The sequence below is a fragment of the Paenibacillus zeirhizosphaerae genome (genome assembly GCF_030705605.1).
Lineage (GTDB): Bacteria > Bacillota > Bacilli > Paenibacillales > Paenibacillaceae > Paenibacillus > Paenibacillus zeirhizosphaerae.
On sequence record NZ_JAPCKK010000016.1, the window covers coordinates 346,028 to 403,698 of the forward strand.

Annotated in this window: 54 protein-coding genes and 1 pseudogene (2 of these 55 running past the window's edge); 11 read left to right on the plus strand and 44 right to left on the minus strand. The window is 49.2% G+C overall.

All coding sequences use genetic code 11. The features are described from left to right. Both OIN60_RS11325 and OIN60_RS11330 read left to right on the plus strand, forming a co-directional pair. Positions 1-894 carry the 3' portion of a cache domain-containing sensor histidine kinase gene (locus tag OIN60_RS11325; protein ID WP_305754974.1) on the plus strand. It extends 915 nt beyond the left edge of the window, so the window shows 894 of its 1,809 coding nt (coding positions 916-1,809); its start codon lies beyond the left edge, outside the window; it ends in the stop codon at positions 892-894. Then, the gene (locus OIN60_RS11330; protein ID WP_305754975.1) at positions 891-2,534 is read left to right on the plus strand and encodes a response regulator; all 1,644 of its coding nucleotides are present in this window, start codon (positions 891-893) and stop codon (positions 2,532-2,534) included. Before OIN60_RS11325 ends, OIN60_RS11330 begins: the two co-directional genes overlap by 4 nt. A 422-nt stretch (positions 2,535-2,956) precedes the next feature. On the opposite strand, the gene OIN60_RS11335 is transcribed toward OIN60_RS11330, so the two are convergent. From OIN60_RS11335 to OIN60_RS11365, 7 genes are all read right to left on the minus strand, one after another. Beyond that, a complete protein-coding gene (locus tag OIN60_RS11335; protein ID WP_305754976.1) occupies positions 2,957-3,346 on the minus strand; it encodes a HEPN domain-containing protein in 390 nt (129 codons plus the stop codon). Further along, positions 3,330-3,839 carry a nucleotidyltransferase domain-containing protein gene (locus tag OIN60_RS11340; protein ID WP_305754977.1) on the minus strand — a complete coding sequence of 170 codons (510 nt, stop codon included), beginning with the start codon at positions 3,837-3,839 and terminating at the stop codon, positions 3,330-3,332. Before OIN60_RS11340 ends, OIN60_RS11335 begins: the two co-directional genes overlap by 17 nt. A 161-nt stretch (positions 3,840-4,000) precedes the next feature. Continuing rightward, the gene (locus tag OIN60_RS11345; protein WP_370872466.1) at positions 4,001-4,522 is read right to left on the minus strand and encodes a cysteine hydrolase family protein; all 522 of its coding nucleotides are present in this window, start codon (positions 4,520-4,522) and stop codon (positions 4,001-4,003) included. 257 nt (positions 4,523-4,779) lie between these two features. Beyond that, positions 4,780-5,748 carry a S8 family peptidase gene (locus tag OIN60_RS11350; protein WP_305754979.1) on the minus strand — a complete coding sequence of 323 codons (969 nt, stop codon included), beginning with the start codon at positions 5,746-5,748 and terminating at the stop codon, positions 4,780-4,782. A 210-nt stretch (positions 5,749-5,958) separates the two neighbouring features. Beyond that, positions 5,959-6,393, minus strand: a complete 435-nt coding sequence (locus OIN60_RS11355; protein WP_305754980.1) for a ribosomal maturation YjgA family protein — start codon at positions 6,391-6,393, stop codon at positions 5,959-5,961. 39 nt (positions 6,394-6,432) lie between these two features. Then, entirely contained in the window at positions 6,433-6,918 is a 486-nt protein-coding gene (locus tag OIN60_RS11360) for a GNAT family N-acetyltransferase (RefSeq protein WP_305754981.1), read from the minus strand. Between the two features lie 47 nt (positions 6,919-6,965). Continuing rightward, positions 6,966-7,766: a GNAT family N-acetyltransferase gene (locus OIN60_RS11365; protein ID WP_305754982.1), complete on the minus strand. Its 801-nt coding sequence runs from the start codon at positions 7,764-7,766 to the stop codon at positions 6,966-6,968. 161 nt (positions 7,767-7,927) lie between these two features. On the opposite strand from OIN60_RS11365, the gene OIN60_RS11370 reads away from it, so the two are divergent. Continuing rightward, the gene (locus OIN60_RS11370; RefSeq protein ID WP_305755527.1) at positions 7,928-8,443 is read left to right on the plus strand and encodes a VUT family protein; all 516 of its coding nucleotides are present in this window, start codon (positions 7,928-7,930) and stop codon (positions 8,441-8,443) included. An 84-nt stretch (positions 8,444-8,527) separates the two neighbouring features. On the opposite strand, the gene murI is transcribed toward OIN60_RS11370, so the two are convergent. Beyond that, on the minus strand, positions 8,528-9,304 hold the full coding sequence (gene murI, locus OIN60_RS11375) for a glutamate racemase (protein WP_305754983.1): 777 nt from the start codon (positions 9,302-9,304) through the stop codon (positions 8,528-8,530). Positions 9,305-9,576: 272 nt separating this feature from the next. Between murI and OIN60_RS11380 the strand changes: the two genes are divergently transcribed. Then, positions 9,577-10,203: an FMN-dependent NADH-azoreductase gene (locus OIN60_RS11380; RefSeq protein ID WP_305754984.1), complete on the plus strand. Its 627-nt coding sequence runs from the start codon at positions 9,577-9,579 to the stop codon at positions 10,201-10,203. A 113-nt stretch (positions 10,204-10,316) separates the two neighbouring features. Here OIN60_RS11380 and OIN60_RS11385 read toward each other — a convergent pair whose 3' ends face one another. After that, entirely contained in the window at positions 10,317-10,892 is a 576-nt protein-coding gene (locus OIN60_RS11385) for a TetR/AcrR family transcriptional regulator (RefSeq protein WP_305754985.1), read from the minus strand. Positions 10,893-11,098: 206 nt separating this feature from the next. On the opposite strand from OIN60_RS11385, the gene OIN60_RS11390 reads away from it, so the two are divergent. Then, positions 11,099-12,037, plus strand: a complete 939-nt coding sequence (locus OIN60_RS11390; protein ID WP_305754986.1) for a ketopantoate reductase family protein — start codon at positions 11,099-11,101, stop codon at positions 12,035-12,037. 57 nt (positions 12,038-12,094) lie between these two features. Here the strand turns inward: OIN60_RS11390 and OIN60_RS11395 are convergent, their stop codons facing one another. The 14 genes and pseudogenes from OIN60_RS11395 to OIN60_RS22625 form a co-directional block, all read right to left on the minus strand. After that, complete coding sequence (locus OIN60_RS11395; RefSeq protein ID WP_305754987.1) at positions 12,095-13,348, minus strand: flavin monoamine oxidase family protein; 1,254 nt, start codon at positions 13,346-13,348, stop codon at positions 12,095-12,097. Between the two features lie 158 nt (positions 13,349-13,506). Beyond that, positions 13,507-14,013, minus strand: coding sequence for a hypothetical protein (locus OIN60_RS11400; RefSeq protein ID WP_305754988.1), 507 nt, complete (start codon positions 14,011-14,013; stop codon positions 13,507-13,509). A 147-nt stretch (positions 14,014-14,160) separates the two neighbouring features. Further along, the gene (locus OIN60_RS11405; protein WP_305755569.1) at positions 14,161-14,328 is read right to left on the minus strand and encodes a hypothetical protein; all 168 of its coding nucleotides are present in this window, start codon (positions 14,326-14,328) and stop codon (positions 14,161-14,163) included. Positions 14,329-14,392: 64 nt separating this feature from the next. Continuing rightward, complete coding sequence (locus tag OIN60_RS11410; protein WP_305754989.1) at positions 14,393-16,447, minus strand: methyl-accepting chemotaxis protein; 2,055 nt, start codon at positions 16,445-16,447, stop codon at positions 14,393-14,395. Positions 16,448-16,623: 176 nt separating this feature from the next. Then, positions 16,624-18,459: a DUF2264 domain-containing protein gene (locus OIN60_RS11415; protein ID WP_305754990.1), complete on the minus strand. Its 1,836-nt coding sequence runs from the start codon at positions 18,457-18,459 to the stop codon at positions 16,624-16,626. Between the two features lie 52 nt (positions 18,460-18,511). After that, complete coding sequence (locus tag OIN60_RS11420; protein WP_305754991.1) at positions 18,512-19,645, minus strand: glycoside hydrolase family 88 protein; 1,134 nt, start codon at positions 19,643-19,645, stop codon at positions 18,512-18,514. Next, positions 19,614-21,500 carry a heparinase II/III family protein gene (locus tag OIN60_RS11425; protein WP_305754992.1) on the minus strand — a complete coding sequence of 629 codons (1,887 nt, stop codon included), beginning with the start codon at positions 21,498-21,500 and terminating at the stop codon, positions 19,614-19,616. The genes OIN60_RS11420 and OIN60_RS11425 overlap by 32 nt, the downstream gene beginning before the upstream one ends. A gap of 33 nt (positions 21,501-21,533) precedes the next feature. Then, the gene (locus OIN60_RS11430) at positions 21,534-23,138 is read right to left on the minus strand and encodes a response regulator transcription factor (RefSeq protein ID WP_305754993.1); all 1,605 of its coding nucleotides are present in this window, start codon (positions 23,136-23,138) and stop codon (positions 21,534-21,536) included. After that, positions 23,131-24,954, minus strand: coding sequence for a cache domain-containing sensor histidine kinase (locus OIN60_RS11435; protein ID WP_305754994.1), 1,824 nt, complete (start codon positions 24,952-24,954; stop codon positions 23,131-23,133). Before OIN60_RS11435 ends, OIN60_RS11430 begins: the two co-directional genes overlap by 8 nt. A 71-nt stretch (positions 24,955-25,025) precedes the next feature. Then, positions 25,026-26,384: an ABC transporter substrate-binding protein gene (locus tag OIN60_RS11440; RefSeq protein WP_305754995.1), complete on the minus strand. Its 1,359-nt coding sequence runs from the start codon at positions 26,382-26,384 to the stop codon at positions 25,026-25,028. Positions 26,385-26,508: 124 nt separating this feature from the next. After that, positions 26,509-27,351 (minus strand): carbohydrate ABC transporter permease, encoded by an 843-nt coding sequence (locus OIN60_RS11445; RefSeq protein WP_305754996.1) that lies wholly within the window; start codon positions 27,349-27,351, stop codon positions 26,509-26,511. A gap of 16 nt (positions 27,352-27,367) precedes the next feature. After that, complete coding sequence (locus OIN60_RS11450; protein WP_305754997.1) at positions 27,368-28,303, minus strand: carbohydrate ABC transporter permease; 936 nt, start codon at positions 28,301-28,303, stop codon at positions 27,368-27,370. 198 nt (positions 28,304-28,501) lie between these two features. Continuing rightward, a pseudogene (locus OIN60_RS11455) lies at positions 28,502-29,535 on the minus strand (ATP-binding cassette domain-containing protein); the annotation flags it as partial. 749 nt (positions 29,536-30,284) lie between these two features. After that, positions 30,285-30,488: a DUF5316 family protein gene (locus OIN60_RS22625; protein WP_370872467.1), complete on the minus strand. Its 204-nt coding sequence runs from the start codon at positions 30,486-30,488 to the stop codon at positions 30,285-30,287. 411 nt (positions 30,489-30,899) lie between these two features. On the opposite strand from OIN60_RS22625, the gene OIN60_RS11460 reads away from it, so the two are divergent. Continuing rightward, positions 30,900-31,700, plus strand: coding sequence for a hypothetical protein (locus OIN60_RS11460; RefSeq protein ID WP_305754998.1), 801 nt, complete (start codon positions 30,900-30,902; stop codon positions 31,698-31,700). A gap of 99 nt (positions 31,701-31,799) precedes the next feature. Here OIN60_RS11460 and OIN60_RS11465 read toward each other — a convergent pair. The 8 genes from OIN60_RS11465 to zwf form a co-directional block, all read right to left on the minus strand. Further along, positions 31,800-33,361 (minus strand): IS3 family transposase gene (locus OIN60_RS11465; protein ID WP_305754999.1). Its coding sequence is split into 2 segments (ribosomal slippage): positions 31,800-32,725 and positions 32,725-33,361, totalling 1,563 coding nucleotides; the frame shifts between segments, so codons are not numbered across the junction. Between the two features lie 201 nt (positions 33,362-33,562). After that, a complete protein-coding gene (locus OIN60_RS11470; RefSeq protein ID WP_305755000.1) occupies positions 33,563-34,255 on the minus strand; it encodes an oxidoreductase in 693 nt (230 codons plus the stop codon). A gap of 203 nt (positions 34,256-34,458) precedes the next feature. After that, a complete protein-coding gene (locus OIN60_RS11475; protein ID WP_370872468.1) occupies positions 34,459-35,532 on the minus strand; it encodes a lactonase family protein in 1,074 nt (357 codons plus the stop codon). A gap of 48 nt (positions 35,533-35,580) precedes the next feature. Continuing rightward, the gene (locus tag OIN60_RS11480; RefSeq protein ID WP_305755001.1) at positions 35,581-36,027 is read right to left on the minus strand and encodes an OsmC family protein; all 447 of its coding nucleotides are present in this window, start codon (positions 36,025-36,027) and stop codon (positions 35,581-35,583) included. Positions 36,028-36,041: 14 nt separating this feature from the next. Then, on the minus strand, positions 36,042-37,262 hold the full coding sequence (locus OIN60_RS11485; protein WP_370872469.1) for an MFS transporter: 1,221 nt from the start codon (positions 37,260-37,262) through the stop codon (positions 36,042-36,044). 321 nt (positions 37,263-37,583) lie between these two features. Further along, positions 37,584-38,258 (minus strand): SOS response-associated peptidase, encoded by a 675-nt coding sequence (locus OIN60_RS11490; RefSeq protein WP_305755002.1) that lies wholly within the window; start codon positions 38,256-38,258, stop codon positions 37,584-37,586. A gap of 115 nt (positions 38,259-38,373) precedes the next feature. After that, positions 38,374-39,267 carry a phosphogluconate dehydrogenase (NAD(+)-dependent, decarboxylating) gene (gene gnd / locus OIN60_RS11495; protein WP_305755003.1) on the minus strand — a complete coding sequence of 298 codons (894 nt, stop codon included), beginning with the start codon at positions 39,265-39,267 and terminating at the stop codon, positions 38,374-38,376. 78 nt (positions 39,268-39,345) lie between these two features. Continuing rightward, positions 39,346-40,842, minus strand: coding sequence for a glucose-6-phosphate dehydrogenase (gene zwf, locus OIN60_RS11500; RefSeq protein ID WP_305755004.1), 1,497 nt, complete (start codon positions 40,840-40,842; stop codon positions 39,346-39,348). Positions 40,843-41,120: 278 nt separating this feature from the next. On the opposite strand from zwf, the gene OIN60_RS11505 reads away from it, so the two are divergent. Then, a complete protein-coding gene (locus tag OIN60_RS11505) occupies positions 41,121-41,438 on the plus strand; it encodes a winged helix-turn-helix transcriptional regulator (protein WP_305755005.1) in 318 nt (105 codons plus the stop codon). Positions 41,439-41,529: 91 nt separating this feature from the next. Here OIN60_RS11505 and OIN60_RS11510 read toward each other — a convergent pair whose 3' ends face one another. From OIN60_RS11510 to OIN60_RS11535, 6 genes are all read right to left on the minus strand, one after another. After that, positions 41,530-43,080, minus strand: coding sequence for a helix-turn-helix domain-containing protein (locus OIN60_RS11510; protein ID WP_305755006.1), 1,551 nt, complete (start codon positions 43,078-43,080; stop codon positions 41,530-41,532). Then, the gene (locus OIN60_RS11515) at positions 43,061-44,842 is read right to left on the minus strand and encodes a cache domain-containing sensor histidine kinase (protein WP_305755007.1); all 1,782 of its coding nucleotides are present in this window, start codon (positions 44,840-44,842) and stop codon (positions 43,061-43,063) included. Before OIN60_RS11515 ends, OIN60_RS11510 begins: the two co-directional genes overlap by 20 nt. Positions 44,843-44,880: 38 nt before the next feature. Further along, entirely contained in the window at positions 44,881-45,762 is an 882-nt protein-coding gene (locus OIN60_RS11520) for a carbohydrate ABC transporter permease (protein ID WP_305755008.1), read from the minus strand. Positions 45,763-45,789: 27 nt separating this feature from the next. Further along, positions 45,790-46,665, minus strand: coding sequence for a carbohydrate ABC transporter permease (locus tag OIN60_RS11525; protein ID WP_305755009.1), 876 nt, complete (start codon positions 46,663-46,665; stop codon positions 45,790-45,792). A gap of 88 nt (positions 46,666-46,753) precedes the next feature. Then, positions 46,754-48,079 (minus strand): extracellular solute-binding protein, encoded by a 1,326-nt coding sequence (locus OIN60_RS11530; protein ID WP_305755010.1) that lies wholly within the window; start codon positions 48,077-48,079, stop codon positions 46,754-46,756. A gap of 294 nt (positions 48,080-48,373) precedes the next feature. Then, positions 48,374-48,943, minus strand: a complete 570-nt coding sequence (locus OIN60_RS11535; RefSeq protein ID WP_305755011.1) for a cupin domain-containing protein — start codon at positions 48,941-48,943, stop codon at positions 48,374-48,376. Positions 48,944-49,142: 199 nt separating this feature from the next. On the opposite strand from OIN60_RS11535, the gene OIN60_RS11540 reads away from it, so the two are divergent. Together OIN60_RS11540 and OIN60_RS22630 are read left to right on the plus strand one after the other, a co-directional pair. Continuing rightward, complete coding sequence (locus OIN60_RS11540) at positions 49,143-49,448, plus strand: hypothetical protein (RefSeq protein ID WP_305755012.1); 306 nt, start codon at positions 49,143-49,145, stop codon at positions 49,446-49,448. 98 nt (positions 49,449-49,546) lie between these two features. After that, positions 49,547-49,774: an SRPBCC domain-containing protein gene (locus OIN60_RS22630; RefSeq protein WP_370872470.1), complete on the plus strand. Its 228-nt coding sequence runs from the start codon at positions 49,547-49,549 to the stop codon at positions 49,772-49,774. A gap of 90 nt (positions 49,775-49,864) precedes the next feature. Here the strand turns inward: OIN60_RS22630 and OIN60_RS11550 are convergent, their stop codons facing one another. Continuing rightward, on the minus strand, positions 49,865-50,794 hold the full coding sequence (locus OIN60_RS11550; RefSeq protein ID WP_305755014.1) for an NAD(P)/FAD-dependent oxidoreductase: 930 nt from the start codon (positions 50,792-50,794) through the stop codon (positions 49,865-49,867). A 290-nt stretch (positions 50,795-51,084) separates the two neighbouring features. Between OIN60_RS11550 and metE the strand changes: the two genes are divergently transcribed. Then, positions 51,085-53,379 carry a 5-methyltetrahydropteroyltriglutamate--homocysteine S-methyltransferase gene (metE, locus tag OIN60_RS11555; protein ID WP_305755015.1) on the plus strand — a complete coding sequence of 765 codons (2,295 nt, stop codon included), beginning with the start codon at positions 51,085-51,087 and terminating at the stop codon, positions 53,377-53,379. A 90-nt stretch (positions 53,380-53,469) separates the two neighbouring features. Here the strand turns inward: metE and OIN60_RS11560 are convergent, their stop codons facing one another. Next, positions 53,470-54,210, minus strand: coding sequence for an SDR family oxidoreductase (locus OIN60_RS11560; RefSeq protein ID WP_305755016.1), 741 nt, complete (start codon positions 54,208-54,210; stop codon positions 53,470-53,472). Positions 54,211-54,408: 198 nt separating this feature from the next. Here OIN60_RS11560 and OIN60_RS11565 point away from each other — a divergent pair, with 198 nt between their 5' ends. Continuing rightward, the gene (locus OIN60_RS11565) at positions 54,409-54,837 is read left to right on the plus strand and encodes a MarR family winged helix-turn-helix transcriptional regulator (protein WP_305755017.1); all 429 of its coding nucleotides are present in this window, start codon (positions 54,409-54,411) and stop codon (positions 54,835-54,837) included. 122 nt (positions 54,838-54,959) lie between these two features. Here the strand turns inward: OIN60_RS11565 and OIN60_RS11570 are convergent, their stop codons facing one another. The 5 genes from OIN60_RS11570 to OIN60_RS11590 form a co-directional block, all read right to left on the minus strand. Continuing rightward, positions 54,960-55,178: a YczO family protein gene (locus tag OIN60_RS11570; protein WP_305755018.1), complete on the minus strand. Its 219-nt coding sequence runs from the start codon at positions 55,176-55,178 to the stop codon at positions 54,960-54,962. A 91-nt stretch (positions 55,179-55,269) separates the two neighbouring features. Next, a complete protein-coding gene (locus tag OIN60_RS11575; protein WP_305755019.1) occupies positions 55,270-55,740 on the minus strand; it encodes a DUF6376 family protein in 471 nt (156 codons plus the stop codon). A gap of 126 nt (positions 55,741-55,866) precedes the next feature. Next, positions 55,867-56,367: a metallophosphoesterase family protein gene (locus tag OIN60_RS11580; protein ID WP_305755020.1), complete on the minus strand. Its 501-nt coding sequence runs from the start codon at positions 56,365-56,367 to the stop codon at positions 55,867-55,869. Positions 56,368-56,374: 7 nt separating this feature from the next. Then, the gene (locus OIN60_RS11585; protein ID WP_305755021.1) at positions 56,375-56,752 is read right to left on the minus strand and encodes a DivIVA domain-containing protein; all 378 of its coding nucleotides are present in this window, start codon (positions 56,750-56,752) and stop codon (positions 56,375-56,377) included. A gap of 174 nt (positions 56,753-56,926) precedes the next feature. Next, positions 56,927-57,671, minus strand: the 3' portion of a protein-coding gene (locus OIN60_RS11590) for a Gfo/Idh/MocA family protein (protein ID WP_305755022.1). The gene runs 260 nt beyond the window's last position; 745 of the gene's 1,005 nt are visible here — the last part of the coding sequence; its start codon lies off the right edge, out of view; it ends in the stop codon at positions 56,927-56,929.

A 57,671-nucleotide genomic window follows, 5' to 3' on the forward strand; every position in this document is an offset into this window, starting at 1 on the left:
ATCGTTGCCGCCACGGTCATTATTTCGCTGCGGATTACCGCTCCGATCAAGCGGCTGGGCCGTTATATGGACCAGATTCAATCTGGAAACCTGAACGTCGATATCCAGCCGGCGGGACATGATGAAATCGGTGCGGTAATGCTGCGGTTCCGCGGGATGATGGATACGATCAACAATCTGATTCTGCGGGAATACAGATTGGAGCTGGCGAACAAGACGAATCAGCTTAAAGCGCTGCAGGCGCAGATCAATCCGCATTTTCTCAACAATACGCTGCAGATTATCGGCACGTTGGCGTTGGAGCTGAATGTTCCGCGCATTTACGCCCTCTTGTCTGCACTGGCGAAAATGATGCACTACAGCATGCATAACGATGACAAGACCGTTACGCTGCGCGATGAGCTGGAGCATGTCAAGGCCTATATTGAGCTGCAAAAGGAGCGGTTTGAAAACCGTTTCATTTTCCGCTACGATGTGGAAGAGCAGTTGCTTGATTTGCCGATGCCGAAAATGATCCTGCAGCCGATTGTGGAAAACTACTTCAAGCACGGATTGGAACGGTCAGCCGTGAATGGCGAAATCACCCTGCTGGCTATCGCGTCGGCGGAGGGAGGAGCCGAGATCACGGTGCAAAATAACGGGAATCAAATCCCCCAACCGAGGCTGCTGCAGTTGCAGCGGAAATTGACCCAATGGCCACCTCCAGGCAGCCATCCGCTGGATACGGGGCAAGATGCGGAGCGGCCTTCGATCGGACTCGCCAACGTCCTCGCCCGGCTTAAGCTGTTCAGCGGCGGCATGGCTTCGTTGAACATTGGCAATTTGCATCCGACAGGTGTAAAAATCACTTTGCATATCGCGGAGAAAGACATAACGGAGAGTGAAGATCATTGAGAGCGCTCATTGTGGATGACGAAGCAAGAGTAAGGAAAGCGGTCCATTTGCTTGTGGATTGGGAACGGCACGGCATACAGGAAGTAGCCGAAGCGGGAAGCGGCGACGAAGCGATCGAACTAATCCGGCACAATAAGCCGGGGCTGGTTATAACAGATATGCTGATGGATTCCGGAAATGGTTTGGAGCTGATGGCCTGGATTAGCGAGTTCGCCGGAAGCGTGAAATTTATTGTCGTCAGCGGACATAACGATTTTGAATTTGTTCGCAGCACTGTCCGCCACGGAGGAATCGACTACATTCTCAAGCCGATTGATGCGGAGGCTATTAACGCTGCTGTGGCCAAGGCGGTGACGGAATGGCGGGCGGAAGAGCGCGAACGCGCGGATCAGCAGCAGCAAAATATCCAGCTTAACGAAATCAGGCCGGTGTACGGGGAGAAGCTGCTGTCTTCACTGATCGATGACGCCAATACGGCCGAATCATCGCTCCGTCGGCTGCGTGCGGATCAGGTCATCCCGGAACAGGCCAATAGGGTCCGTCTGCTGCTGCTGCAGGTGGATTCCGGGGATGCACTGCTGCTCCAGCGGTTCGGCAAGGATAGCGAGCTGCTGCATTTTTCTGTTATTAACATTTGCAACGAGTTTCTGCTTCCGGACCGCCGCGGCATCGCCTTCAAATATTGGGGAGCTCCAGGCGAAATTATCCTTATGCTTTGGAACAACCACGAAGCCGTGGCGGAGCTGATTGAGAAAATCAATCAGGGCTTGCTCCGCACGCTCCAGCGCCGAATGCACTTTGGCGTTGCGGCTGCAGGCGCGCTGCCGCAGAGCCTTCCCAGTCAGTATGCGGAAGCCAATGCGGCCATCCGGCACCGCAATTTGCTGCACAGCGGGAGTTATCTCCACACTCTGCCGACCGCCGAACCGCATAACGGGGGCGAAACCGGGAATGCGTCGTGTCTTCGCTTTGTCGATGTGCAGGAGGATTGGAAAATGGCTGTATTAAGCGGCGGAAATGAACAGCGGATTGCGGCCGCGGCGCAGAAATGGATCGACGGGCTCAGCCACGGCGGTATTGTGACACCGGAAATGCTCGAGCAATGGCGGTCGGAAGCGCTCTCCTTTCGAGAGCAGTTGCTGCGGGAAACGCTCGGCGATGACGCCGGAGCGGTGCTGGCCGCACTGGTACAGGACGATCGGCAGCATCGTGCACCGAACACCAACGGCTACTCGTTCTCCCTCTTTGCCTGGCGTGATTGGGCCGTCGACCTGATGAGCCGCATGTCCCAAGCCATCAGCGGGCGGCAAGCCAAGGAAAAACGCGCGATCAGGGATATCATCAAATATATCGAACAGCACTACACATCGGAGTTGTCCCTACAGGACATAGCCGGCCGCTTTTTTGTCAGCCGGGAATACATCTCCCGCAAATTCAAACAGGAATTTGGCATTAACTTCTCCGACTACCTGTCCAAATACCGTATCGATAAGGCCAAGCTGCTCATGCTCAACCCCAACCTGAAAATTTCGCAAATCGCCGAAATGGTCGGCATTCATGATGTGAAGTATTTCAGTAAGGTGTTCAAAAAACAGGAGGGCGTCTCACCCAAGGAGTACCGCCACAAGCTCTCCTCTTAGGTGGGTCATCGGTAATGTGGTTGTCATCTTTGAACTGAATTTCTTCAAAAAAGAGCCTCAATCTCCGCTATACAGTGGAATTGAGGTCCTTTCGGTTGTAAATTGGAATGTTCCCATGTCATACGAACTCTTTTGGGACAGCCCCTGCTCGGCTCCGCCTGCGTAAGGAGCACAGCGGCCCAATTGCGGCCTTGTGGCGAAAGGGATTATCCTTGCAAAAGTGCGAATCTCCCAGGGATTTTATGTGAGCTTGGGGTTCGCACCAATCACATTTTCGTCCGGCTTCCTTATCATAAAAAACAGAACATAACAAAATCCTTATGCATCATGATCAGAATCAACCAATGAGTTAGAAGCAGAGAAACTTCCCGTTACAATATGAACTCTGCACCTTTTGAACAAATCATTTTCCGATTCGATGCTCATATTTTTGGAGTTTTGTCCGAAAAGTATTTTTCAACATAAGACTTTATGGCCGCGTGAGAGGCAATACACTTGCTCATATCATCCAAATTGATGTCATACCCAGGGTACCTAGCAGTGGTCGCGTAAGACTCTAAAATAAAAGAAGCCTCCATAACTTCTACAGGAACCGTTATTCCTGCAGATTCTATCGACTTACACAATCTTGATAAAAGATGTGTTTTGGAGATACCCAGATTTAAATACACTTCAATCGATTTTAAATACTTCTCCGCCGATTGCTGCAACAAATAACAACCGTTTTCTAATTTATTCTGTGTGGCAGCAACCATAGACAACTCATAATCATTTGTTGCAAATCTCAACCATTCCTTAGTCTGTCTGTCCAAAGAACACCACACCCTCTTTTTCTACCGCTTCTCTGAAGAAGAATTTATTCTTAAACTCCTCTAAAGTGAGGACCATGATATCCATAGGAGGAAAATCAGCATACACTCTTTTCTTCAGTTCTACAGCTCGTAAAGGCCAGGAATCTATTTCCGAAGATTTGACTAAAACCATAAAATCATAATCGCTATGCTTACCAGCTTCTCCTCTTGCTCTGGAACCAAAAAGAATAACCTTTAGAAGATTTTCTCCAAACAAGTTTTTTACTTCCTCAGTAAATTTCAACCCGACTTCAAAATCAATTAAATCCATTTGAGAAGGAAAGCCCGTGACCCCTATTTTAGAATCTTTTATGTCGCCGGGTGATTCCAAATCTGTCGACTCCGCAAGAGTTGAGTTAACAAAATCTAAACTAACAGGGTTCTTATAACCATAGTTTTTCAGAATACCTCGTATTTCCTTCATTAAAGATTCATCCAGCTTTCTATTTTGCACGTGAGCACCTCCACGCTCCCTGCATAAGGAGCGACAGTCAAATTTCAACCCACGCTCCTGTGTAAGGAGCGACAACGACCCAAATACGGCTTATTGCACAAGGGATTAGCCCGGTAAAAGGCGAGTCCCCTAGGAAATTCATCTGAGCTTGGGGTTAATCTTTAGAACACTATTTCTTCTGCGGGCTTAAGGGCTGCAATGCTGGAGGCTAATACCTTGTTATGATGGCGGATGATTTGTTCAGCCTGCAGTATCCCATTATCAAATGTGCTATGAGCGTTTTCAACCAGGATAACCTTATACCCCTTGCCGAAGGCACTGCGTACCGTTGTATCTACACAAAACTCGGTCTGCATGCCCGCGATCACCAATTTTTCGATCCCGCGCTCAAGCAGAGCTTCTTGCAATCCCGTTTTATAAAAAGAATCACAGGTTGATTTTTGGATAACGATATCGGTCGGGAGCGGTTTGATTTTATCATGGATTTCCCATGTCGGCTTATCCATACTGAACTCGGGATCCCCCTGCTCCGTATGCTGTATGTATATGACCGGCGTGCCAGCTTCACGCGCCTTAAGAATCAACCCGTCAATTGTATCCAATACCTCTTCCCCACGATACAAATCATATTGCGGCTGAAACATCGCCTTCTGTACATCAATGATGACTAAAGCAGTTTTCATAACCATTCCAATCTCCTCTCGCTCTTCGTATGATTCAACGATTCTGCTCATATACACGTCAATGTCGTCTTCTTGATCCATTTAGCTCGTATAATCGCCTTGCAATGCTGTCTGAAGCACACCCAGAACAAACGTGTCCTGTATCTCCCCATATTAAAGCTAATGGGGAAACCAGACAAGCTTCAATTTGTACCTATCTTCGTGAAAAAAAGCGGCCCCCGTTGAAGAAGAGCCGCTGTACATAGCAGGGTTAGGTATTAAGATTCCAGACTGATCAATTGCGAAACGACCTTGGATTCAAAAATATTGGACAGCTCGTCGGCAACAGTTAAATAGAGCAATCCGTTGCCCTCAAGCTTCGGCGAATTTCCAAGCGGAACCGTCCGCTTGATCAGTTGGGCGTACAGCTCCGGTTCAGTTAAATCTCTTTCGAAAGCGGCAGTCGCCAGCACCTTGATCAGTGCTAATGCGCCACTGACGTGCGGTGCCGCCATAGAAGTGCCGCTCAGCGTAGCGTATTTGCCACGCAGGAAAGTAGACAGAATCTCCTCCCCTGGAGCCACCAAATCAACCTCATTGTTAGAGTTCGTAAAGTCGGAGGATTCCCGGTCAAGGCTAACCGCCCCCACACTTATCACTTCATTATACGCTCCGGGATACCCGAATTCATCGGTTGAATCCCTGCCGTCTCCTTCATTGCCCGCGGCGCAGACAACAAGAATGTTGGAGGCCACCGCCTTTTGGATAGCTTCATGAAGCTCCGGTACATCTTCCGGACCACCAAGTGACATAGAGATAATATCCGCCTTCTCCTCAATCGCATAATAGATACCGTCGATGATCCACTCGTAGTCACCCGAACCGTTTTCATCCAATACTTTGACGATCAGCAATTCCGCCTCCGGCGCCACTCCGACCACACCTTTAGCATTTTGAACCGCCGCAATGGTACCAGCCACATGGGTACCGTGACCGTTATAATCGGTGTAGTTATCCGGGTCGCCATCATCATCATGGGTAAAGTTTTTCCCTCCCACAATCCGGCCCTTCAAATCAGGATGAGTAGTTTCGCAGCCGGTGTCCAGTATGGCAATCTTGACGCCTGTTCCTTTGGTCTTGTCCCAAATCTTCGGAGCCTGAATCAACTCAATCCCAGCCGGCACTTCATTGACACTCTCCCGTTGCTCCACAATCCGATAAGGAATGACACTCATTGTCCGCTTCATCTTATCCCTCCTGAAATATTGAAATTACTGTGTTTCTACTAAATTTTAACAGATTATCAATTGTTTTCACAGAGTCTTACGGCTTGTTTTACATAGTTTCATAAGCAGATCTTCCTATGATCGTATGCTTCTTTGGTCCAAATATGCCCCTTTGTATGTTGTGAGACGCTCCGAGAACGACGTCCAAGCTCTGTTATGAAGAGAATCTCGCTACCACTTTCTTCTTGCAATCAGCAGATCTGCGGCCCCTGCCACAAAAATACCCGCGGTATAACGCAGCAAATCTATCGCCAGAAAGCCCCGTCCCAGCACCAAGGAACCTAATACAGTGCTTCTCAGTCCGTTCAGCCAATCGGTCTGGATCAGTTGACTAAACTCTATGAAATAACAAAACAGCAGGCTCAGCAGCAGGGTGGTAAACAGCCTTTGCCGGATCAAGACAGCCCGAAAGGCGAAGTAAATCATGGCGGCCCACAGGGCATCGCCTGCATGCTTCGCTACGAAAGCGGGAAGCTCATCTGCAAAAGCTCGCGAACCCAAACCAAGCAGCATTGTAAGGAGAGTGGTTGCTGCGTAAATGAGTCTTTGCTTTATATGAAAATCGACTTTGCTGTGTTTCTCTGTATTCCAGCTACTTTCAAGCATCTGCTACCGCTTCCTTTTAAATATGTCGTATCCTCAACCTCAGGACTCGATCGGCAGCTCGTATATATACTGTGGTCCATACTTACCGCCCGTCTCTCTTCCTGTATCCATAAAACCCGATTTCAAATATGCCTTCTGGGCTGTCACGTTTCTTTTATTCACAGCCAGCACAACCACCTTAACCTCCTTGAAATTCTTCTCAATAAAAGCAGGAAGCAGCACTAAAGACCGGCGTGCATAACCTTTGCCCTGATCCTCATGATTGACCGAAAAAGCCCGCAGCAGTAAAGCATGGGAATCCGGTGTGAATTTTGATATGTCCGGACCGCCGTGCAGGACAAAAAATCCGACGGTCTTTGCCCCATCCAAAATAACGACAGGCATCCGGTTGGGATCCTGCAGCGCCACATCTAACGCTTCACTTGGCAATGCCGTATATTGCGCCTGCTCCTCAGGCAGATAAAAATTCATCAACTGCTCCTGATATTTCTCCTCATACAAAGCAAGCTGAATCTCCTCGTTCATGACTGAATCTCCTTTTCCGCATCATAGCTTATTATGTAGTTTCTTAATTACCGTTGTGACCATGTCGCTTTGACATATCCTATTTTCATGCCGATGCGCTCCATATTACGGTGACTTTGCGACAAAAAGGCACACTGCGAGACTACAAGGCTGCAGTCCGCTAATGCCGCCTCTGCTATTCTCTTTTTCAACAGCCTGCAATGAAGCCCATAGCTGCGGCAGGAAGGAAGTGTTCCCGCGAACGTTAACGATGCCGTCGGTCCCTTCAAGTACATCACAGCAGCCGCAGCCGGAACGCCGTTAAATCGCGCCAAATAAAACCTCCAGCCCGACCGGTTATACAGGACCCGGTTATTCTCAGCTACATGTGGTATCCCCGCCTCAGGCAGCCCTGTGGAGCGGCAATGGATTGTCGCATAATCCACAAAATCGCCTTCCTGCACGCTTTCAATTGTAATTTGTTCATCGGCTTCTTCTTCCAGAATTAAAGGTTCCGTATACATGGAAGTATGAAATCCGGAATGATAGAAGCCTCTCTCCGCAAGCTGTATAAGGAGCTCCTGACTTACCAGGGAAGGGACAACCTCAAACTGGACTCTGCGATCCCTGGACTTGAAAAAATGGAGGATGTCATCCAACGATTCAATATCGCTGTCTCTCAGCCCTTTCACCGTATTAAAGGTAGGCCAGTTCATCGTACCGCTGTAATAAGCTGTGGCGCTCCCGAAGCTATGTATTTCCACACCCTCCGGATTGCCTGGTTTTTCTTGAATCGCCTGCATTCGATCCGTCATGTAATCCATTTCTGATTTTTCTATTTCCTCAATAAGCTGCCTTGTGGGTATCATTAGACTCCAGCACCTCCACTTTGAGCAAGTTCTATGAACCTATCATACCATCTCTATTCCGTAATTTGGAAAACAAGTCTTCATCTACTCTTTACAAAATAGACTCCCTGTTATACCCTTAATAAGTTGTGCACAATTAGAACATGGAGGGACAACTTTTGCTGCGAATTTTACTTTATATAGCATCTATTGTAATCGCAAACGTCGTGACCGCCAGCTTTGCTCCGCTGGTCTTCGGTAATTTCATCGTTCCGATGGGAACGGTATTTATCGGAGCTACGTTCATATTCCGGGATCTGGTACAGAAGCGCTACGGACGCCTGAACGCCTACAAAGTCATCACGACAGCGCTGCTGGTGACTGCTTTGACGTCCTGGCTGCTGGGAGACACACTGTGGATTGTTTTTGCCAGTGCAATCACGTTCCTCTTCTCCGAGACCTTCGATACCGAGGTATTTACCCGCCTGCAAGGCTCGTTTCAGAAAAAGGTGCTTGTGAGCGGTATCGTTGGAGGCATCATTGATTCCGGCCTGTTTGTAATCATTGGGCTATCTCCGCTTGGCGCAAACTTCCTGCCTTGGGCGCTGGTGCCTTACGCCATATTGGGGCAAGCCGTTGTGAAAACCGTCATGCAGTTCATCGGCTTTTTCATACTGAAAAGCATGCGGCAGGTTTAATACCGTAAAAAAGTGCGACAATGCCATTTGTCGCACTTTTTTTGTGAAGCAGAATATCGGACAGCACGGAGCGCAAAGCTGTGGTTAACCCTCCAGACAGGTGAACAGTTCAAACGCTTTTTCCATCTTCGTGATATAGGCAGCGTCATCACTGGAGCACATGAATTGAATCCGGCCCCGGCTGTCACCCGTGCCCGCTTCCTTCAGACCCAACACACTTCTTAATCTGCTGACCGTGCCCCGGCTTCCGTCAATGATCTCGATGTGTTCGGGCAGAATCTCGCGTAATATTCCCTTGTAAAAAGGATAATGCGTACAGCCGAGAACAACCGTCCCGTAGGCATTTAGATCGAAGCTGGCTAATTTCCCCGCAAAATAATCCGTCATTTCCGCGCGATCAAAATTCAGATTTTCACAGTAGCCGACAAGCTCGGGAAGCGGCAGCGAATCCACACTTCCGTGGTCATCCACCCGCGCCACCAACTCATTGTACTTGGACTGTGTAAGGGTCAACGGTGTTGCAAATACAAGAACTCTTTTCCCGCTATTCCGGTTCATTTCCACCGCAGGCTTTACGGCCGGTTCCATCCCAATGATCGGAATGCTGTAGATCTTTCTAAGCTCTGCCGCCGCGATGCTGGTGGCTGTGTTGCAGGCGATGACCAGCGCTTGCACCTCTTCCCGCATAATCCGGGCGGCCGACTCCTGGACGTATTCCATAACCTGTGCCTTGGATTTTGTACCGTAAGGGACATGAAGGGTATCAGCAAAATACAAAAAATTTTCCTGCGGCAGTTGTTTGACCGCTTCCGACAGTACTGTAATCCCGCCAATGCCTGAGTCAAAAAATGCGATTGTCATATTCTTCACCTTGCATCATATATTTCGCCTTAGTTAAGCGCCGTTTTTGCAATATGGCACGGCAGCACCATGAGGCAAACTTCATTTTACCATATTCTAAGGGAAACAGTCCGTTCAGGGGTGATGAAGAAATTTTACAAAAATAAATTAAAATTTAATTTAATTAAAAAAAGAAAGCGACTTTTAAAAAAATATAATGTGAATTATTGTTGACAACTATAAAGTTTATCATTTATTATTCAATTATACTTTAATTTATGGAGGCTTCGAACATGTCCAAAGTATTATTTGTCAAAGCTAACGACCGCACAGCGGAAGAATCTGCAACGGTTAAACTGTATAACGCATTTTACGAGAGCTACAAAGAATCCCATCCAGAAGACGAGATCACTGTGCTGGACCTGTACAGTGCCGAACTGCCTTACCTGAACGCTACCATGATCAACGGCCGCTTCAAAGCTGCTCAAGGTATGGAGCTGTCCGCAGAAGAAGCTCGTCTGGCTAACATCGCCAACGGCTTCCTGGATCAATTCCTGGCTGCCGACAAGGTTGTGTTTGCATTCCCGCTCTGGAATCTTACCATTCCCGCTGTACTGCATACTTACATCGATTACCTGAACCTGGCAGGCAAAACGTTCAAATACACTGCAGAAGGTCCTGTTGGCCTCGTAACCGATACCAAGGTTGCCCTGCTGAACGCAAGAGGCGGCGTATATTCCGAAGGCCCAATGGCTGCTTGGGAAATGTCTCTGAACTATATCAGCAACATCCTGACCTTCTTCGGTGTTCGTGACATTACCACCGTTGTACTTGAAGGACACAACGCTTCCCCTGACAAAGCGCAGGACATTGTTGCTGAAGCAACGAAGCGTGCTGCTGAGGCTGCTGTTAGCTTCTAAACCATATATACATCTTCAGGCTTGGCCGGTAACGGCCGGGCCTGTTTTTAATTAACAACGAAAAGCCGGCAGACCGGATGGCTTCCATCTGATCTGTCGGCTTTTTACATGATTTATGATGAACGTCCAATTAACCCGAATAAGAGGAACCGGTTAAGTTCAGCCATCTTTTCTTTATAATTCTCAGCTCTTGCCCAGGTGGATTGAACCGCCCCAATCGCGTTTAACAATTCCAATAGGGTCTCCAGTGAAATAGTAGAATCAATAGCTCCCTCCCTCTTCCCTAGCTCAATAAACTCCTGTATGATCTCGATTCTGATCTGATTTGTGTTTTCACTGTATAGACTCGATAAGATGTGATCTTCTACTGCACCCGGAGAACAAAGCAGTTGATAATCATACTCCGCGCATATTTCCAGTACCTTGAGCAGCTTGTCTTTATAATCCATGTTTTGGTTAAGGATATCCTTAGCCATACGAACGGTATTTTGCATCAGGACATTCGCACATTCTTTGACCACTCCTTCTTTACTGCCGAAATAGTTATAGAGCGAAACCGACGATACCCCCGACTCTGCAGCAATGTCTTTGATACTGACATCAACAAAGCCTCTTTCCTGGAAAAGCTTCAGGGCGGCCTTTACAATCGCATCCTTCTTCTTCTGTGTCCTGACTTCAAATTTATTCATCACGTTCTCACATCCCACATTCAATAACTAAGCTCAATATATCATAATTCGAGAACTTTTTAAATTTAACACTCAAAATTTAAAATCTATTGACGTGCGGCTTGCATTACAACTATAATCGGGTTGAAAGTTTTTAAATATAAACGAACAAATTTAAAAACTTATTATACAGCCGTTATTGAGGCAAAGAGGAGGAAATTTTTCCTATGAACATATTGGTTTACGGTGCGGGTGTCCTGGGAAGTTATTTGGCGCATGGTCTGGTCCGTGGAGGCCATAACGTGACTATGCTGGCCAGAGGACAGCGTCTGAATGAACTGCAGAATGACGGGAGCGTGATTCGCCATTATTTTCAATTTCGTACTACGGTTGATAAAGTAAATGTGATCCGTGAGCTACGGCCAGAGGATGTTTACGACCTGATTTTTGTAGTCATGAAATATCCGGATTTCCAGACGGTATTGCCTGCTCTTGCGGCCAATCACAGCAGTCATGTGGTTATCGTGGGCAATAATGCGAGTCCGCACGAGATGCGGGATTATTTAGAGGCGAACAGTCCTGTAGCGAAAAAGGTTGCTTTCGGTTTTCTGGTTGGCGCTGGATGGAGGGAGACAGGCCGGATGATCAGCGTGCATGGACCGAAGGGGCAAATGATTATCGGTGGATTAGGCGAGGAGCTGGTCTGGCGTTCCATGATTGACCAGGCTTTTGTTAATAGTAAATTTAAACTGACTTATTACAAGGATATGGATGAATGGTTGAAAAGCCATTTCATTATGGTTCTGCCCATGAATTTCATTGCCAATGCATATGACGGTAACCTGCGTCAAGCTGTGAAAGACAGCAAGCTGCTTAATCACGTCATTGATGCGATAGATGAAGGCAATCAAGTATTGGAAAAGCTCGGGTATACCGTTACGCCTGAAAGTCAAAAGGAATGGGTCCGGCAAAAGCGGAAGCTGCTCTACATGGGACTGAAGATGATGTTGGGAACCCCTGTCGGCAGGACTCTCTTGAGCGACAAGGCGGTGTCCGAAAACGAGATATCCGCGTTGACTCAGGCATTTCATGATTTGAAGCAAAGCGCAAACATGTCGACGCCTAATTGGGATATGCTCATCAATTATTCACCCGCCAGCAAATAAGATGCCGACCGTGAGATTCAGGCAACTGCATTGCCTGGATCTCTCACGAGGTCGAGGTCAAAGTACTTTATAAACCTCTTTCGCTGTATCGACTCCGGCCAGATACGCACCATGACAGCTTCCTATATATGTGCTGTTACACGCTTCACCGGTAAAAAATATTTTTTGATCGATGGGCAGGCTTAAATCCTTGCGGTAACGATGGCTTCCCGGCTTCGCCATTGCATACGAACCATAAGACCGTGGGTCCCGTCCCCAACGGGTTGTTGCCCCTTTAGTAAACTCTCGCGTTGTTCGTGTTCCTAAGAGGGATTCAATCTTCTTTAAGGCGAAATCAACCGCGCCTTCCTCTCCACTTTCCTCCAAGTCAGATGCCAAATGCCCACCAACCCACATCAGCACCAAACCCGTGTTCGAAATGTTACTTGTAATGCCTACCCTATGATCATCTTCCGTGAGAATCGCCTGGTCGCTGCCCAAAGCAAAGATATCTTTCTGGAACTTCAGCGTAATATGATTACATTGAATCATAGGAAGTTCTTCTATAGCACGTATCTTCCAGGAAGGTAAAGGAGGACTAAAGGTGATAGTCTCTGAAGCCAACACACCCGTAGATACGGTAATGATTACAGTTTTCGCTGTAATTGTGCCTGAGTTTGTTTTTACCGAAACCCCATGACTCCCCCACTCAATACGCTGTACAGAGGTGTTTAAATGAACCGGAACATTCTGACCGTAATGATTTACAATACTACCGAACCCCTGACGACAAAACCAATCGGGGCCATGACCCGTTGCTTGAGAAAAATCAAGGGTGGATAACACTTCAGTTTCTATACCGAATGTCCATAAGCCTAACATTTTTGCGACATATTCATCCCATTTTCCTGCTGAACCTAAAATAGAGCTAACAGACAAGTCTATTCCGTTCTTTCCTTTGTCCAAAATTTTACGAATGGCGCTATCATAACTATCTTGGAAGTCACGAACTTCCTTTGCAGATAATTTAATGCCGCCAGCAGTTAAGAAATGCAGATAATCCGATTTAGGATAGAGTTCAAATTTGTTATCCTTTGCATACTCGACCCATGGGTTGACTGGTTCATCATGTAAATAACGGCATCCAAGGTCAAAGGGGACACCAAAGGTTTTGGTATCCGTCCAAGCCCGTCCTCCTATTCGATTTCTTGCTTCTAAAGTGATAACTGACTTACCATAACCTATGAGGGTCCGAGCTGCGGCTAACCCGGATGCTCCTGCCCCAATCACTACAACATCTGCATCTGAAGCTGTGCGATTCAAATTATTCAAGATTACCCATCCTTGATATCAAATGACTAAATTTCAGCTTTAATATTTGCTTGAAATGATATTCATATTCTTAACGAAGCTGCCCTTTGGGAATAAAAAAAGCAACCGATATGACTCGGCTGCTCTTCATTCTGATGTATATGTTTCTAATGTATATGTTAAGGAATAAACTGCTGTACAATTTCAACAATTTTGCCGTCCTGAATCGTAATATGGTAAGGAAATGCCGTCATATCCAATACATCTGAGCTGCTGAACGCTTTTTTCAACGTCTCCAGTGTAACTTGTTCATTCCAGTTGATATCGGTATCTTCCATCCGTCCAGTTTTGTCGTAAATCTGGAAAATAATTTTGGCATCGTCGGCAATTTGCAGCTTTTCGGTATCTGCTTCATCATTCACGATATAGTATCCGTCCGGGGCTTCGGTCATTTCCGCATCACCTTCACGTTCCCGGAAGATCTCGTTGGCCTGTTCTCCTTCATACCACTGAATTGGATCGATTTCCACATAAACCGAGTCGCCTACATCCAAATGATTGACAAATACGGTTTCCTGTATTTTCGCGGCAGGTGCAGGCTCATACCCCTTGGCGGCTGCACCGCCAGCCGTTGCGGTAACTAAAATGAATGTGAGCAGAAAAAGCTTAGCAACTGTCCTTCTCATATCAGATCTCCCCTTGCTAACTGGGTTATGGTCGGTCCTTCATACCTTTCATTACCCTTCTGCTCATATCATAAACGAGTTTTTGTCCCAAAAAGTATCAGATTTCGTATAAAACAGTTACATTTTCTTAAGACTTGGTACTAAATTTTATGATTTAAGCAAATCCAGCTTGCGCGCCTGCTCCTCGGTCAGAATAAACTCTTCATTCTCCCACAACTCGTCTTCCTTCGATACACCGAACATCAGCATGATTTCATCCCAAATATGCCGTTCCATCGCTTCTTTTTGCGTAATGATGACTTTTATGATGCTCACTCCTTTCGGTTCCTGTAGATAGAGTTACCTCATATATACCCGGAAATACGAATTCTGTGCGCTTTTAGTCCATTTTAAATGCGGCAGCGGATTCCGCCAGTCCTTTGCTTAATCCGTCAATCCTTTCCACCATATCAGACAACTGACGCACCATGGCGGACTGATCCTGCATTGTGACCGTGACTTCCTCCACCGATGCGGATACTTCTTCGCTCGTTGCTGACAGGCTTTGCGTCAAGCCAATAATTTCCTCACTGTCCTTCTGCATACGGGCCAGGTCCTCCGCCATTGCTTTAATCTGTTCCGTGATGTCCGTGACATGATTCAGAATATCCGCGAAAGCCCCTTTTGTCTTCCCTACATACTGATCCTGTGCGGCGGAAATATCCTGAATTTGCAGGACACTGTTGTTATTTTCGACCACCAGTGACAGATTTTGTTGAATGATGCTATGAATCTGGCTGGCTTGTCCGGCGCTCTGCTCCGCCAGCTTGCGAATTTCCGAAGCGACTACCGCAAAACCTCTTCCGTGCTCTCCGGCGCGGGCGGCTTCAATGGAAGCATTCAACGCCAGCAAATTCGTCTGACGGGCGATTTCATTAATGGCATTTGTAATATGGGCAATGCTGTGAGAACTCTCCTGAAGCTGTGCAGTAATTTGGGATATCTTCTGCACCTCCGCCTCATTTTTATCGTTCACAGCACTTAATTCGTTCACAACCTGGCTGCTGGAATCAAATACATCTACAATCGCATCCGTTCTTTCTTTGACCGACTGGGCCTTTGCGTTGATCATCCCGAATTTTTCGCCAAAACCATTGAACATGTCTGCCATCGTTTCCGTATCCCGTGCCTGCAGATCGACAGCTTTGGCGATTTCTCCGGTCGTGCTGGTTGTCTCTGTAACAGATGTGCTGGCATGCCTGGATGACTCGTCCAGCTCCTCCGTGCTTTGGTTCAAAACTACGATGGAATCATTCATATCGGACAGCAGCTTTCTGTTATGCCCGACCATAACGTTAAAGCTATTGGCCAAATCCCTGAACTCATTATGAAATTTGCCTTCTGCCGCAACGGTCAAATCCCCGGAGGCCAATTGCTTGAACAGATGGGTCAGCCGCAGCACAGGAGAGGTGATAGAACGGGAAATGAGAAGACCCGCAATGATGGCAAGTGCAACAGCCAGCACAGCCACGAGCCCGATTTGCTCAAGCAGTGCTTCCACAGGCTCGTTCATATCATCATAGGAATCCAGGACATAAATAACCCAATCCGCACCGGGGATTTTATTGTAGCTCAAATAATCCGTTCCCAGGTCCGCTTCTCCCTGAAGGATAGAGCCTTCGACTGGCATGCTGAGCAAACCTCCGGCCTCCTCCAGTTGAGTCCCCACGGCGGCTTGGTCCTTCGAGTCATACAGGATTGTTCCACCACGGCTGAGGATGGAAATTTTCCCCTGCTCATTAATATGGATGTTCTTTAATTTATCGACAAAGAAGGTTGAGTCCACAGTCGCCGCGAATACCCCGAGCAGTTGTCCGTTCTCATCCATGACTGGCTGCGAGAACGCAATTAATAGCTTTCCAGTGCTGCTTGACACAATGGCATCACTTATAAATGGCTGTCCTTTTAACGCTTCCTGAAAATATTCACGATCTGCCCGCGATTCCCCGACCGTATCCTGCTTGCTGCCCGCAATAATGATCCCTTTCTTATCCAGCACAATGAAGGACTGATTTCCCGTTGTTGCCTCCAGATTTGCGGCCAGCTTCTGGTTTACACGTGTAAACAGCTCGTTATTTTCCGAAAAGAATGCTTCATCCGACAGTGTACCTTCAGCTCTTAGTTTTAAAAGCTCCCCAATGTCATGATGCGAGGAAATCAGGTAGGACGTCTGGCCCTGCAGTTGCACCGCTGTCCACAATCCTTCTCCCATCCGGTCGGCATTGGCTTTAATTTCATCCTTGCTTTTATCAAGAATGATGCCTGACCCTAAAAAATATACAATGACAGAGATCGTCAAAATAACAGCAACGACCAAAGCTGTAATGAGCAGCGGCAATTTCAACTTTAAAGACACATAATCCAATCCGCGCTTTGTCCTGTTATTTTTCTTCATGATTCATAATCCTCCTGTACGGCTGCGATGTTTGTAATCTGTCTATTTTATCGGTGGATTTGTGCATTTTGGATAGAGACAATTATGTAAAGTTTTATGGCGGACCATTTCTGACGGACATTCTCTACAAAAAAAGACCACGATCGAAGTAACGATCGTGGTCAACACTTTACATGTTATATGAGAGACAGCGCGATGGGTTCTCCTTCGCTTGTTGTGACCCGAATAACATTCTCTTCAATTGTAACGGAGCAGGCGTCTTCGAGTTCGGTAAGCAAGCCGCCTGCTCCCGGTCGGCCGTATATGGCAGAGGCAAGCCAGTGTGTTCCCGGTTGAAGCGATGCCCTTAATGTCGGAATAACCGTTCGTGGATGAAGCAAATTTGTGTTCGCATCTGGGTACACGAGCTCCGCCAGCTCGAAGCCCAGCTTGCCACGAACCGCTACACCCCCGTGTTCACTGACAGCGGCGGCGCCAAGTCCATTCGCTGAGACCTGCACTGCCTCTCCGATACCCAGTGCAAAACCTCCTTCTGCGGCATCAAGCCTGCGGGCAGACTCAATCCGGTGAATCCGAATGTGCCAGGGAAGCCCGGCAACGATCCACGTCCGCACCTCAACGTCGTTCCATGGCTGCCATTTGGCGTACAGCACATTGGCGCGGATATTCGTCACTTCATTTTTTCTTCGCACCCGGTACAGATTATCTCCTTCACTCAGCGCCAGCATGGAATCAAACGCCCCTTGGGACAGGCCCCATTCCGCTCTGGGCACGCTGAAGGCAAAGCTGGTGGAGTAGACAAATTTCTCATACTTGGCTGATGTATGTGTATGCTCATTCGAACCCGGATGCCCTGTATTAAAGGCGGCGACATGCCCCGTGTGCTGATCACGGCAAAGCACCAGCTGAGCCGGTGGTTGAACCGAAACGGCAGGCAGGGACGGAAGCGAAAGCTCCTCTGCTGTCCAGAACGGGTGATCCTCGGAAAGCGCCAGAGGCAAAAATGCTTTTAGCGCCCAGTATGGCGAAGCCGGCGAGTTATAATTTTCGGCCATGATCAGGTTGGGATAAGCATAACCGACCGTCAGCAGCCCGGTTGCATCGAAGATAGGCTTGCTGAACCACCAGCGCAAATTGCGCAGGACCAGTCCTTTCAGCACACCCAAAGGGAACGCATCCACTCCAGCGTATGCCAGTGCACTCCAGAAGGCCGATTGCGCGAAACGGTAAGTCAGGCTTCTCCCGTAGGGGAGCGCTGCCCCATCCTCCGCAAACCAGTTGATAAACTGGCTTGCGAACAGAGACGCCCGTTCTTTGTACAGCGCCGCTCGTTCCGGATCTTCCCGCTCCGTAAGACACGCATATAACAAACCGTAATAATGCAGCGCAAACGGACCGTAATAATCGCAATGCCCTCCGACACCGTCGGCGTACCAGCCTTCCGACAAGTAAAAGTCGTCAATTCTGCGCAGGTTGGTTTCCATTTGCTCCTGATCATAAGGCAACCCCACCTTCCGGAAGCCCATGTTGACAAGCACGTGGAAGAACAGCCAATTGCAGTCATGCAGACAATAATGGTTAATCTGGTTCAGCCAGTTGTACAAGTTCCGGCGGGCAGTATCGGACATCGGCTCCCATACCCGTTCTGGCACAAGCAGCAGGGCGAAGCCTAATGCCGCCATTTCAACGAGTCGCTGGTCATAATCGCGAACATCGCCCCAATATTCTTCGTGATCGGGATTTGTACCGTTCTCAAGCCCGCGCAGACAGGTGTCCCACAGCTCCGATTCCCCACCGCCCGCAAGCAGCGGCACCATCCCCCACATGACACGCGAGAAACCTTCCATCTCGGCTGTAGCCGAATCATAACTGGCACCTGCCACTCCAATTCTCAGCCGGGCCCCGCCCTCGCTGTAAAACTGTTTCAGCGGAACAGCAAGCTGCTCGAATGCCAGCTGCAAGTCTTGCCTCGTAATCAGCGGATTGTCCGCGATAGCGGAATAACTGGTCATGCAGACAAAACCTCCTTATATTCAATGATAGCCATAACACGGATCAGTACACCTATTCCCAGAACATCGTTCGCCCTCCACGCAGGCGGACGAGCCCTTCCACAAAATAATAGTCGCCATAAATAAGCGGAACATCGATGTTTTTTCCCTCAGGATAATGACTCGTGCCGTGCTTGATGAGCCCTTCCTCTGTATGATCGTCCCACGTACCGTAATTACGGTATAGAGACTCTAGAATGCGCACCCCTGCCTTATGATAGGTAGCGGCCTCCAGCTCGCCTGTCTTCTCGGCCAGCAGCAGCAGGCCGCTGGCCGCGCATGCCCCTGCGGATGAATCCCGATATTTCGTGACCTCCGGCGGGATGCGGAAATCCCAGTACGGGACCGAATCCTCCGGCAACTGCGACAAGAAATAATGCGCCACACGCTTGGCTGCGTCGATGTACTTTCGCTCCCCCGTATGATGGTAGGCCAGCGTCAGACCATACAGCGCCCAAGCCGTCCCTCGCGACCAGGCAGATTCCGGTGCGTATCCCTGTCCGCCCAGCTTGCCCACACATGCTCCGGTAGAAGGGTCAAACTGCACGATATGATACACCGACCCGTCAGGCCGGATAAAATGCTCCAGCACCGTCTCCATATGCGCCTGGGCGATATGACTGTAGCGCGGATCACCACTCGTTCTCGAAGCCCAGTGGAGAAGAGGCATGTTCATGCAGCAGTCGATGATGGCTAAACCTGCATTGTCCTCCCCTTCCCTCCACGGATTCCAGGCACGGATATATCGTCCTTTCAAATTAAAACGGCCCGCCAAATAGTTGGCTGCCTGCAGCGCCCGGCGCCTGGATTCGGCGGATTGGGTCAGCTTATAGGAAGCGATGCTCGTAAGCGTCCACATGAAACCAAGATCATGATCAAGCCGGGTGTAATCGTGCAGTACTGCATCAAGGCGCTCCTCACACTGCTCCGCCAGCTTGCGCAGGCGCTCGTCCGCGCACTCCTCGTAAACGAGCCACAGCAAGCCCGGCCAGAAGCCAGCCGTCCACCAATGCGGTTCCTCCAGCACGTAGGTCCCACCAACGCTGGCATGCGGAAAACCCGAGCCAATCCGCTCGCTGATCCGCACGGTTTTGCGAACTGTGCTCTCCCAGGCTTCATTCAGCCATTCCGGTATCTGTCTCTCCAATAGGGTCACCCTCCCATTCCATCCATAACGTTGCAAAGTTCAATTCCACCCGAACGGACCGTTCCGGATGCAGCAGCTCAAAATCCACTGTGTACCAAGGCGTAGAGCTGCCAAAATGATTGCTGTACACACGCTTCGTGACCATGGGCCTCACCTGTTCAGGATCGTACCTGGCCCTTGCTGCATGACGGCCGCTATTACCTCTCAGCAGCAGGCTGCCCGGCTGTCCCTGTGTCCCGCCTGCCCCCGCATCCTGCATCACCGGCGGACACATCGTCACAATGCGTTCGACGAGACTTCCCGGCACAGAAGTGAAGTTAAATTCATCCGTCAACTGAAGCGAAGGCAATCCGGATTTGTTCCATACGAGCTGGCGCATGAGCGAGGACAGATGCGGGACAGGATAAGCGGCCGTCATGTCCAGCCGGAAGCGGGCCTCCTCGTCACCGGTTACAGCCTCCAGCACCTTCGCCCTGCTGGCGCGGCCGCTTTGCTGAAAGCAACCATCCACAATCGGAACGCTATGCCCTTGCGAGCCGTTGCAGTCGAAGCTGTAGCGACCTTCGCCAAAGTAAGCGGCCGTATATTCACCGGGCCCCAGCTCCGCCACAAGCGCAATCCCAGCGGCATAAAGGATAAATCCGCCGATATCGTTATGATTATGCGGCTCGTCATTCGATCCGCCCTTCGCGGCAAATCCGAAGCTTCCGTGTTTCGTCGAATAGCGCGAGACGATCCACTCCGCATCCGGCAAATAATAATCCGCATCCCGCCAGCGGCTGTGCCGTTTCCCCGGGTCATACCAGACGATATTGCGCAGAGCCGGCGCCCACCTGCTGCAGTGATCGTCTGTATACGAAGCGCGAATAGAGGCAGGCGGCAGTTCCATTTCCGGATACAATCGCGCTAAATAATGCGTCAGCCCGATTTGCACCGGCACGCGGCCGAGCGAGTCCGAGAAATTCACCGTGGAGTCGCTGTGCAAATAGCATTTTTGCTGGAATAACGAAATTTGGCGAATTTTGGGATATTCAAATAAGTTGATGGCACCTTGTGTTCGCTGCTTGAGCAAATCCGCAAAATACACGAAATAACCAAAGCCGTAATTCCAGTAACCTAAGCCCTCCAGGCAAGCTCCATCATCCCCAAAGCCGTCCAGATAACAGGACATGGAGCCAAGGACCTTGACGATGATAGCGGTCAACCGCTCCGACGGTTCAAGCAGCAACAGCGAGGCAGCGCCAATCGATCCGGCGCAGACAGCAGCCCAGTTATGAGTCGCCGTTTCCCAGCTGAATGCTCCCCCTTCCAGATAAGGCTTGAGGAGACGGGCTTCTACCTCCTCCCTGATGCGGACGCGCAGAAGCGGCGGCAGCCTCTCTCCCAACAGCAGCCCAATTTCGCTCAGCGTAAAGCCCGTTTCCGCCGCAAACAGGTCGATGGCTCCGCGCACATTCATATTCTGGACATGCGCAGGCAGACACCAGGTGTATTCATTGCATATGGACCAGATGATTTCGTACAGTTCGGCGGCGAAGCGCTCGTTGTCCGGCTCCAGCAGCCAGAGAAGTGTTAACGTATTTAAACGTCGTCTCCGCTCAAAGTATACGCTTTCATATTCCAGCCGCGAGCCCTGCTTTTCGAATAATGTGAACAAGCCATAGGTCAGCTCCGGAATCGGTATATCGGTTAGCCGCTCCCCCTCCTGCCGAATCTCATCCATCATCACTTTGTATTCGTCTGAAGCGCCTATCCTTTGCCAAAACTCCTGCGGACTGTGCCCCCTGTAATAAAAATCCGGGCTTGCCGGAGCCAAGCGCTCCATTTTCACACGCACATCTTTAGTGTTCAGCATAACTGTCACTCCCCTGGCCTCAATGCCCTGTTCTTATCCCCGATACTCGGCAGGCGTCGATCCGGTATGGGCTTTGAACGTCTTAATGAAATAACTCTGGTTGTCATATCCGAGCAGCTCGCATATTTCCCCGACCGTATGTGTCGTGTGGTCAAGCAGCTCCTTGGCCCGCTCCACCTTCATGCGCGTGACATATTCGATAAAGGTCACTCCTGTCTCCTTTTTGAACAGACGGCTGAAATAGCTGGCATTCAGATGCAGATGCTCTGCCACCTCGTCAAGGCTGATCCGCCGTCCGATATTCAGCGCAACATATTTGTACGCTTCCGATATTTCCGCCCGTTTGCCGTACGATACAGACTCCGCTTTGGCTGAGACGAACGCGCACAGGTGATCAGCCAGCCAGTCGCCAAGCTGATCAAGCGAATCCAGCTCCGCGATCTCCCGATGCAGCGTATCGGCCGTATGGCTGGAAAGAACAGGCTGGAGAGAGTACAGCTTCAGCTTCAAATCAAGCAGCAGCTTGAGCAGCCAATCCTTCACCATTTCGGACGGATATTGCTGCTCCCGAATAAAGATAATCCATTGCTCTGCAGCCAGTTGAGCTTCCTGAACGCTCTTCCCCAGCAGCACAGCCCGCAGTTGCTGGTTTGCTTCATCATAATACCGGAACAAATCCTGTTGCGCTTGCGGGACGGCACGGCAACGCTTGGCGCAATCGGCTTCACGCAAATAAAAACGCTGTTCTCCGCTGTCCAGCAGCTCTATGAGACTTGTTTTGAGCATCTCCGGTGCTGCCGAAGCCGAGCCAATGAGAAAAGACATGCGGATTTTCAGCACCTGCATCAACGTATTTTGCATTTGACGAAGCGAATCCTTAAGCAAATCCATGATGTTAACCTTCAGCGTAGGTTTGTAGGAGAATAGCAGCAGAGAGCGCTTTACATCGTAGCCAATATGCTGCCCGCGCAGCGCCCCTCCCTGCAGCACTTCGTCCATCACATTTCCCACCGCGAACAGCAGTGTCTGATCGGACGCAAAGCGATGCTTCACCAGCCGGTAATTGTCAACAAAGCCGACCACAGGCAGACATTGCTCACCGCTTAACAACAGGCCGTAACCTTCGGCATCCCGCTTCCAGGCCTCTGGCGACAGCAGCGGCTGATGAATAAAATTTTTGATCGCCTTCTCTCTGCGCAGTCCCTTCGTCTCCTGCAGCAGCCTGCGCAGCCGCTCCTGCTCCCAGTTCATGCGCCGTTCTTCATCCAGGCCCTCCTTCAGCCGCACGAGCAGCCGCGACAAATCCTCTGGATCAAGGGCATCCTTCAGAAAATACTCCTGCACATTCAGCCGCATCGCCTGCCTCGCAAACTGAAATTCGCTGTGACAGGACAGGATGACGATCCGCACCCCGGCCTGCCGCTCACATATGCGGGCCGCCAGCTCAAGTCCGTCCAGCTTCGGCATCCCGATATCCGTAATGAGCACATCCGGCATCTCCCGCTGCGCTTGCTCCCATGCGCTTAGCCCGTTCTCATGGGTTCCGATCAGCCGGTAACCGAGCCGTTCCCACTCGATCATCTCACTCAGCAATTCGATCACCGGATAATCATCATCCGCCAGCATAACGTTATACATCAGACGCCTTCCCCCTCTCCGGAATCCGCATCACGATCTGGGTTCCATTCCCCTGCCTGCTCCTCACATCCATTCGGAAACCGTCTCCAAACACCATTCTCATCCGTTCCATGACATTAGGAAGACCGATACCGGAAAATCTGCTGCGGAGCTCTTCTCGTCCGTGCAAAATTCCGTCATGATAGGTATGAATACTCCTCCGGAGCTGATCCAGCTCCTCCTCGTTCATCCCGTTCCCATCATCCTCCACAGATAATTCAAACGCCCCATCAAGCTTAACGGCGCGGACGGCAATCATGCCCCTGCTCTGGCCCAATCCGTGGATGATAGCGTTCTCAACAATCGGCTGCAGGAAAAAGCGGGGCACTTGAATCATGAAAGCTTCGGATGTGATATCAAGTTTCAGCTCCACCTCTTCCTTTTGCCGCAGATTCATCAGCTCCACATAACAGGTAATCAGATCAATTTCCTCATGAAGATGAATATCATCGTTCTCGTTCGTAATGGTCATCCGCAGCAGTCTGGACAGCGAACCGATCATCTTCGCGCTGTCCTGATCTCCGCCCCGCATCGCCTTCATACGAATCGAATTGAGCACGTTGAACAGAAAATGCGGGTTGATTTGCGCCTGCAGCATCCGCAGCTCCGCCTTGCGTTTGCGCGCCTGCGTCTCGGATACCTCTGCCAGCATCTGCTTCACACGGTCAAGCATCTGATCGAACAGGAAGCCAAGTCGCCCAATCTCATCCTGTCCCCGGATGCCGGAACGGACGTCCAGGTTGCCTGTCTGAACCGCTGCCGTGACTTTACCAAGGATGACAAGCGGCTTCGTAAATGCCCGGAGCAGCGTGATGAGCAGCAGCAGAAAAAAGAAAAAGGAAACAAGCTGAAACAAAAAAACACGCTTGAAAATCGAGCTGATATTGACTGCCGCCTGCTTGTATGGCTGAACTGAGACGAGCCGCCAGTCATTAAAGGCAATGAACTGATCGGCAACCAAATATTGCGCTTCTCCCGCCTTCATGACCGCTGAGCCGGCTGACCCTCCATGTTCGGGGAACTGGTATTCCAGCTCCTGGCCGATCCGGTTCCTGTCCTTATGAGAAAGGATTCGATTGGAGCGATCCACCAGCATGACCTCCTGGCCGGCGCTTAGCCGATCGAAGATCGCATTGACCTGATTCTCCATGACGGTCACGATGATGTAGCCGTATATTTCCCCGTTATCAAGCCTTAGCGTTCGGGCTACGGAAATTTGATAAGGGTTGTCAAGCTTCTCCATGCTGAAAACCGTTGGCCTCGTCGCCACCCAATAGGACTGAAATCCCCGCAGCTTGTCGAGCTCCCAGAACCACGGTTCCCGTGTCAGCTTAACGGGATTGTAGTCGCTGGTCGAATAGTTAGTGTAGGTTTTCCCATTGGTCAGCAGCACGGTCACATAGCTTTTATCACCGATTACCGTCAGGCTTTCCAACTGCTCCAGTATGTTTTTTTCCTGTACAAAGGCCGCATAGGGCTCGGAGGATACGCTGCCGCCAGCATTAATAATTTTGAAATAAGAATTCATATCCGCATCGACCTGAATATAATTCGCAATGTTCAGCATGCTCTTGAACAGACCTGTGACAGAGCCGTTTACGAGCTGGAGGGAATCCTGCGCGTTGGACATCGCCTGTCGTTGAACCGCCTCCTGTGTTAGAGCGTTGTAGGTCAGCAGCGAAATAGCCGCGGGCAGTAAAACACAAGCAATAGCGGTCAAAAGCAGCTTATTGCGGATCGATTGCGACAATAGATGTTCCCGTAATCTGCCAAGCATTCTTGATGTCCCCCTTATAATAGAAAAAAGGGGGCGTTCCTCACGCCCCTGCACAGGGTCATTATACTATACTATTTTTTGTTGGAATCAATAATCTTTTGCGTGCGTTCCTGGCTGTTTTTGACCGTCGTATCGATATTCTGATTGCCGAGAATAAGCTTCTCGTATTCCTCATTGATCGCCTTATATACCTCCGCCTGATACGAAGCAGGCGGCACCAGCTCAGAGGCCTTCGAGGCAAGGAGCGTTTTCACCAGCGATTGTTGATCGACAAGCTCAGGATTTTTCGTGCCTGCCAGTATATTCTCAATGATCTTGGTTACTTCCTCCTCCTTCACCTGATTCCAGGCGGGAACATTTTTGTTTTGCACAACTTGCCCTTCCGTGGTATACCAACGGACGAAATCATAAGCCTCCTGCTTATGCTTGGAGCTTGCCGCGACTGAAACGTAATCCGTTGTCACCGGCGCATTACCGATTGAATCACCCTTATCGTTTTTCGGGAACGGCGCTACAGCCACATGGAACGTCAGAGGTACCTTTTCCGTGCCGCCGATCTCCGTGTTCATCCAGCTTCCAATCGTAATCATGCTCGCCGACTGGTTGAAAAACTGTGTCCGGTAATTCAGCTTTTGTGAGATCATATCCGAATAAGGGACCGAGGACTGATCCTGCTTCTCCATCTTCACCCGCAGCTCCAGCGTGCGCTTGAAATTCGGATTGTCCAGATTGGAGGAGCCGTCCGCCTTCAAGTAATCGGCGCCTTGCGGCTGATTGATCATCATCAGCTTCACAAACTCCAGCCAGCCGCCTCCTTGCGGTCCGTGGAAGTAAGTCCCGTACCTTTTGGAAGCGCCTTCACCTTTGGTCAGCTTTTTCGCATATTCGGCATATTCGTCCCAGGTCCAATCTGTAGGAACCTGCAGGCCCGCCTCATCCAGATGATCCTTGTTCAACAGCACATACCATGGATTGAACTTGCCCGGCAGCGCATAGACTTTTCCGTCCAGGCGAGTGTCGATTTTGTAGTCTTCTTCCACCTTATAACCGTCTTTGGCGATGTAATCGTCAAGCGGCTCCGCCATGCCAAGCGCTACACGCTGCGCGTATCCGGCAGCGTCGCTGAACATGAGGATATCCATCGGCTCCCCTGAAGCTGCGGCAAGATCCAGCTTTTTCGACGCCTCTGCCGTATCGCCCTTCTCGCTCAAATTGACGACCTCCACCGTAATGCCGGGATTTGCTTCCTCATAGGAGGCAATCGTCTTTTTCCAGTTGTAGGCCTCCTCCGTTCCATACGTATACAGACGCAGGTTGACTCCTTTACCTTCAGAGCCGCCTTCAGGTGCAGCATCTCCGCCGCTGCAGCCGGCAAGCAGCCCAGTCAGCAGAGCACCGGACAAGACGCCCTTCAGCCATTTTTTATTCATCTGCAAGACCCTCCCTTTATGAATATCGCTGGATTCCATCACATTGTAACCGACATGGTCTGGCGGCTCATGAAACAATATTGACTTCTTCCGAATTATTTTGACTTATATGAATACGCTTACATTAACCTTTGACGCCACCTAAAGCAATACCGCTGATCACACTCTTTTGCCCGATGATGAACACGATAAGTAGAGGAAAAATAGCCGATACCGCCGCCGCCATGATCAGGGAATAAAATTCTCCGCTCAGGGAGGTGAATTTTTGCATCGCAAGCTGAATCGTGAACAGCTCATCGGAACGCAGAAAGATAAGCGGATTCTGATAATCGTTCCAGGTCCAGATGAAGCGCAGTATCGCATAGGTCGCAACGGCAGGTTTGACGAGCGGCAGCGCGATTGACCAGAAAATTCTTCCATGGTGAGCACCGTCAATTTTCGCCGATTCAATGAATTCCTGGTGCACCCCCATAAAAAACTGCCGCAGCATGAATGTGCCGAGCACGCTGAAGCTGCCCAGCAAAATCAGGCCCAGATGGCTGTCGAACAGGCCGATGTTACGGTACAAAATAAACTGCGGGATCAGCGTTGCTTGTCCTGGAACCATATAAGTCGCAAGGACAATCATGAACAGCCATTTGCCTGCCGGGAAATTCACCTTGGAAAAACCATAGGCCGCAAGGCTCGAAACCAGACAGGATATGCAGGTTGTCAGCACGGCTACTTTGATCGAATTCCAGTAATAGAGATAAAACGGGTAATCCCCGAACCAAACCTCCATGTAATTCTCCACCGCATTCCATTCTTTCGGAATCCATTGGATCGGATAAGCAAATACGTCCTTCTCGACCTTGAAGGAGGTAATCAGCATCCAGAAAAATGGAAGCAGAAACAGCAGACTGACCGCAAACACGATAACGGTGATCATAAGTTTGCGCCAGTCCCATTTTACCGCTTGCGCTTTCATGGCTTCTCTCCTTTCGCTAGTAATTGACCCATTTCTTCTGGGCCGCCCATTGCCCGAACGTGATCAGCAGCACGAACAGCAGCAGGACTACGGAAACCGAGGATGCATAACCTACCTTAAGGTTGACGAAGGCTTGCTCGTATAAGTACCAGACCATCATGCTCGTGGAGCCGATTGGGCCGCCTTGCGTCATGACAGCGATGATGTCGAATACCTTGAACGTCGAAATGATGCCCGTAACCAGCAGGAAAAATGAGGTTGGGGACAGCAGCGGAAACGTGATGCGGGAGAACTTCACCCAGACGCCTGCGCCGTCCATCTCCGCCGCTTCGTACAAGTCCTCCGGAATTGATTGCAGGCCGGCAAGGTAGATAATCATATTGAACCCGATGGACGTCCAGATGGAGATCATCATGATGGAGATCAGGGCGAAATTAGGGTCCGCAATCCACTTTGGCGGGTTGGCGATGCCAATCGCCTTCAGAAATTCATTGATCGGGCCATACGACGGCTGAAACAGCACCTGCCATACGATGGCCACGGCCACAATGCTGGAGATATAGGGCATGAAGTAAGCGACCTTGAAGTACCCTTTCCAATACACATTTTTGTTGATAAGAACGGCCAGCACCATGGAGATCAGCATGTATACGGGAACGGTGAGTAGAAAGACAATATTGTTGCGTACTGATCTGACGAAGGCCTCATCCTTCAGCAGATTCTCGAAATTGCCAAAGCCGACCCATCGGATGCCATCCCAGCCGGCGACGAAGTTCCAATCCGCAAAGCTCAGCACAATGGTCGCAATAATCGGCAGCAGCACGAGAATAGTTACGCCTAGCAGCATCGGCCCGACGAACAGGAGCCCCGCCAATGTCTCTCCGGTCTGGAGGGACCGCCGTTTGTTCCAGGCCAAGGTTTTGCCTGTCAGAGCGTGGGAAGGTTGATCCATTTCGAACACCTCGCTTATCGTCGTGAATTTGAAGATGCTCTCATTATAAAAAAACTATCACCTTCACTTTGACGGTATTTTGATCATCTTCACGCTCATTTTGACTTTTTCCCAAAATAAAGAGGCGCCTGTTCCCATCCGGGAAAGCGCCCCTTGTTTTAAGCCTTCTGAATGATCTTATTATCCTCGATTTGATACTTTAGGCGATAAGGAGATGCCCTGCTCACGATTCAATATCATTTTGAAAAGCGTGGTTGTTCCTGTCCCATTTGCCCCAGTTACAGCAATCTTGGCACCCAACGGGAGCTGGACAGACGCGTTCTCAAAAATGACTCTGTCCCCGTGATTGGAAATGTATTATGGAGCTCCAAGGCCTGGCTCTGTCGGAACTTGACGGAGCGCATCACTTCGGGAGGTTTCACATCACCAAGCGCTTCGATTCTGCGCTCCAAATTTTTAGCAGCATTATGCAGCTTCTTTTGCTTGCTGCCCAGCGTTTTCTGATGGCCAAGCCGCCCGCCGCTTTCAGAACTGTTTTTTCTGGAAGTGCCCTTCGCTTTTTGGTCAATATTCCGGGCCTGACTCTTTTTTTCGGCGATGGCTTTCTCCAGCCGTTCCCGTTCAGCGGTATACTGCTTATAGTGTGCAGCCTGGCTTTGCCGTTCTTCTTCCTTCTGCGCCAAGTAATCGGAATATCCGCCCCAATACTCGGTAATTCCCCCTTCTTTCAGCTCCCAGATCTTATCGACGACCTGATCCAGGAAATAACGGTCATGACTGATGATGAGCAAGGCGCCAGCGTAATATTTAAGCTGATTGATCAAAAATTCAATGCCATCCCGATCCAGGTGAGATGTCGGCTCATCCGCAAAGATGCCATGTACCTCTCCTGACAAGGCCTGTGCAATTTTAAGCCGTGTTTCTTCACCACCGCCCATCTGCCCTTTTAATTTGTCCACCTTCAGCTTGCCCATGACAGCATAATCCTTGACTTCTGCCTCTACCGCTTCCTCCAACTGTGGAATATAGGCCAAGCTCCCCTCCCGCGCAATTTTGCCATACGGTAAAGGAGCTTCCGCCAACAGCAGCTTTAACAATGTGCTCTTGCCTGCTCCGTTCGCTCCCACGAGGCCAATGCGGTCATAATCATAAATTTCCAATTCATCAATGTCCAGAACTTCACGTCCCATATATTCCACATAAATATCTCTTGCTTTGATCAATACGTTCATATCGTTCCCTCCTTCTGTTCGCAGGATCACCTGCGATTCAAGGAGTAGGATTATATAAAGAAGTACCAATGCATATCCATCGTTCGCATCGTACAATCCTCCTATTTTTTATCCAAGTTTCGGATGGTGAAAGCAATACACACAGCACTGCCTATGATACACCACCCTGACAACATGAACCACACATGAATCCCTATTCGGTCTGCAAAAATACCTGAGGCAATAAGTCCCAAAGGCATGGAGAAAGAAGTAGTGCTGGCCAACAGACCAAACGTCTGCCCATTTTGTAAAGAAGCTTAACTTCCAATTTTGTTTTATCATGTTCATTCTTCTCTGTATTTTTCATTGTCCGGCTGTTTTTTGGCAATAAAAAATACAGATCCAAATCCACAATGGGCATTGGTCTGCATTCATCACGAACGAGGACACGACGATACTAGGCATGACAAAAAAAGCCAAACCCATCGCAATCTATGTCTTCATACGTAAAAATAAGCACCATAAAAAAGCCCACAAACAGTGGAAAAATCTTCTTTTTTATTGCCAGCTTATCGAATACGCATAGAGTAAGTCATAGATTACGTGCCTCCTGATATATATTGAATTTTATAGTAGCATTGATTTCTTTGATCGTCAATCTGTTTGATGGCCAGCCGAAACGCTCTAGCACCTACGACGTCCATCCAGTACATGACCAACAATAAAGCATCCCATACCAAGCCCTGCGCAGGCTTGGAAGACTCTAAAATTTAGAAAAAATGAATTATAATAGTTGGAAGGATAAAAATCACACCACAAATAAAAAAGATTAAAGTCCATTTTAGTCTAATTTTTCTATCTTTACCCATAGGATCAGCATCTCGTTCATTATAGTAGTTTGCTCGCATCCTATCCCCACTTACACCTACCCCACTCATGATAATTGCGAGAACAATAAAAACAACACCTATCATAAATAAAATATTAGTAATTTTTAAGCCCTCCTAATTATTCAATTTTCAACTGAAAACGTAAGAAAGGAAAAAACATAAAATAATTTATATATGCAATCGTAACTAATTACACACACATTTGCAACTTTTAGTTGAAGTACAAGCTGAACTGAGAAATTCAAAATATCAAATCAACATAAATTATTTTCATGAAGTACATATACAAAATTTTGCTTTCAAAAACTTCTTGATACCAATCATTTACTATTCCACGAAGCTCGTGTAAAGTATTATAGAAATAATAGGTAATAATTTCAAAATATCAGTTTCTTTCTACTTTTTTATGTAATTATTCATTGACATCCCAAATCACTGGTATATAATAGAAATAGAAATAACAAAAAAATCATTATAAGGGAAGTTTTGGTTAAGATGATTGAATTCAAAAAGGTTATCACTCTATCTACTACTGCCTCTATTGCACTAACTTTATTCAGTTTACCTGCATATGCGGACAATATTTCCGCTGTCCAAGAAACTCAGATTAGTTCTCCTGCACAAAATGATGTTTCAAATATTTTCGACAAGCAAAATTTAGTGGTAACCTACGAAGCACAAGAGATTACTGATTTGAAAGAATTGGAAAAAAGAGCCGAAGAAGGAATCAGCGACCTAAGTACGGATGAAATCTCTTCTGCACCAAATATCCAACTAGATTTGGGGAGTTCTGATGAAAATACAAAGGTCATTAGAACAGCGCAAATTCTACAAACTGCTCAAAATGAAGATGGAATTATACTTAACAAAGTTGCAATAACTTCATTTAGTTATGATGAATCAAAATACTCCTCAGGAAACGACTCAACTCTGGGAAATAAAGCCTACTCCACAATTTATATTGATGATTGGTTCGATCCAAGAGGGGTTAAATACTGGGACCTTCAACATGTTTCAGGTGGATGGGCATTGGATTCTGGTGTATCCATATCAAGCGGGACTATAACAGCAGGACAATCTGGGGCTACTTATGGACGTGTTGGGTTTAGTCAAAATAAAACTTGGAACGTTTCTGGAACTACTTTTAGTTATGATGTTCCCCCATCATGGGAACCTGTAACTTCTAATGGTGGTTCGGGAATCCTCAGTACTGTAGTTGGCGTATCAACAAAAGTCAATTATAAAAAAGGGACAACTACATGGAGTCATAGCTTAACCAATAATTTCACTTCATAACAAGTAGATGTAATTGAAAAATTCAACTAAGAGACTGGCCCTATTTGAACAATTTGAACTGCACCCCGTCAAGTAGACAGTACAAAAAATAAAAGATAGTTAAGCGGCCTTGGTCCTGAATTCATTGGGGCTGAGGCCGTTTAGTTTTGCCTGTAACCGTTCGTAATTGTAAAAATGTATGTAATCATCTATGTCTTTTTGGAGCTCTTCAAAGGTCTGGTAGGTATGCAAGTAGTACTTCTCACATTTGAGTGTTCCCCAAAAGGATTCCATGGGTCCGTTATCAATACAACGGCCCACCCGGGACATACTTTGTGTGAGTTTCGCTTCGTCCAACATCTCCTTAAAGCGTAAAGAGGTGTACTGGAAACCACGGTCGCTATGAAGCAAGGGACGGCTCTCTGGGGCGGCCTTCAAAGCCAACTCCAGCGTCTTAAAGACCAGCGCATTATTATTAGAATGCCCTAAGACGTAAGCAACAATAGACTTGTCATGCAGATCCTTAATTGCGCTTAAATAGGCCTTCTTTCCGTTGCCGTACTTGAATTCCGTTACATCGGTTACCCATTTTTGGTTTGACATTTCCGCCTCAAATTCACGATTCAGTACGTTCTCTGCAACCTGCTGAGGCGTAGAGCCTACGTACTTCTTCCTCTTTCTTCGGGTGACAGACCGGATGCCCTGGAGCTTCATCAGACGGTATACTCGTTTCGCGTTAATGATGCTGTCCATTTGCCTGCGCAAATGCAGCGTCAACTGGCGATATCCAAAGGTTCGCTCCACCTTTTCATATAGGAGGAGCATGGCCTGTGTAAGTTTCGCATTGTCCGTTTCCCGGGAACTGGGTTTTCGATTCAACCATTTGTAGTAACTGGACCGCGGAATTCCTGCGATATCACACAAAAGCTGAATGGAGCAAGACTCCTCTTGCCGAACGGCCCGAATAGCCAGGTAGATGCTCTCCTGACGAATACAACTTAACGTCCCCTCCTTTCGAGTTCCTCTAACTTTTTTAGAAAAGCATTCTCCGCACGCAGCCGCGTATTCTCATACGCTAGTTTTTGCATAGCGAGCCTGTGGCGATCTGCCTCCGTGAGTTCTTCCGTTGCTTTGGTGCGTCCTCTACCGTCCCGTAATGCCTCCTCGCCGCCTGCTTCGTATTTCTTTACCCAGCTATATATTTGTTGGTAAGAAACGTGAAAACGGCTTGCTGCCTGGGTATAGTCTTGTCCATTTGCCAGACAATACAGCACGATATCGATCCGTTCCTGCCAAGTGGTTACGCGTCCTTTGGTCATAGCTCTAGTTCCTCCTGAATGAGCAGCGGTTAAGCTGATGCTAAGACCATTATACTTCTTAATCCAGTTGGCGAGTTGGGTTCGACTTGCAATGCTATACTTGTCGATGATTTGATATTGCGATAATCCTCCCTCCAGATAATCCTGGACTGCTTGGCGTTTGAGATCTACCGAATACTTTTGATAGCGGGAACGGACTTCCAAGCCCTCGTAACCGTACAACTGATAACGACTCCGCCACTTGACTACAGATGTTTTGGATAATCCGTACTTTCGAGCCACAGCTTTTAAACCAAGTTCGCCACATTCAATTTCTTGGAGAATATTCAATTTTTCAAGTGCCGTAAACCTCTTTTGTTCCATAAAAATACTCCCCATACAGTAACAGGCTTTTGTTTTTTCACCTGTCTACTATATGGGGAGCATATCAATTAGGGCCAGTCTCTTTATTTTGGTTTTATCCATGCTGAAAGGCGACCGACAATCCCTGTCAGCCGCCTGGTTTTTATTAATAATTAACGTGATGCAACGTTACTTTTGAATCGCATGATTTTTTTCATATGATCAAACCTTAAACATACGATATAGAGCACGATCAAACATGTGATCAGACAAGATTTTTCGCATAAACAACATTGTTTTACTATACTTGCCTGCTACGTATCTTATTTTCGGTGTTTTGGATTGAATCGCTTTTAGAACCACTCGCGCAATAACATCTGGAGAAGAAGCATTTTCACCTGCATTCTCCATGAATTTCACAAAAACATCTGCCATTTTACGATATGCTGTATTGCCTGAGTTTTTTTTCACATGCTCTCGCGCAATGCCATCCCATTCAGTTGTAATCGCTCCCGGCTGGATCACGACCACATCAATTCCAAACGGCTTGACTTCCAGCCGCAGACAATCGGAGAATCCTTCTACCGCATGTTTTGTAGCATGATACCATGCACCAAGCAGAGTATAAATTTTACCGCCTACAGAAGAATTATTGATAATCTTGCCTGATTTTTGTTGTCTCATATAAGGAAGAACCAATTGGGTCAGACGGCTTAGTCCAAAAAGGTTCACTTCAAATTGACGCCTGGCTTCCTCCATCGGCACATCTTCGATCGCACCAAAGGAACCATATCCTGCATTATTAAATAAAACATCGATTCTGCCCTGCTCCTGTATGATCCGCTTCACGCCATTGATCATGGACGCTTCATCCGTCACATTACCTGATTTTGTTGACGATTTTTCCGAGTTCATTTCCTATACCGTACATTATTTAAATCGTAATTTGGCGCAAGACCACAGTTAGTGCTTGAGCGGATCAGACTGCTTTGTGCAAGATCAGCACAAGCAATCGAAGAAGGGGCTACCCCTTCATGGAGTAGCCCCTTCTTCTGTTCACACATATTTACGACAAAGCGACATTCTTCATCGCTGTGTTGTGTTGCTTGTTTCATTTTTTACACTTCAAAATAAAACGGCTGCACACACACCGGCTTGGATACGGAAAGGCTCAGTCCGGTATACTCCAGGCGTCCGCTAGCCTTATCCACTCGGAAGGTAACGATATTGTTCGTGTCACGGTTGGCGGCAATCAGATATTTCCCACCCGGGGTCAGCGCAAAATGGCGTGGATGCTCCCCTTGCACTGGAACATGCTCAACAAGGCTCAGCTTGCCGGTATTCACGTCAACAGCATACACCACGATGCTGTCATGACCACGATTGGAGCCGTACACATAAGCACCGTCCTCGGACACGACGATTTCTGCCGTTGTATTTTCACCTTCGAAGCCTTCAGGCAGTGTGGGCACGGATTCAATCTCAGTCAGCGTGCCCGCCACGGCATCATATGCAAAAGATGTAACGGTTGAATCCACCTCATTGATCACAAAGGCAAACTTTCCGTTCGGATGGAATGCCAGATGGCGTGGTCCTGCCCCCGGATGGGTTGCAGCTTCACTGTGAAGCTTGAACTTGTCACCAGCCAAGGAATAGGCGCGAATCCGGTCCAATCCAAGATCCTGTACGAACAGAAGCTTTCCGTCCGGGCTGTAGAATGTGGAGTGAGGATGCGGACGGTCCTGGCGCTCCGGATGAACACTGTTCCCTTCATGCTGAACAACGTCAAGCAGCTCACCAATCTTGCCATCCGCCCCTATGGACAGCAGGCCCACCATACCGCCGTGATAGCTGGGCACCGTCAGACGGTTGCCTTCAGCGTTACGCTGGATATGACAGGTCGGTGCGACCGTTTGGGTACGATTCAGCAGCGCAAGGGTTCCTGTAGCAGGATCGATGTCAAAAGCAGCAGCTTCCCCCACCTTCTCATCGGATGCAGACACGGTTTCTCCAATGGCATACAGCTTGCGTGTTACAGGATTGACGTTCAGAAAGGTTGGGTTTTTGAGTCCTGCGAATTCATCCAACAGGCTAAGTTCCCCCGTATTTTCATCAAAAGAGTATACATACACTCCGCTTCCTTCGGGCTCGGCATAAGAGCCCGCAAAAACGAGCAGTCGTTGTTCTGGCATAATAGCTCCTCCTCATATTTGAATATATTAGTATGACGAACGGCTTGTCTACATAGCCCGGTCAATCACGGGTTCTGTCGAAAGCTCTACATTCCCGGCCACCGCGCGTGAAATCATGCAGGAGCTTTCCGCTTTTTCGGCGAGCAGCGCTGCTTTTCTCAGTTCATCTTCAGAGGCTTCACGGGCCAAAATCACGCGCGGTCGGTGAATAATGCGGCGATAGGTAAAGATGTTATTCGTAACGTCAACAATGCCTTCCGACGCAAGCGTCAAAGACTCCACATGAAGCCCCGCACGCTCCATCATAGCCGCAAGTGTAATTAAGTAGCAGGTAGAGGCGGCGCCCAGCAGCATTTCATCAGGATTCGTGCCGACGCCAGGTCCACCCATCTCGGAAGGGATGGAAATCTGAGTACGCAGGTTCCCGGCTTCAATCCTGCCGTCGCTGTTGCGACCCCCGTTCCAGGTGGCCTGCAGCAGAAAAGTATGCTCCATTAACGATCTCCTCCTTAAGCTTCATCCATTAATTCTGTTCCTCTCGTCTCTCTCCCCAGGATAAGAACCGCGGCAGCCCCGATAATAATCGCAGCGAAGAAAATGACAAAGATGGTCGTAATCCCCGTACCCTGTGCAAGCAGCATTCCGACCAGGAAAGGTCCGATCACTCCTCCGATCCGGCCGAAGGAAGCCGCCATGCCAACCCCGGTTGAACGGACCGTTGTAGGATACAACTCTGGTGTATAAGCGTACATGCCACCCCAGGCTCCCAGGTTAAAGAAAGACAGGCAGATGCCTGCAGCCAGCAGCACACCCGCGCTCTGCGCAGTCCCGAACCAGATGGCCGATACCGCCGTCAACAGCAGGTATACGACCAACACGAATTTGCGGCCAAGCTTCTCAATCAGATAAGCCGCTGTAAAATATCCCGGCAACTGTGCAAGTGTCATGATCAACACATATTCAAAGCTTTTAACGAGAGAAAATCCTTTCAAGACCATAACGCTTGGCAGCCATAAAAACATCCCGTAATAAGAGAATACCACGGTAAACCAGAGAATCCACAGCATAATCGTGGACTTGCGGTTTGGGCCTGTCCAGATCGAGGCGATCCGGTCGCGGAGCGGCAATCTGTCCGCCTTTCTGTTTACATAACGCGGCGGATCTTGTATAGCTCTGCGCAGGTAAAGAGCATAGAGCGCCGGAATCGCCCCGATCACAAATGCCGCCTGCCAGCCGAAGGAAGGAATCACGAAGTATCCTACCAATGCGGAAACGATCCAGCCTGCGGCCCAGAAGCTTTCCAGCAGTACAACCATTCTGCCGCGCTCGCGGGCCGGCACGGACTCGGATACCAGCGTTGAAGCCACCGGGAGTTCTCCGCCCAAGCCGATCCCGGCCACAAATCGTAACGCTAACAGAACCGCATACCCCGTCGCCAAGGCTGATAACCCGGTTGCAATTGAGAAAATAAGCAGCGTCCATACGAGCACGGCTTTGCGCCCAAACCGGTCGGCAAGTATGCCGGCAAACATTGCGCCCACTGCCATCCCGATGGAGTTTACTGCGGTGATCATGCCCATTTGGCCGGTCCCGAGCTGCCATTTCTGCGCAATATCCGCCAGAATGAAAGACAGCAGTCCCACATCCATGGCATCGAACATCCAGCTCAAACCGGCGCTGAACAGAAGCTTGCGTTTCTTAGCCGGGGGTAAAACGGACTCATTCATCATTAAACTCTCCCTCAGTATTCTATTCTATATTTATTGTAACGCATATACGGCTGACAAGACACCCCAAAACCAAAAAAGAAGAATGCCCCTAGAGGCATTCTCCCGTCCTACGGAACCTGTGCTTACCGGCTGGAACCTAAACCGATGATCATCACGATGAGCACCAGCAGTTGGATGAGTGTGTCTGTACTCAAGTCCACTCGCCTCCATCTCATAAGATGTTCCTTCGGCCGTTTCCCCTCTCCCCGGATGAGACCCGGTTCCCCGCTACATCTATATGCGCGCAAGAATACCGATATGCTGATTTATATTGGATCGTGCCTAAGCTTTAACCCAGGCCAGCTTAATGTCCATCTCCTTGATACACTCTTCATGGTCATGGCCGTCATTGCCCACCATCGGTGTAACGGGATAAGCATGCATTTCCTCCGCATCATAGGTTTGGACCATGGTCTGAAGCTCGTTCAGGTCTCTTAATTCCGGATTCAGCCATTGTTCTGCTTCTTCCAGGCTTAATATGGCCGGCATATGGGAAGTGAATTCCTCAATGGTCCGGTTAGCCGGAGCCATCACCATCGTGCAGGTGCGCATAGGCTCCTTCCGGGTATCCTGCCAAACTTCATAAAGCCCGGCGAGGGCGAACATTTGCTGACCGGGCAAGATCACCCGGACGGCACAGCTCTTCTTGCCCATATTGCGCCAATAATAGAATCCGTTACAGGGGATAATGCAGCGCTGTGTCTCCGCAAGCTTCCGATATGCCGGATTGACAGTTAAGGTGTTCAGATCGGCATTGACACAATCCTTTCCCCAATAAGGAACCATTCCCCAGCGGAATTCATCCAGCACCTTCTCCCCGTCATGATTCATTACAATCGGGACAGACTGCGTCGGACTCATATTGTAGCGGGTTTTGTAATAATACATAACCCTGCTGATTCCAAAAAACTGCCTGACTTCATCCAGATCGGCGGATAAAGAAAATCTTCTGCACATACTGCCATCTCCTTCGCACTTTTGTAACAGTGTGGGACAAGAGATGGCTTATTATTCTTGTGTATGTAAATCCCCCGCAGCCGATTAGCCCGGGGGATCACTTTAGATGCTTTGCTTATTTCTTCTCTACAGCATGACCGCCGAATTCGCTGCGCAGCGCAGCAACCACTTTACCTGTAAATGTGTCGTTCTCCAGGGAACGGTAACGCATAAGCAGGGAAAGCGCAATAATCGGCGTCGCAGCCTGTAGATCAAGCGCTTCTTCGATCGTCCATTTACCTTCACCGGAAGAATGCATAACCCCTTTGATTTCATCGAGATTCGCATCCTTGGAGAAAGCACGCTCTGTCAGTCCCATCAACCAGGAGCGAATGACGGAGCCATGATTCCAGACTCGCGCAACTTGCTCATAATCGAAATCGAAGTTGCTTTTCTCCAGTACCTCGAAGCCTTCGCCAATAGCTGCCATCATGCCATATTCAATGCCGTTATGCACCATTTTCAGGAAATGGCCGCTGCCGGCTTTTCCTGCATAAAGGTAGCCATTCTCGACAGCCGTATCACGGAAAATCGGCTCCACAACCTCCCATGCTTCTGGGTCGCCGCCGATCATATAGCAGGCACCGTTACGTGCGCCTTCCATACCGCCGGAGGTACCAGCATCCATGAAGCGAATGCCGCTTTCCTTCAAGCGCTCATATCTTGCGATGGACTCCTTGTAATGGGAGTTGCCGCCCTCAATCACAATATCTCCTTCGGACAACAAAGGCTGTAACTGATCCAATACGGCATCCACAATCGTATGCGGGACCATCACCCAGATCACTCTTGGTGATGTAGTGGACTGTACAAGGTCTTCGATCGAAGAAACGCCGACAGCACCATATTCCTTCATTTCTGTTACAGCCACAGGATTAACGTCGAAAGCGACCAGTTCGTGCTTGTGATCCAGCAGATTTTTGCCCAGATTTAAACCCATTTTCCCAAGACCAATAAGACCGACTTGCATAATAATTGCCTCCCAGATCATTTTCAAGTATTGTTGCGCGTTTGGGCTGTAAGATTACCGGATCGGAATATAATGAAATTAACGTACTGTTACCGACACCGGCTGCTCCAATGCATCATCCAGCCACCATACAAACCCGTTTTCCGTAAGCAGCTTTGCCGAAGCCTCAGGCCCGTACGAGCCTGCTGCATACGTGTGCAGCGGCACCGTTCCTGCTTGGAATGCCTCCAATACAGGCTGTACCCATTTCCAGGAAAGCTCAACCTCATCCCAGTGCGCGAAGAACGTGGAATCGCCACGCAGCGCATCATAAATCAGCCGTTCGTAGGCTTCAGGAACATCCTTGTTCTGTTCGTTAAAGGATACTTGTACGGTTTCCAGTTTGCCGTCAATCGGATCTTTACTGTTGATGTTCAGTGTGACTCCCTCCTGCGGATTCACACTGATCACGAGCAGGTTCGGTGCGGCAGGTTGTCCCTGGGAAGCGTAAGGATCTGCAGCATCACGCTTGAATTCCACCACGATGCGTGTGGATTTCTCAGCCATTCGCTTGCCTGTACGGATATAGAACGGCACGCCCGCCCACTTCTCATTGTCAATCCAGAGGCGTGCAGCGATAAAGGTATCATTTTGCGAATCAGGACCGATGTCAGGCTCTTCCTTGTAGCCCGGCAATGGTTTGCCGTTAAGCTCGCCACGTCCGTATTGGGCACGAACAATCTCGGACTGCACCTGTCCCTCCGCCAGTGGACGAAGAGCCTCCATAACTTTCCGCTTCTCTGCACGAATATCCGATGCCGCAACCTGTGCCGGTTGATCCATGGCTGTCATCATGAGCACCTGCAGCATGTGGTTTTGCACCATATCACGGATTGCCCCGGAGTGGTCATAATATCCTGCACGTTCTTCAACACCCACGGTTTCGGCGGCCGTAATTTGCACATTGGCTATATAATTGCGGTTCCATACACCCTGGAGGAACGGGTTGGCAAACTTAAGTGCCTCAAGATTCTGAACCATCGGCTTGCCCAAGTAATGGTCAATGCGGTAAATTTCATCCTCAGCAAAGGCTTTACTCAATTTCTCATTCAAATCACGGGCCGATTCCAGGTCATGACCGAACGGCTTCTCAATGATCAGACGTTTCCAGCCTTCCGTATTACCAAGTCCGCTGCTCTGAATATTCAAGGCGATGACATCGAAAAACTCCGGTGCCACCGACAGATAAAACAGACGGTTCGACTTGATGCCAAGCTCCGCTTCACGCTGTTCGGCAATCTGCAGCAGCTTTTTGTAATCTGCCGGATGGTTGACGTTCAGAGAACAGTAACGAAAAGCGCTCAAAAACTGGTCCATCTGTCCGCGGTCCTCCGGCACATGTCTCGAGAACGTTTGAACCGCCTGCTCCACATTGCTTTGGAACTGAGCATCCGGCACTTCACGCCGTCCCAGTCCGATTACAGAGAATGAAGACGGAATTTTGCCGTCAGCAAACAGGTTATATAAAGCAGGGTAAATCTTGCGTTTGGCCAGATCACCTGTGGCTCCAAACAAGATAAATGTCATTGATTCCATTGGATACTCCTTCTTCCCAACATGAGTTAAGGTTATTAAAAGTTACCCGATAAATTATCGTAACCATGATACACCCATTAAAACATGTAGTCAATGAAAATTTGTCTAAATTGTGAATTATAGTACATACCTTGAATGATTACGCTTTCTTTGATAAAATGTCTGTAATACCTGTAATTTTTTTGTAATTCCCAACATTTATGATGCGCTAAATGATGGTTACTTTTTGTACCTAGGCGATGTATAATAACCTAAATAAAATAAAGGGGACAAATACGATGGACGGTCATAAGCCGAAATTGTTATGCGGCAAAGTAGAACAGTCCTATCAAATGATCAGCAAAAAATGGGCTGCTCTCATCATTCATACGCTAATGGAACATCCAAAACGCTTCAGCGAGATTCAGACCTTCATTCCCGATCTCAGCAAACGCATGCTGACGGAACGAATTAAGGAGCTTGAAGAAACTGGAATCGTCATTCGCAATGTGATTGCTGAGAGACCGGTTCGAACTGAGTATTCTTTAACCCGCAAAGGGAAAGAATTAGGATACGCGTTGAATTACGTTGAAGCTTGGGCTGAAAAATGGCTGTAACGGCAAAGAAGCAGGGAGGCTCTATCTAACGATAGGGTCTCCCTGCTTCTGCTGCGCTATGCATCCCGTGCGTGCTGCTAAGTATTGTCGGCTACTGGGGCACCGTGTCCCGATAAACGCTCGGCGTCATACCTGTATGCTTTTTGAACAGCTTGCTAAAATATTTCACATCCTCGAAGCCGACACGAACGGCTACCTCGCTGACTTTGACGGGCGAAGAAGCAAGCAGATGCATGGCATGGCGTATTTTGCAGCCGGTTACAAAATCACCGAAGGTCATGCCTGTTTCCTTACGGAATATCTCACTCAAGTAATGAGGGTGAACGTGAATATGACGCGCTACCGTTTGCAGGCTGATGTCTTCCCCCACATGCTCGCTGATATAGGCCATTGCCCTGCGCACATGACTTTCCTGCCCTGCAGCGGCCATCTCGTGGTATTGTTCCATAATTGTATACAACTGGCGAAACAGAAGCTCCCGGGAATGGGGCATCTGACGCACAACATCAGGAAGGACAAATTGTTCAAAGCCGAGATCCGAAGTGACGCTGCGCAGCCAGCGAGAGGCAGCCAGTACGGCTGACCTTACGGATGCTTCAAGCGTATCCACCGTCGTATCCGGATCAGCCATTCTCGCCTCCACAAAGCCGGTAATCCAGGCTTGCAGGTTTCCTGCATTGCGGTTCAGCAATATAACGGACAGATTGCGCTCCTCCTCCGCTGTGCAAATGGACAGTCCTCCCTTGCGCTTGTTCATCCCCTCCCAGCACCAACTGTTGCCGCTCATCCAATTCCGGCAGCGCAAGGTATGCTCGGCCATACGATAAGCAGCAGGCAATTCTCCCCAGCCAGACACTACGCCGCCCAAAGCCAGATACAGCCTGCATTTCAGCATTCGTTCCGTTTTGTCCAGTTCAAGCCGATAGGCGGCGGCAACCTGTGAACTCCTTCCACCGGAAGCGTCATCTTCCTCCGCCGAGATGACAACAATTTGCTGTCCGTGAAGCAGCGTGATTCCGGGCAGTGATTCTCCAAGCAAATTAGCGGCTGCGAACAGCAGCAGCGATTCCTCCTGCTTGCTTTCTCCCCACCCATCAGCCTCAATCAAGCAGATTCGGTACATGCCCGAGGGGAGCCAGCCAAAATCACGCAGGATCGCGGAGGTCTCGTCTTCTTCCTGCTGAACATCTCCGTGTACAAGCCACTGCAGCAATTTGCGGCTTTGCTCCTTCTGACGGTCGAAATGAGCCTGACTGTTAACATGCCGTTTTTGCTCTATTCTCTTTTTGGCTTCCAAGACGGTACGGATGATGTCCTCGGTCTTACTCGTTTTAAGCAAATAATCGGATACCCTCTGCCTAATGGCCTGCCGGGTGTATTGGAAATCATCATACCCGGATAAAATGATGACCTCGGTATCCGGATGAATGCCGACGGCTTTCTCAGCAAGCTCCAGTCCGCTCATATCATACATTCGGATATCCGTCAGGAGAATGTCAGGACACTCATTGCGAATGACTTCTATCGCTTCCTCAGCCGAAGCAGCAGGTGGCAACAGTTCAAAACCAAGCTCCTTCCATGGAATGACCTTGGACAAGCCTGTGCGTATTATAACCTCATCATCAACGATCAGAACCTTCATGCAAACAGCTCCTCGCATAGGGAATGGCAAAGGTCACCTTTGTTCCCGCCCCTTCGCGGCTGGTGATGTTCAGACTGGATTGCGGCCCGTAGTACAAATGCAAACGTTCGTTAACATTGCACAGGCCATAACCAGATAAAACGTCTTTATCCGTTTCTGTAAACTGTTGGCCGGAGTGCAAGCCCTCATTCACTTCATTAAGGCGTTCCACACTCATGCCCCGACCATTATCCTCGACCGTAAAGTGCAGGCTATCCTCATGCTGATCTATTCTCAACACGATCAGTCCCTGGGTTCCTTGATCCCGCAGACCGTGTGTTATCGCGTTTTCAACCAGGGGCTGCAGCAGCAGCTTAAGCATGGAATGATCCATGACAGATTCATCAGCAAGGATCTCAATCTTGAAACGGTCAGGAAACCGGATGGCTTGAACCTTGACATAGCTCATGATATGGGCCAATTCCTGCTCCACACGGCAAAAATCACGCCCTTTATTCAGGCTGAAGCGCAGAAAATCGCTCAGCGATTCCACCATATCCGCCATTTTATGCTCACCTGACATCAGGGCAATCCAGTGGATGGAAGATAGCGTATTATACAAAAAATGAGGGTTGATTTGATACTGCAGAGCACGGATATCCGCTTCTTTTTTACGCGTTTCCTGAAGAATAAGCGCTTCCTTCAAACGGACGATATGGCTGCCCAGACGGTTATAGCTGTGGCCGAGCCGGGCGATTTCATCTTGTCCCACCACCGGAAAAGCCGGCATCGGCCGCTCAGGATCCAGATGCGACAATAGAAGCTCAAGTGAACGGAGTGGCCGGGTGATACTCTGCACGACAAACCAGATGATTCCGGCTCCCAGTCCAAAAGCGACCAGCACAGCCGCCAGCGTCAGCATTAAAATAAAACGGTTTTCGGCCAAGTAATCCTCGTTCGCGATCATGCCCACGAGCGACCAGCCTGTGTTCGCGTTTCGGTAATATAATAAGGTTTGACGCCCGCCCTCAACATCGATTTCTGCTGTCCCGCTCACGAGAGTCCACTTCATGGATGCGCTGCCCGGATAGATCTGTTCAAGCGGCATCGCCAAATGATTCTCAGAGGCAGAGGATAGGACCGTTCTGTCTCCGTCCACAAGCACAACGGTTCCGTCGCTCCCCAGCCGAGGGGATGACCAGTATTTGGCCAGCTCCCGTTCATTCAGGCTGATGCATATCCAGCCCAGAAGCTCATAATCATGCACACTGCGCAGCGGCCTAATAAATGTAATCGCGCTTTGCTCCTTGGCATAACCACGCACATGATAGACTCCTGTCCATGTTTTGCTTTTCACGCTGTTCAAACGCTGGACCGAAATCATCGGCGACGTCTCTATCCTACCTGTGGATAAAGCCGGGATGGCGCGTACAGGCACAATCGCGATGTCAAGAATATAGCGCTTCGATGCAGCCAGATTAGCCAGCATGCCGTTGATCTCGCTGATCTCCTTTTGATCCTGTGCCGCAGATGCCATATACTGCTGAATTTCCTGCTGCCCTGTCAAAAAAACAGACATATTCTCAACATCCCCGCTGATGAACCGCAGATTAGCATCCATCTGCCTGAGCGCGTCAAGGCCGGTCAGCTTCATTTTGTCCTCTGTCGATCCTGCAGAAATAACATATGCAAAAATGCCCAGCAGCAACAGCGGCACCAAAATACAAACCGCCACCAGAAAAGAAAGCTTGCGGTGCAGGGAAGACCGGATCCAATCCTTCATGACTCAGCCTCCTGCACAAAATAAATAACGAGAATGGTTTAGCCTTTCACCGCCCCGGCCGTCATGCCCTTCATGATCTGATCCTGAAACAACAGATACATGATGACCGTCGGAATTACCGCTAATGTCATGGCCGCCAGCGTCAAGCCATAATCTGTCTGATACCCGTCGGCAAAGTTGGCAATGCTTAACGGAAGTGTTTTCATATCCGTCTTGCTGATAAACACAAGCGCAAACGAAAAATCATTCCAGGCATGCAGAAAGCTTAAAATGGTGACGGTTGCAAGCGCCGGGGTCGACATCGGCAGCATAATGCGCAGAAACAGCCCCCATACCCCCGTTCCATCCATAAATGCGGCCTCTTCGATATCACGGGGAACAGAGACCAGATAAGCTGTCAAAATAAAAATCGCCGTCGGCAGCGCAAATGCCGTATAAGGAAGAATCAAAGCCCAGTAGGTGTTGAGCAGCGACATTTGCTTCATCAAAATAAAGAGCGGCACCAGCGTGCTATGAATCGGAATCAGCATACCGACGACAAAGAAAGCCATCACCCATGCCTTCGCTTTAAAACGAAAACGGGCCAGCACAAATGAGGCCAGAGAGGCAATGAACAAAGTCAGCAGCAGTGATCCGATGGAGACGATGATGGAATTCATAAATGAATTGCCAAGACGAGAGCTGTCCCAGGCATTGATAAAATTATCAAATTGCCACTGGCTGGGAAGAGCAAAAGGACGCTCATAAAACTCCGCAGTTGTTTTAAAAGAGCTGATAACCAACCAAAAGAAAGGATATAAGGTTAAAATACCATAAAGCGTCAGAAGTGTCCAAAGTATGGCAGCCCCATACCGGGGTCGCACCCGGCCAGCCTTGCTGCTGCCTGCTGGTGTACCGAGCGGAACGGCAGTGTTATTCATTGTGCAGCCTCCTTTCTCTAATTTGGATTAAGCGTTCTTTTTGCGGCTTGCAAGCCATTGACTCGTTCCGATCAGCAGCAGGCTAACGATCACAATCGTGGTCGAAATGGCGCTGCCGAATCCGTAGCGGTAGCTTGTAAAAGTCGAGTTATACATATAGGTAGCCAGCAGTTCGGTAGCGTGAGCGGGTCCGCCTTTGGTCATAATGTAGACCAGGTCAAACGATTTCAGACTGCCGGATATGCAAAGAATGACGGCGACCTGAACGGTCTCCCGAATCATCGGCAGGGAGATGGAAACCAGCTTGCGGATGCCTGTAGCCCCATCCAGCTTGGCGGCATCATGAATGTCGCTTGATATATTTTGCAATGCAGATATAAATATAATGAGATATAACCCTACAAAGCTCCAGATCAGTGGCGGAATCAGCGCATAGATGGCAATGTTCGCATCGGAAAGCCATTGCAGCTTCCAGCTCTGCAGTCCCAAAGTATCAAGCAGAAAGTTCAGAATTCCGATCTGGGGATGATAAATATACTGCCATACCATGCCGATCACGACCGTAGACAGCACCATAGGCAGAAATATGGCAGAGCGGAGAAAGCGTTGCAGAAAGCTGCTCTTATGCAGCAGTACAGCAAGCATCAGCGCAATCGGAATCTGGCCGAAGACGGAGGCCAGCACGAAAATAATGTTGTTTTTCAATGCCCGCCAGAAGATCGGATCTTTGACAATCTCGATATAGTTTTGCAACCCGATATACTTGGCCTCGCCAATGCCGGACCAGTTGAAAAAACCGTAATAAGCGGACCAGACGACAGGCACGAATACAAACAACGCATAGATCAGCAGCGCAGGCAGCAGACTGATCGTAATAAATCTCCAGTTGCTTAATGCGTTCATCGATTCACATCCTTTTATAAAAACGGTCCCCGCATGTCACTGACACGCAGGGCAACCGTTTTTGTTTAAGATTCCGGAATGCATAAACTTATTGGGCCACAGCCCCAGCCTGTGCATCCTGGATTTTCTGGGCAATCGCTTTGGGATCTCCACCCATCAGCAGTTCCTGCAGTCCGTTGTTGGTTACCTCCACGGCCGCCGATGAAAGCTTCGAATCGTAAACAGGTACAATTTTGATATTTTTCATCAGATTGTACAGCTCCACAAACAGCGGATGCGCTTTGCTTTCATCCAGTGCAATATCGTAGCTGACAAGCGTACTGCTGTTCAGCGTTACCTGCTGTCCTTCAGGGCCTGACAGGGCGTACAGCAGCTCCATAGCCGCTTCCTTACGGGCACCGGTCAGCTTTTTGCTCACTCCCATTCCGGTTCCTACCACACCTGAAGTCGTTGCCGGCTCTCCCTTGCCCCCCTCGATCGGCGGGATAATCGTGATGTGCGTATTATCAAGCACTTCAGGCGGAGCGTTGTTCACCAGATTGGCCAAAGCCCATCCACCATTGATCACCATTGCGGCTTTGCCCTGGAAGTAGAGCTGCATCATTTGTGTTTCGTCAATGCTGTTGAAGCCATCCTGGAACGCCTTGGCGTTGCCCAGCTCCTGCAGTTTGGTCAGCGCTTCAATGAACTGCGGATCGGTAAAGCTTGCCCCATCCTGCGCCACAGCTTTGAGGAACCAGTCCGTCCCTGTAATCCGGTCGGCGATCGTACTGAAGGTGGTCGATTGGGCTACCCAGTTGGTCTTGTTGCCCAAGGCAATTGGGATTACGCCTTTTTCATTGAAGGTACGGACGGCTGTGAGCAGTTCATCCCAGGTCTCCGGCACCTTGACTCCATGCTGGTCAAACAAAGCCTTGTTGTAATAAATAAACGAGCTTGGCGCCAAATTCATCGGCACTGAATAAATATTCCCGTCAACGGTAAAACCGTCAAGAGCTCCTGGAATAAAACCGTTCTTCCATTCCGGTTTTTTGTCCAGTTCCTCATTAATGGGCTGAAGCAGATCACCTTTGACAAATTCCTTGGTCATCGCATCCGGGAACATCACGAACAGGTCCGGCATTTCATCAGCAGCCGCTACGGTACGCAACCGGGTTCTCAGCCCGTCTGTTGGCAGTCCCTCTGCTTCAAGCACAATGTCGGGATGATTTGCCTGGAAATCCTCAAGCTGCTTACGCATGGACACCGCTTTCGCATCCTGTCCTGTCCAGTTATGCCATACCGTCAGCGTTACCTTTCCATCGGCACCGGCTCCGTCCTCGGCGGCCTGCCCGCCGCATCCGGCCAGCAAACTGATGGATAGGACGACACCAATGATTTGCAGCAGTTTTTTTCTGAAGAGTGACGTGTTCATAATTGGCCTCCCTTGATTTGGTAATTTCTATTATATTGGCACCGCTTTCATTTTTTAAGGTGACAAACTTCAAGCATAGGGTAGAAATACTTCAGCTCTTGTTAGACGCTCCGAGAACGAAGCATTCCTCCAACCGCTGTTGACCCTCCGGGCCAAAGGCGGACGCTGCGCTTTTCCGGAATCGCTTCGTTCTCTCCGCTGCTGCGTGCTTGTCCATACCTAAAAACAGGCCAACCAGAGGTTTCTGGCTGACCTAACGATACGAACAATAAGTCCTAAACCGCCTCTGTTTTATTAAGCTTGTGAGCCTATACGCCATTCAATATCCCTTGGAATGGGTGGTCCTATGACTACGGTCCGCTCGATCGGCTTGAGCACATTAGCCATCTGGGCCGCATTCACACCATATATTTGCTGGAATACCTCAGGAGGCGTCTTTCTGAGGACATCGGATCCAAACACAACTTGTGCGTTGTGACTATCAAAGATCGCAAGCAAGTGAGTTTGATCCATCGTTGCGATTTCCCAATGCCACCATCCCATCGGAATATACACCGTTTGAGGTGGTTGGATACGGTAGCTAAGTACCTGCAAGGTGAACGGATTGAGAATAGAGATATTTGCCTCTCCTTGTATAGCATATACAAGCTCCGCTGCGTTAGGGTGCCAATGGGCCTCTACACTATGCCCTTTGCTCAGATAGATGTCAAGCAGGCCCAAGTTTTGCATTACAGGCACTTGATTGGCGAATTGTTGAAGAATGAAGTTTTGAGCATCTTGCTGAAAAAAAAGCGCTGTATTTAAGTCAAAGGATAGATTCAACGAAGGAGAGCTAAGATCCGTCATAACGCTGTCGGGCCGCACTGTACTCCACCTTTCTGGATTGAAGGATGGAATACATATATTCATGCGCCCAGAAATACGTGCAGCATGTTTGTGATCTTAGTCTGTATAAAAAACAGATCACGAGTTGCACCGGATCGCGGCTGCATGCTAGGATGAGTTATTGATTTCCAATCACAGAAACGTACGGGCTCGCGCTTTGAAAGGATGAACACAATCTATGGCTTTTGGGATTAGCCGCAAGGAGCTCAATGAATGGAAGCAGGCGGTAAACCGCGGTGAAATTGCTTTTCTCACCCACTATTGGCTGGACCCCCGTTTTCCCGATATCCGAACCGTCACCAAGGTGGGCTGCTCGGATGAGAATCGACTCCGCACCTGGTGCAGGGAGAATGGCTTGAATCCCCGTTATATTCACAAACGCTCCAGTTTCCCCCATTTTGACCTATTGGGACAGAAACAGGTTGAAATACTCCGTAAATACGGATTGAATGATCATATCGGCAGGTTCCACTTATCGTCATAGATGAATGATCAGCCGGAGCAGCGCACTCTGGTCTTTTCGTCTGCTCCACAACCGGGATTCAGAACAACCTGCATGGTTAAAATATAACTAAAACATCCATGCTTTTGGAGATCGACAGGCCGGAACGAATCGTTCTCCTACATGAATCGAATCCGCGTTTCACCGTTACGGCGCTGTTCGAGGATTTGGGCGACCACACGCGGTTGACGTTCCGGCAGCAGTTCGAAAGCAAACGCGACTTCGAAATCGTCAAATCTTACGCTGGCGATGGCAACGAGCAGAACATGGACCGCCTCGGCGAGCTGCTCGCGAAGCTGCAGGAATAGCCGTATCCTCACGGATTCTCCGGGCCGGACAAGATAAGCCCATGTCCGGCCCGATTGTTGATTTTTGGGATAGCCTCTTTTTTCAGCGATTCAACGGGATGTTGCAGATTTTTGCTTTATTTTAACAAGAGCTTTATGAATCCAGATTGCAGACAGCAAACCTTCCCCCATCGCTACCGCCGCCTGCTCGGAATGAGCCCCCAAGTCCCCGGCAGCCCAGACATGTTCGATATTGGTCATTTTGCTGCGTGCATCTGTCTCCACATGCCGGTTATGGAGAAGTTTCACCCCCAGTTGCTCGGCAAGCCCGGAATGAACATGATTTCCGCCAAAGGCGATAAAACCCTTTTCCGCCTCGATCGTCTCCCCATCTTCCAGTCTGACTCCTGACAGCTGCCCTTCACTCGGACATACCACTTCCGCTGCTGCGGCTTCTATATAACGAATATCTTTGCTCCTCAACTCATTCAGCAAGGAATCCGGCACTCCCGTCTTTTCGTGATTAATGTAGATCAGCTGATCCGTGCGGTCCGACAACGTAAGGGCCATGTCCGCTCCAGCTTTTCCTGCTCCCAATACGACAGTGCGTCGATTCTGGACTTCATAACCGTCGCAGTCAGGGCATATATACATGCTGCTGCCCAGACAGGACACCAGTCCCGGCAAATCCGGAAAACGGTCTATGACACCGGTAGCCAGCAAAAGCGTGGGTGCTCCAAAAACCTCACCGCCTTCCAGCGTAATCAAAAATTCAGCGTTTTGCTTGCAAGCTTCGACCGCCCTGCCGCACAGAAATTCAATGCCCAAGCTGGCTGCCGTCTCTTCTCCGCGCTTTCTTAATTCTTCGCCTGATATACCGTCAGGAAAACCAAGCAGGTTATGATAGCTCCGACACAACGTGGATCGGCCATAACCTGCGTCAATAACCAGGGTACGAATGGTGGAATATCTGCCCAATTGAATGGCTGCCTGCAGACCGGCAATGCCTCCTCCTACAATGATCGTATCGTATGATTTCATTTCTTCCTGTCCTCCTGTGCAGACCTTCTTTGAACAGACCTTAATGTTTATGTAAACCGTTCACTTGAATTCAAACTTATTCTCACCGAGCCTGATATGAAATAACCGTCGAAAAAAAACTACGCTACAGCGCAGATGCGGTAATGGGAGGCCATGAATGCCACGGCGCTGCTCGCTATAGCCTCCGGCTATAATCGGCGATAGTTATTTGGAGTTACGTGATGATTTACAGGATATGTTATCTTTCTCTTATCAATTCGAAAAAGAACAGCAGAGGAGAGAAAACGTATATGAAGAGCGCAAATTTGGGTTATCCCCGCATCGGGCGGGACCGGGAATGGAAGAAAGCGCTGGAGGCTTACTGGTCCAGCCGGCTGGAGGAGGAGGTGCTGCATGCGGAACTGAAGGCTATCCGTTTGCACGGCCTGCAAAGCCAGAAGGAAAAAGGCATCGACGTCATCCCTGTCGGCGATTTCACCTATTACGATCACGTGCTGGATACGGCCGTCATGTTCGGCCTGATCCCCGAACGCTTCGGATACACCGGAGGCGAACCGGACTTATCCGTGTACTTCGCGATGGCTCGCGGGACCCGGACTGCAACGGCGTGCGAAATGACGAAATGGTTTAATACGAACTATCACTATATCGTGCCGGAGCTTGCGGATGCTGAGCCCAAACTGACCAGGAACAAACCGCTCGCCGCATATCTCGAAGCGAAGGCAGAGCTCGGCATAGAGGGCCGACCCGTGCTTGTCGGGCCATATACGTTCCTCAAGCTCTCCAAGGGCTACGCCGCCGAGCAGCTTGAGAGCTGGATCGACCGACTGCTGCCGCTGTACGGGCAGGTGCTGCGTGAGCTGGAAGCAGCGGGCGCGGAATGGGTTCAAATCGACGAGCCGATTTTGTCCACAACACTCGGGGCGGAGGAACTGACGCTCGTCACGCATATTTACGACAGGCTGCGGGCGGATGCGCCCGGCATCAAGCTGATGCTGCAGACGTATTTCGAAGCGGTTGACCATTATGAAGCAGTTGCCGCGCTGCCCGTTCACGGCATCGGCCTGGACTTCGTACACGACGGCGGGCGGAATCTGCAGGCGATACGCGAACACGGCTTCCCTGCAGATAAGCTGCTTGGCGCGGGCCTGATCGACGGACGCAGCATTTGGCGGGCAGACCTGGAGAGCAAGCTGGGACTGCTGACGACGCTGACCGGCATCGTTGCCGCCGACCGCATCACCGTTCAGCCATCCTGCAGCTTGCTGCATGTACCCGTCAGCGCCGCGCAAGAGCTGGCGCTCGAGCCGACGCTGCGCGAAGCACTTGCCTTCGCCGACGAGAAGCTGGAAGAGCTGGCACTGCTGGCGAAGGCGGGCCGCTCGGGTCCGGACGCAATCCGCCCTGCGCTTGAAGCGGCAGGCCAAAGCCGCAGCGCGCTGCAGCAGTCTCCTTCCCGCAACAACAAACGGGTGAACGAGCGCATCGCCGCTCTGGCCTCACAGCCTTCCTCTCGTTCGGGAAGCTTCGAAGAACGGCGCGAGGCACAGCGGGAACGCTGGAAGCTGCCTCTGCTGCCAACAACGACGATCGGCAGCTTTCCTCAGACTCCTGAAATTCGCAGTGCCCGCAGGAAGTGGCGCAAGGGGGAATGGAGCGACGCACAGTATGAAGCTTTCATTAAAGCGGAAATCAAAACCTGGATCGAGCTGCAAGCAGAGCTTGGGCTTGACGTATTCGTCCACGGCGAATTCGAACGCAACGACATGGTCGAGTTTTTCGGCGAAAAGCTGAGCGGCTTCGTCTTTACGGCGAACGGCTGGGTGCAATCCTACGGCTCGCGCTGCGTGAAACCTCCGATCATATACGGTGATGTCGAACTTACGGAACCGATGACGGTCACAGAGACGGTCTACGCCCAGTCGTTAACGGATGCGCCGGTAAAGGGAATGCTGACGGGTCCGATTACAATCCTGAACTGGTCGTTCGTGCGTGATGATAAATCGCGAGAGGAGGTTGCCTATCAGATTGCGCTGGCGCTGCGGGAAGAAGTGGAGGCGCTCGAGGCGGCGGGCATCGGCATGATCCAGGTGGATGAGCCGGCGCTGCGCGAAGGACTGCCTCTCAAGCGGGAGCAATGGCAGGCCTATTTGGATTGGGCCGTCAAAGCGTTCCGGCTGTCCACTTCGACGGTTAAGCTGGAAACACAAATTCATACACACATGTGCTACAGCGAATTCCATGACATCATTGCAGCAATAAGCGCTCTCGATGCCGACGTTATCTCGATTGAAACCTCCCGCAGCCACGGAGAGCTGATCGGCAGCTTCGAGCAGCATACGTATGAGAAGGGCATCGGCCTTGGCGTATACGACATCCACAGTCCCCGCATCCCGGAGCCTGAAGAAATGACCGTTATGATCGACCGGGCTCTTCAGGTACTGTCGCCTGATCAGTTCTGGATCAATCCGGACTGCGGGCTGAAGACCCGAAAGGCAGAAGAAACGATCTCTGCGCTGCGAAATATGGTGCAAGCCACCAAACAGGCGCGCGCGAAGTATGCCGTCGAGACCAGCGGCAGTTAAGTATTTCCTACACTAGAACTCAACAACTAGAACTTAACAAATACCAGTGCTCAAAAGAAGGAGACCGCCGTTTTAGGCGGTCTCCTTACTTTAGTTAAGTCCTCCATTCACATGCAGGGTTTGACCTGTAACCCATTGGGACTTATCACTAACTAGAAACTCAATTACATTTGCGATATCCTCAGGCATTCCGATACGGCCAAATGCATTCATACTTTTCATGAACTCAATTTCTTCCTCCGTTTTTCCTTCTTGAAAATGCTCGGTAAAAACAGGACCGGGCGCTACTGCATTAATAGTAATTTGCTTAGGACCGAATTCCTTCGCAAGCTGACGAGTAAGTTGTTCTACAGCCCCTTTTGTACCCGTATATACACTCATTTCAGGAAACATTAGTTTTGTTCCGGCTGTGGAGATATTAACGATTCTTCCGCTGTTCTCCATGTGTTTCATTGCTTGTTGACAAGCAAAGAAGATACCTTTTACATTCACTGCGAATTGTTTATCGTACTCAACCTCTGTTACCTCGGCAAGAGGATTGGTTATCATCACTGCCGCATTATTGATTAGAATATCTACTCTGCCGAACTTGGCCAGCGCTTTTACGAACATTTCCTCGATCTCATTAACTTTACTGAGATCAGCATGAACCGCTATCGCCTCGCCACCCTTTTGAATAATAGCTTCCACTGTCTCTGCTGCTTCATCCGGACTACTGGAATAATTGATAATTACTTTAGCCCCTAAATCAGATAGCTGCTCGGCTATGCCACGTCCAATTCCTCTGGAAGATCCAGTAATAATCGCTACTTTTCCTTTTAATGTATTCATCTGTTTTTTTACCTGCTTTCAGTTTTATTTGGAAGTAATTTAGAGAACAAAACTACTTAATCAAAATCTAACACTTAGAATTCTAACTGTCAACATTCTAATATTTAGCACTTGTTGACAAGCTCATTAAATCCTTATATAGTTCGATTACTGACAGTTAGAAGTTTAATTATTGAAAGAGAATAAGGGGGAGCCTTAATGGATAGCAAGCAGGATACACCCTACCTGGACTTGTTGCAGCTTATCGGAATGAAGTTAAAGAAACGAGCTGATGAGAGTATAAAAGAACTGGGGTTAAATGCGCAGCAAGGAAAAATGATTGACTATATCTATAAAAATCAAGAAAGGGGGCTCATTCAAAAGGATCTTTCCGATCATTTCCATGTACGCGGGGCGAGCATTACAAGCATGCTTCAGGGTCTTGAAAGAAAGGGGTACATCGAACGCAAAATTCCGGCCCATAACGAGCGGCAGAAAAATATTTATGTTCTTCCGAAAGGTGTCGCACTAATTAAAGCCTTCGAGCAGTCCTTTCAGCGGGTAGAAGATGTAATCGTTCAACCCCTTTCCGATGATGAGCAGCAAACCCTCCAAAAATTGTTGACTAAAATTAATCAAAATTTGTAATAAAACAATGATACTGTCTAAATATGCATGGAAGCTTATTCGAAGATGCTCTCCCAGCCATTCCTCAGCATATCATCTTCAGGCTGGGAGAGATTTTTCAATAGAAGGTTCGTTTCGAAAAATCATTTATACTTGTTCTCACTGGATGATTGATGCTTTGTTTCTTCGTGGCGGTTTTCTTCCTGCTGTTCCATGTTCAAATCTTCCATCGGGATCGGATCCACATTTTGCTCGCTTTCAAAAAGGTCGAACAGGCTTGGCTTGTCAGTCGGATACTGCTCGGGATGATCCCGGTTGCCCGCTTGCTGCAGCTTCTCCGCTTTATTTTCGGATTGGGACATCGTCCTCGCCTCCCTGGACTCATCGTCATGTGTATGCAAACTACATGCTCTTTATATTTTTACCTATTCCAAGGGGGTTCTAAACAAGACCTTAACCGCCAAGCTGGTTAATCTGGTCCTTCAGCCCCGTGATTTGCTCAATTAACTGCGCGATATCCGTTTGCTTCCAGGCTTCGATGGTAAACCCCTGCTCTGCCAAACGCTGCAGGAATGAATCTGTCGATTCAGTAAGGGATTGAGCATAACCGCTAATCTTCCCGTGAACGGACTGTGCATACTCCGGTGCCTCCAGTTGTGTAAACTGCTGTGCCTCATCACGCACCGTCTGTAGCTGATTCTTCAAATCTTCAAGTGCCTGCGGATCGGATGCAGCCTGCTCTGCCAAACGCTGCAGCTCCGTACCTGCTGTGCTGATATCCGTTACAAAGCCTGTTGCTTCATTCGCATAGTTCAGAGATTGATTGACACTGTCGGCGACTCCGCAGCCAGCCGTCAAAGCTAAACTTATCCCCATAACAACTGCAGCAGCCACCTGTCCGATTCTTCTCTTTTGGGTTTTCATAAGCATAAGCACTCCCCTGTATCAAAGCTTTTTATCATTGCTTACGAATAGAATTCCCATACGTTCCAAATACATTACAATGAGTAAAAAAACACCCGTCGCACAGAAGACGAGTGTGGAAAAGGGTCAGTTTTTATCAGCAAAAAAGATGTGCCTTGCCTCCAACCGGCCGTCCTTCAAGGTCAATACCGCAAACGAATACTGCTCCTGTCTCCGCTTATCGGTAGGTGAACCGGGATTCAACACCATTACTCCATCTAAGGTGCTGAGCGCAGGGATATGGGAGTGGCCATAAATGATACAATCCATCTGGCGACCGGCAAAGGTAGCAATGGCACGCTCCTCCGTCGTACCTCGGAACCCGTCCCCATGTACGATACCGATCCGCTTTCCTTCTACTTCCACGATCCGCTCATAGCCAAGCCTCTGCACGATAATCGGCCCGTCATTATTGCCCGCAATCCCTTCCACCGGGGCAAAAGCGGACAGCTTCTCATATACGCTCCAGTCCGTCCAATCCCCTGCGTGAAGAATCAGATCCGCGCCAGACAGCTCCTTCAGCAAAGCCGAAGGAAGCCCTCTCGCCGCCGACGAAATATGTGTATCTGAAATTACGATAATTTTCATAGTCTCTTCACTCCGGGAAAAAGTCATTTTCTGGGCGCAAGCGCACCTTTAGCAGCCGCAGGCTGTTTTCCATTTGTGTAACTACCTCCTCAAGCTGCCTGCGGTCAATCGTATTATAATCGTGAGCCGGCTTGGGCGCACTTTTCAACTCCTTGATGACGGTCTGCTGCTCCTGCCATTTATCCATCAAGTCTGCGATATTGGCATAAAATCGTTCATAGTCCTTAATAATTTCATCCAGAAAAGCATCCACTTCATCCGGATCATAACCGCGCATTTTGGTTTTAAACTGCTTCTGGTGAATAGAAAGCGCGTCCAATTGTATGCCAAGCTGCTTAAACAACTGTTTTTGCTTTTCCAACCTGCGTTTCATATACTCATCCATCAGTACGACCTCCTTAGCCCTATTATTTTTATAACATATTTCGACATGAGAATAAAACAAGACCTGTTCACCTGCAGCGCCTCGCCCTTCTGATTTCATCCACCGCTAATTGTGCAAAGCAGGCTGTCCGCTGGACAGCCTGCTTTAAAATGATAGAATTATACCACCTCAGCCTTAACCCACAATGACCCTCCGGCGGCTTCTTGCCGACTCAATACAGGCATCCACTACCCTCATATTCAAAATGGAGTCCTCCGGCTCGTATGGCAGCGGTGTCCCGTCCAGAACAGCAGCGGCAAACGCTTCTGCCTGCAGCTTGAAAGAATTGTGTCCTTTCAGTCTTTCCTCACGAGTCATCGTTCCCACATGAACAAAAATTTGCGGAACAACAGACGTTTTCTCCCAGCCGAACATTTTTGGCATGGCGATCGTTCCTTTCGTCCCCAGGATTTCCATGTTGGAACGGCTGGCAGCCCACATGCCACAATCGAAGGTAAGGGTGATGTCTCCCGGAAACTCCAATAATCCTGAAGCCATCATATCAACGCCGCCGTGCTTCTCGGAATAGAGCGCATGAACACTTACAGCCTCAGGCTCGCTCTTCAGATACATACGTGCAGCCGAAATCGGATAGACCCCAACATCGTAAATCGAGCCTCCACCCATCTCCTTGTTAAACCGCACGTTATCCTCCTGATCGGAGCTGTTGAAGGTGAACGTACAGTGAATGCTGCGAAGCTCACCGATTTCACCACTGGCGATGATATCCTTTATACGCTGATGCTTCGGGTGATAACGGTACATGAACGCTTCGGCAAAGAGCACGCCCGCTTGGTTGCAGGCTTCAACCATTTCGACAGTATCGCCGGCGCTCAGAGAGGACGGCTTCTCGCACAATATATGCTTGCCGGCCCGGGCC

Bases quoted from the DNA above. Each gene is read 5' to 3' on its own strand.
- OIN60_RS11525 (WP_305755009.1), bottom strand. From the start codon at position 46,665: ATGAACGCATTAAGCAACTGGAGATTTATTACGATCAGTCTGCTGCCT.
- OIN60_RS11415 (WP_305754990.1), bottom strand. From the start codon at position 18,459: ATGACCAGTTATTCCGCTATCGCGGACAATCCGCTGATTACGAGGCAA.
- OIN60_RS11540 (WP_305755012.1), top strand. From the start codon at position 49,143: ATGGCTTTTGGGATTAGCCGCAAGGAGCTCAATGAATGGAAGCAGGCG.
- OIN60_RS11515 (WP_305755007.1), bottom strand. From the start codon at position 44,842: ATGAAGGATTGGATCCGGTCTTCCCTGCACCGCAAGCTTTCTTTTCTG.
- OIN60_RS11485 (WP_370872469.1), bottom strand. From the start codon at position 37,262: ATGATGAATGAGTCCGTTTTACCCCCGGCTAAGAAACGCAAGCTTCTG.
- OIN60_RS11510 (WP_305755006.1), bottom strand. From the start codon at position 43,080: ATGAAGGTTCTGATCGTTGATGATGAGGTTATAATACGCACAGGCTTG.
- OIN60_RS11505 (WP_305755005.1), top strand. From the start codon at position 41,121: ATGGACGGTCATAAGCCGAAATTGTTATGCGGCAAAGTAGAACAGTCC.
- OIN60_RS11425 (WP_305754992.1), bottom strand. From the start codon at position 21,500: ATGCTGAACACTAAAGATGTGCGTGTGAAAATGGAGCGCTTGGCTCCG.
- OIN60_RS11440 (WP_305754995.1), bottom strand. From the start codon at position 26,384: ATGAATAAAAAATGGCTGAAGGGCGTCTTGTCCGGTGCTCTGCTGACT.
- OIN60_RS11470 (WP_305755000.1), bottom strand. From the start codon at position 34,255: ATGAACTCGGAAAAATCGTCAACAAAATCAGGTAATGTGACGGATGAA.
- OIN60_RS11360 (WP_305754981.1), bottom strand. From the start codon at position 6,918: ATGAACGAGGAGATTCAGCTTGCTTTGTATGAGGAGAAATATCAGGAG.
- gnd (WP_305755003.1), bottom strand. From the start codon at position 39,267: ATGCAAGTCGGTCTTATTGGTCTTGGGAAAATGGGTTTAAATCTGGGC.
- OIN60_RS11530 (WP_305755010.1), bottom strand. From the start codon at position 48,079: ATGAACACGTCACTCTTCAGAAAAAAACTGCTGCAAATCATTGGTGTC.
- OIN60_RS22630 (WP_370872470.1), top strand. From the start codon at position 49,547: ATGCTTTTGGAGATCGACAGGCCGGAACGAATCGTTCTCCTACATGAA.
- OIN60_RS11390 (WP_305754986.1), top strand. From the start codon at position 11,099: ATGAACATATTGGTTTACGGTGCGGGTGTCCTGGGAAGTTATTTGGCG.
- OIN60_RS11445 (WP_305754996.1), bottom strand. From the start codon at position 27,351: ATGAAAGCGCAAGCGGTAAAATGGGACTGGCGCAAACTTATGATCACC.
- metE (WP_305755015.1), top strand. From the start codon at position 51,085: ATGAAGAGCGCAAATTTGGGTTATCCCCGCATCGGGCGGGACCGGGAA.
- OIN60_RS11575 (WP_305755019.1), bottom strand. From the start codon at position 55,740: ATGAAAACCCAAAAGAGAAGAATCGGACAGGTGGCTGCTGCAGTTGTT.
- OIN60_RS11520 (WP_305755008.1), bottom strand. From the start codon at position 45,762: ATGAATAACACTGCCGTTCCGCTCGGTACACCAGCAGGCAGCAGCAAG.
- OIN60_RS11380 (WP_305754984.1), top strand. From the start codon at position 9,577: ATGTCCAAAGTATTATTTGTCAAAGCTAACGACCGCACAGCGGAAGAA.
- OIN60_RS11450 (WP_305754997.1), bottom strand. From the start codon at position 28,303: ATGGATCAACCTTCCCACGCTCTGACAGGCAAAACCTTGGCCTGGAAC.
- OIN60_RS11550 (WP_305755014.1), bottom strand. From the start codon at position 50,794: ATGAAATCATACGATACGATCATTGTAGGAGGAGGCATTGCCGGTCTG.
- OIN60_RS11570 (WP_305755018.1), bottom strand. From the start codon at position 55,178: ATGTCCCAATCCGAAAATAAAGCGGAGAAGCTGCAGCAAGCGGGCAAC.
- OIN60_RS11480 (WP_305755001.1), bottom strand. From the start codon at position 36,027: ATGGAGCATACTTTTCTGCTGCAGGCCACCTGGAACGGGGGTCGCAAC.
- OIN60_RS11385 (WP_305754985.1), bottom strand. From the start codon at position 10,892: ATGAATAAATTTGAAGTCAGGACACAGAAGAAGAAGGATGCGATTGTA.
- zwf (WP_305755004.1), bottom strand. From the start codon at position 40,842: ATGGAATCAATGACATTTATCTTGTTTGGAGCCACAGGTGATCTGGCC.
- OIN60_RS11410 (WP_305754989.1), bottom strand. From the start codon at position 16,447: ATGAAGAAAAATAACAGGACAAAGCGCGGATTGGATTATGTGTCTTTA.
- OIN60_RS11580 (WP_305755020.1), bottom strand. From the start codon at position 56,367: ATGAAAATTATCGTAATTTCAGATACACATATTTCGTCGGCGGCGAGA.
- OIN60_RS11475 (WP_370872468.1), bottom strand. From the start codon at position 35,532: ATGCCAGAACAACGACTGCTCGTTTTTGCGGGCTCTTATGCCGAGCCC.
- OIN60_RS11565 (WP_305755017.1), top strand. From the start codon at position 54,409: ATGGATAGCAAGCAGGATACACCCTACCTGGACTTGTTGCAGCTTATC.
- OIN60_RS11490 (WP_305755002.1), bottom strand. From the start codon at position 38,258: ATGTGCAGAAGATTTTCTTTATCCGCCGATCTGGATGAAGTCAGGCAG.
- OIN60_RS11585 (WP_305755021.1), bottom strand. From the start codon at position 56,752: ATGGATGAGTATATGAAACGCAGGTTGGAAAAGCAAAAACAGTTGTTT.
- murI (WP_305754983.1), bottom strand. From the start codon at position 9,304: ATGACAATCGCATTTTTTGACTCAGGCATTGGCGGGATTACAGTACTG.
- OIN60_RS11365 (WP_305754982.1), bottom strand. From the start codon at position 7,766: ATGATACCCACAAGGCAGCTTATTGAGGAAATAGAAAAATCAGAAATG.
- OIN60_RS11350 (WP_305754979.1), bottom strand. From the start codon at position 5,748: ATGAAGCGGACAATGAGTGTCATTCCTTATCGGATTGTGGAGCAACGG.
- OIN60_RS11460 (WP_305754998.1), top strand. From the start codon at position 30,900: ATGATTGAATTCAAAAAGGTTATCACTCTATCTACTACTGCCTCTATT.
- OIN60_RS11345 (WP_370872466.1), bottom strand. From the start codon at position 4,522: ATGAAAACTGCTTTAGTCATCATTGATGTACAGAAGGCGATGTTTCAG.
- OIN60_RS11400 (WP_305754988.1), bottom strand. From the start codon at position 14,013: ATGAGAAGGACAGTTGCTAAGCTTTTTCTGCTCACATTCATTTTAGTT.
- OIN60_RS22625 (WP_370872467.1), bottom strand. From the start codon at position 30,488: ATGATAGGTGTTGTTTTTATTGTTCTCGCAATTATCATGAGTGGGGTA.
- OIN60_RS11435 (WP_305754994.1), bottom strand. From the start codon at position 24,954: ATGCTTGGCAGATTACGGGAACATCTATTGTCGCAATCGATCCGCAAT.
- OIN60_RS11355 (WP_305754980.1), bottom strand. From the start codon at position 6,393: ATGCTTGAAAGTAGCTGGAATACAGAGAAACACAGCAAAGTCGATTTT.
- OIN60_RS11430 (WP_305754993.1), bottom strand. From the start codon at position 23,138: ATGTATAACGTTATGCTGGCGGATGATGATTATCCGGTGATCGAATTG.
- OIN60_RS11560 (WP_305755016.1), bottom strand. From the start codon at position 54,210: ATGAATACATTAAAAGGAAAAGTAGCGATTATTACTGGATCTTCCAGA.